Below are 53,719 nucleotides of genomic sequence, written 5' to 3'. Positions count from 1 at the left end.
GCGGAAGGACGGGTTTGCGGACGACACCGTGCAGGCACGAGATCGTCTCCCGGGCCGGGCTGCGTTCGACGTAGCCGACAGACATCAGGTGCACGACGATGTCCTCTTCGCCGGCGGCCCGGCAGTGTCCGTCCGCGTCGATCACCATCACGCGGTCGGTGTCGTCCAGCAGCCCGAATTTGCCGTCCCGGACGTCGGCGAGGACGTCTTTGGCCACCAGCGGTTTTCCGGGCGATCCGGGAGCCTTGCGCCGCCCGCGGGCGGGTGGACAGGCCCGGCCGGCCGGGGGTGCCGGAGCGGGCGCGGGGGTGCCGAACAGGCCGAGCTGTCCGGGATCGTTGCGGCGGGTCATCGGATGTGCTCCCGTCCGATGTCGCCGAACTCGCGATGGCGGAACTCCCCGACCGCCAGCACCATCCCGAGCCCGACGCAGCCGATCACCGCGGTTGCGATCCAGAACAGCAGCGACCAGCCCTGGGCGAGGTAGATCAGCCAGAGCACGACGCCGGCCGGGACGCCGTACTTGATGTAGAGCCAGGTCCGCCACAGGAAGAAACCGAGACGCCACATGGCTATTCCTCTCCGAAAGGTCGATGGGTGGGACAGAAGACGAGCTGTTCGCTGGTGCAGCCCCAGCCGGGCTCCTGGGCGAGGTAATGCGTCAGTTCGGTCCAGTCGACGAACCGCATCCGTTCGGTGTCGGGGAACTCGCCGCACACGCCGCAGCGGGCGTAGTAGGCGATGCTGTACTCGGCGATGAACACCACGTCCCCCGATTCCCGCAGCACGCTGGACCAGGTTTCGGCGTCCTCGCGCGAGGAGTAGACCCGGGCACTCAGCCGCTGCAGACGACCGCGGTCGGTCAGCTTCTCGACGACGAAGTGCGGGGCGTGCACGACCGCGGGGTAGTTGACCTGGCTCATGGTCAGTCCTCCCCGTCGGGTCGGTGCTGCGAGCAGAAGACGAGCTGTTCCGGGGTGCAGCTCCACCCCGGAGAGTCCGTGACCACCAGCACGACCACCAGCCAGTCCGCGAAGATCCATTCACCCGACTCCACGAAGTCGCCGCACACCCCGCAGCGGGCGTAGAAGGCGACGTCGTAGGTGACGATGCGGGCGCCGAACTGTCCGGGCAGCGGCAGGTACTCCAGACCCCGCTGCGCGGCGGCCAGGGATCGGTAGAGCCGCTGGTTGGTCTGTTCCGGCCAGCCCCGCCGGTCGCGGACGAGGACTTCGTAGTGCGGGGCGTGCACGACGGCCGGGTAGTTGACCGTGGTCATCACGCCACCACCGACAGTCCGGGCGTCGGCCGGCCGGAGCGGATGAACGCGATCAGCTCATCGATCTCGCGGTCGTCGACGTAGGCGGCGCGGACGCGCTGCGGGACGCGGGTGCGCTGCCGGATCACGTAGCCGATGCCCGCGGTGTCCGGGACGTTCGGGATCTCATCGGCCAGCGCGCCGCGCAGCCGGGCCCCTTCCCCCAGGACCATGTCCACGTGCGACTGTGCGGTGACGCGCAGGCACACCCGGGTCGGGAACAGGTCCCGGACGGGGACGACGTCCTTGCTGGGTTCCTGCACCAGCGCGGTCATGAAATGCCCCGTCGCGCGGCCCTGGGAGCCAACGATGGCCAGCAGCTTGCGCAGCGTGCGGGCGATGGTGCCGTCGCCGTAGGCCAGCAGCGCGCCGACCTCGTCGATGATCAGCAGGTTCAGCGGCGTCTCGGCCGAGACCTCGATCTTGCGGCGGCCGGTGCGGGCGAAGTCCTGCTGCACCTCGCGCAGATCGGCGACGTACTCCGCCACCAGGTCCGCGCACGCTTCCTCGGTGTCGGCGTAGCGGTAGGCCGCATCGGCGTCACCGAACTTGCGGAACTCGAGTTGCTTGGGGTCGCACACCCACAGCCGGACCAGCCCGTCGCGGATCAGCGGCGCCAACCCGCGCAGCTCCGACAGGACAATCGAGTTCTTGCCTGCGCCGGTCGCGCCGGCCACGAACAGGTGATCGCGGACCCGCAGCCGCCAGTCCGTGCCGTACTCGGTGTCCCCGACGTAGATGTCGTCCAGGTCGACCGCGTCCGGTTCCGCCGGCATCTCCGGGGCCGGGATGGTCTCGGTGAACGGCTCCGAGCGTTCGATGATCAGCGCGACGTAGCCGGGCTTCGGGTGCTCGAACGCGATGCGCTGCACCTTCAGCGTGTCGGCCAGCCGGTCAAGGTTGTCCTCGATCGAGCGGCGCCCCTGCCCGCGAGCCAGCGCCATCGTGACGACGTCCACCGACGGGGAGTAGGAGCGCAGCCGGGTGATCCGCGGGAGGAGGTCCTCGCCGGTCTTGCGGTCGGTGACGTACATGTCGCACGCCCGCAGTGCCCGGGCGAAGCGCGGCCCGAGATACACCGACCAGCGGCGCCGCCAGGCCCGCAGGCGCGGAGCGGCGTAGTGGTCGAAGGTGTCCGGGTGCGCCCGGTACCAGCACGTCAACGCGCCGACCGTGCCGCCGGCGATCCCGCCCGTGGCGCTCCAGCCCAGTTCCAGCCCGGATCCGAAGACGGCGGCCGGGCCCAGGGTGGCGCCGGGGTGGCGGAACAGCCACTTCAGCGCCCTGAATTCGGTCCCGACCTTGCGGGACGACTTGGGGGTGTTCATGGTGGGTGGTCCTCTCGAACAGCACAAGACCGGCCCCGCATCCCGTGATGGGACGTAGCGGGGCCGGTCGCGTGCGAAACGGATCATGTTCGGGTCAGGTCAAGGCTTGATCGCGGCGCGGGCGTCGGTCAGCTCGGTGGTGAGCGTGCCCATCGCGCGGGCCATGCGGTCGTGCGCGGCCTTGAACCCGTTCTTGTGCAGCGGCATCCCGCGCATCGAGTCCTTCAGCTGCCTCAGCGCGCTCCCGAGGTCTTCGACGACTCGGTCGACCTGGTGTGCCATCTCAGAACCTCCATTCCCGCGAAACCAGCTCGGCCTCGTGCTTCTTGCCGAGCATGCGCAGCCGGTCCAGTTCGTCGAACGCCTTGGTGCGCAGCGCCTTCAGCTCGTCCTGGGTGGCGATGGTCCACGAACCGGCCATCGCGTCCGCGTCGTAACAGTCGATCAGCTTGTCGACGTCGAGGAGGACTTCAGCCACCATGTCCATGTTGTTCACGAACGTCGCGTAACGCTCCTGCGCCCGCCGATTCAGTGCCGCGATCTGCATGTCAGCTCCACCGTCCCGGGTTGTGCTCCAGCTGCCAGGCCATGTTGGACAGGTCACCGATCAGGGCGGCGACCCAGCGGCCGGCCTGCACTTTCGCCTCATCCGGAACGTCAGCACTGCGGAACTTGTGGAACGCGACGGTCAGGCCGTCGATCATGTCTCGGATCTCGTGCTGCATTGCGCTTACCCTTCGCGTGTCATGGCGACCAGCTCAGCCGCCGTCGTCAGGTCCGCAGCCAGGAAACGCACCGCGTTCCCGACCGCCACCTTGATCTCCCGATCCGGACCGGTGGCCACGAAAGCCCGGTACGCCTTGTTCGCCGCCTCGATGATCGCCAGGATTTCCGGCATCTCAGCCTCCGTTCCGGATCACGTGCTGCGCGTGCTTCAGGCCCTCACAGAAGCCCGCCTGCCAGCCCAGGTCTTCGGTCTGCTCCGCCAACGCGGCGGTGCGTTCCCGCTCCAGCCGCGCGGCCAGCATGCGGATCACCACACCGACCTTCACCGGGCGGCTCACCGGCCGGCCCGCCACGCCAGCGCCAACCCCGAGACCAGCGCGAGCACCCCGAACACCGGGGACGCCACGATCAGCAACCCCACCAGCACCAACCACACCAAGTACGTAAACACCGCTTCTCCTCCTCACATCTGCCACTGGGCGCCGCACACGGTGCACGTGGCAATCCGTGTCGGCGACAACCAAAAACTCGCGGAACACACGTGGCCAGCCACCGCTAACCCCGCTTCGGGCCGTGCGGGTCATACGACGACAACCCACCCCGAACCGCGTTCAGCCCACCCATTCGCCCACTCCTCCCGCTCGAAACTCCGTAGTAGAACCCCAGGACTCCCGGACGACCTGTCCGGCCGGGAATCGAGGCGCGCCACCACAAACAACGCGGTTTCAGGCATGGATCGGCCCACTGTGTATTTGTCAAAGAACAAAGAAGTGCCCTCGCCCGACTCGAAACGGGCCGCCAACCTATTTGGGAAGGGCTCCAGGGTGGTGATCACGCCACGGCCGGGGAGGTAGCCGCGCGAACCGGTCACCCACCGGTCATGAAGCCGGAATCAGGCGGCGCGCTGCGCAGCACCCGACCCGGCAGGCTTGAGCCCCAGCGCCTTGAACCACAGACCCGAACCGGTAATCCGGCCGTCCTCACCCGTCGTCTGCCACGTGTTCAACACCGGGTCGATCAACTCCACATAGGTGCCCTCCTCGAACCCCTCCCCCGGGTCCGCCGCGAGCGTCACCTTGATCTCTTCCCCCTTGCCCGGCCGGCGCCCCTCCACCTGACGCGGCTTCGCGAACAGCATCACCACGAACGCCGGAGTGCCCTCACGATCCGTCGCCGGGACCAGCTCCCCCCTCACCTCGCGCATCTTCATGGTCGGGGCCTCCGTGACCATGAACCGGTAACCCGAGCTGACGAACGGGATGTCCTGCATGCCGCCTCCCTTGGTTGTCATTAGAACTATCTCTATTAGACCTCCATGGACGCTCAGTGTCAATAGAACTATCTCTATCACCGTGCTGCGGCGGTAGACTGCAGGTAGAGATAGGGTTATCGCCCACCGAGAGGAGGCGGCTTGACGATCGGCTACCGCGACCTGGCCTCACTACTGAGGGACGCGATCAAGGCAGGTGACTACCCGCCGGACAGCACGCTTCCAAAGCAGGATGACCTCGCCGACCAGTACGACATCAACGTCAACACGGTGCGCAAGGCCATCAGCGTTCTCGAATCCGAAGGACTGGTGACCTCCGTTCGCCGGCGCGGCACCGTCGTTCGAGCACGACCACCAATGAAGCGTCTCGGCGTCGAGCGCTACGCGAAGAGCAAGTGGAAGTTCGGACTCGTGGCATTCGCCGCCGACCGCGAGGCTTCAGGACAGACTTGGCACCGGAACGACCAGACAAACCAGGTCCGCAAGGTCGAGGCCGATGCGGACGTCGCGACGGCGTTGGGCGTCGAACCCGGAAGCCTCGTGTACGAGCGCGCACGACTGGTCAAGCAGGACGGACACCCGACTCACACGCTCACCAGCTACTACCGCCCCGAGCACGTCGAGGGCACTCCGATTGTCGATCCGAAACCCGGGACCGCGACCCCGGGAGGTGGCTTCGCCGTACTCACGCTTCAGGGGTTGGAGCCCGACACCATGACCGAGACGTTCCACTCCCGGATGCCGACGCCCGAGGAGGTCGAAGAACTGGAGCTCCCGGCCGGCGAACCCGTGATGGTCCTGGAACGGACGACGCGGACGGCGGACGGCACGCCGGTCGAGTTCGCGCGTGGAGTTCACGCGGCGTCCCGGTTCGCGTGGTCCTACACGTTCGAGATCCCTGAGTAGCCACCGCGAGGAGCCCGTCCTATGTCGACGCCGGAAATCCCCCCGGAGCTGAAGGAAGACGTCGAAACGCTGTGGAACTTCCACCGCATCGACGACCCTCTACGGCCGGTCGACGTCGCGATCGGACTCGGGAGCCATGACCCGAGCGTCGCCGTCTACGCGGCCGAGCTGTACCACAAACAGCTCTTCCCACTGATCGCGTTCACCGGCGCCAACGCTCCGACGACCGTCGACCGGTTCCCCCGCGGCGAGGCCGTGCACTACCGGGAGATCGCCATGAGCAAGGGCGTCCCGGACTCCGCCATCCTCGTTGAGCCGAAGGCCACGAATACAGCGGAGAACTTCGAGTTCACCCGGGACCTACTCCGCCAGCGGGGCGTCAGCGTCGCCAGGGCCTTGATTCTCAGCAGGCCTTACCAACAACGCCGGGCGTACACGACCGCGAAGAAGCTGTGGCCGGAGGTCGACTTCCTCTGCTCGGCGATCCAGCAGCCGCTAGCCGATTACGTCGAGAGCATCGGAGACCCGAAGCGCGTGATTGACATGCTCGTCGGCGACACCCAGCGACTCACCGTCTACGCCGAAGCGGGATATGCCATACCCCAGAAGATCCCTGCCGACGTCGAAACCGCCTACGACCGCCTGATCACTGCCGGGTACGACAGCCGTCTTATCCCCACGAAGTAGCCTGCTCTGTCCACGTCGGTCCGTGTGTTCAGAGTTTCTTTTCTTGTTCAAGGCGGCCCCGCCGGGGCCGCGCCGCTATCGGCCGGCACGCGCGGGGCCCGCCTCCGGCACCCACGCGACCGGCCGGCGGCCGCACTGAAGGCCGCAGCTCAAGAAGAAGTGAATGTCCTCGCCGGACGGGCAGGTCTCCGAGATGGCCGAGTCGAGCGCGGCGGTTGCGTCCGTGTGCGGCCAAACGGCATCCCGTCGACCTCCCGGAGGGCTATCACGCCGCGTCAAGGGGACGGCCGAGTAGGCAAGTGGCGGTGATGCGCAGAGGCGCCCCCTTGACCCAGCGTGATCTGGCTGCGCCAGGTCGACGAGATGCCGAAAAGGCCGCCCACTTGATTATCCAGTAGTCTTACCATCCCCGCCGCCTGGCACATTAGACATATCTGAAAACTCAAAAAGAGTCGGACGCAGGTACCGCAGCCACGGGAATTTCTTGAAGGCATGCGGCGGAGGATCCGCAATGACCAGACGGACCGCAAATTGACCTTTTCTCGTTAAGCCGTAAACTCCCCCCTTAGCACCTGAGGTCAGCAGGGAAATGACGTCAGCTTTGAGAAGCTCCGCGACCGCCCCACTGTTGGGATCCAACACAAAATGGACTTTGACCCTCGCGCCATCGCGCAAATAGGCGCTCGCATACTGGTCCAACAGCCCTGCCCCCTCTTCAGTCAGGTCAGCCAGACCACCCGCCCGCAGGTCCTCCTCCAGTTTTCGATTCGGCCACTGTCGGACGTCAAGCAACCTACGCCTGTAGGCCCGCTCCTCAGCGGAGACATCGTACACTTCCTCGTCGGACCGAAACCTGGCCCTTGAAGAGTTATTCACGTCCTTCTTCAGCTCAATCAGTGCGGATCTCATCTCCTGCAGGTAAACCTCGAACCCCTCACCAGAAGAGTTAGCCGCATCATCCGATGCATTCTGCTCAGATTCCTGTGTAACGAACAGCATTTTATCAAGGAGCTTGTTGAATTGCAGATTCAACACATCGTTTGTTGCCTGCGTTCTCGTCCGTAGCTCACTTAAGATTGACTTGGTCTCCGAGTTGATTTCGAGCGTTGACCTACTCTGCTCGGTAGCCGCCGAAGTCTGCGCAATAAAGATCATAATTTGTATCGCAAACGCAAGGATCGCCAGAACTAGCGCAACCGTAGAGAGAGTGTCTATATCCTTAATGCTGACAACCGTTATCAGCACTCCAAGACATCCGATACCGCTTAATGAGCCAACGATCCCGACAGTTTTCCACTTCAGCAACAGGCGGCCGTCACTAACCCCTGACGGCTCACCCTCCGTCGACAACTTCGACAACTCCTCAACTCCTCAAAATCTACGCAACCTCGGCAGCAGGTAATCTCCCGAAACGACTAGCGTGTTACAGAAGGTGAGAGGTTGTTACCCTATGGAGACGCGGGCGGGCATCCCTCCGCAACCGAACCACGCGCAACATGCCCAACGGAACCCCGACTCCAGAGCCATGGCCAGCACATAGGACCCGCCCACGCTCAGAACCCGCGACCCACATTCTGCCCACACGGCACCCACGAACGACGACAAATAACGATGGCTGAGAGCTCGGATCTTCGCTGCTTAACCACCAGAACCTGGGTTGACCGCAGGCCATCAATCCAGCGAGTAAGTGCAAGGGGTCGCAGGTTCAAATCCTGTCAGCCCGACCGGATCAGCCACGTTCACGCAGGTGGACGTGGCTTTTTTCATCTCCCGGCGTGATTCAGCTCCGAGGCTGACCAGCCCGCTCACCGCGGAAAGCGGTCCTTGAGACCGCTGATCAGCAGGAACACAGGAAGCCACAACGGAACGGCGAGCAGCAGCAACCACGTGCCAAGGAGCGACCACCCGGTCGCCGGCTTCTTCCGGGCGCCGTCCATCGCCACGCCCAGGACCGCGATCTTGAACATGAAAGCGGCGTAGACGACGAACACCACAGCCCCGGCGACAAGCCACCCCATGGCCTCGAGTGTAAGAGCACCCCTACGCGAACCGCTCCCACGCCGACTGCCGGGTCATGCCCAAAGCCTCGCCGATCTGGGACCACGTGCCACCCAGCTCTCGGGCCTTCCCCACCCAAGCCGCCAGGTTCTCCTGGACCTGGGTGCTCGCCGCTGACACCGGGGCCAGGTTCTGCAGCACCTGCTCCAGCGGGAGGTCGTGCTCCCACGGGGCGATCATCGGCACGTCCGCCGGTCTTCCTTCGATCGCCGACACGCACAGCTGTACGCAGCCGTCGCAGATGAACACTCCCGGGCCGGCCACCAGGGCTTCCACTTCCGTGTTGGGCTTTGCGCAGAACGAACAGCGGGCAATCACCACAGCACCTCCTTGTCAGGCCCGACCTTACAGCCGTAAGGATGCGCCTGACAAGAGGAACGCCGACGTCCAGTCCGCGAGCTCGGTCAGCCGGGTCGTCAGCTCCTCGATCTCCGCCCAGCGGCGGTGCTCGCGTTCCAGGTCCGGGACCAGGAAGTCCTCCACCAGCAACAACAGCGTCGCGATCTCGTAGGCGACGTCGGCGAGCTGCAGGAACGGGCGGTACTGGATCTCGGTGCCCGTCCCGTGCCGCGCCGCCCAGTCGCGCGCGCCGTGGCCGGCCTTCCGGCACGTCGTCACCAGCGTGCGCCGGAGTTCCGTGCGGCGGGAGGCCGATTCTCCTTCCGCCAGCGGGGCGACGTTCCACGCCACCGACAGCAGGCAGCACCCGGCGTCGTCCATCGACTCGTTCATCACCCGGCGTACTCTGCGGACCCGCGGGCACAGTTCCGCCGTTCCGACTCGCCGCGTCACCCCATCGTGTGGAGAACCGGCCCGGATCGGGCGAGCATCGGGAGCGAGACGAAGTCCGCGAGGGCCTGCTGGCCGGCGGCGTTCGCGTGGATGCCGTCGCCGTTGTCGTACGCCGGGAGGATGCTGTTCGGCTTCAGCGGGTCCGCCAGCACCGTGTCGAAGTCCACGACGCCGGAACACGCACCGCCGCAGGTGCTCCAGCGCCCGACGAACAGCGCGATCTCGTGCCGGGCCAGGTTCGCCTGGTCGGAGTAGCCCGGCCGGGGCGTGCTCGGCGTGACGTACACCGAAATCCCCGCCGCTCGCAGCCGCGCGAACACCGACCGGTAGCTGTCGAGGATCGTCGCCGCGTCGCAGCCGTAGGCCAGGTCGTTGGTGCCGTAGTAGTAGATGACCGCCGTGACGCCGTGCAGCGCCAGGACGTCCCGGTCCAGCCGGCTCGACGCGTCCAGTCCCGCGACCGACGGCGGCATCGCCGGGCAGGATCGGGCGCTCGTCGTGCCCGAGACGCCGGCGTTGGCCACCGCGAGCGGGACCGCCGAGGCGACCAGCCGCCGCGCCAGGTCGTCGGTCCAGCGCCGGTTCGCGCCCGGTTCGGTGCAGCCCGGACCGCAGTTCGTGCTGCCGATGCCGTCGACGACCGAGCTGCCGAACGGGACGACGACACCCCGCAAGGCCGCGTTGTGCACGTCCACGGCGCTGACGACGTACGTCGAGCCCACCGTGGCCGTGAAGGCGGCACCGGAGACGTCGCCGGCGTGGTCACCCGAGCCCGGCGGCGTGAGGTAGTTGTCCCTCAGGGCCGCGCCGTGGCGGCCGGGCACCGCCGTGCCCTCGACCGACAGGCTCACCGCGAGGTCGGAATCCGGCCGCGTCGCGAGCCTGGTCTCGTCGCTCCAGACCTCGCCGCCGGCGGGAATCGTGACCGCGGCACGGCCCCCGAAGGTCAGGTCACGCGTGAAGGACACCGCGGCGCCGCCCGCGCCCGGCCCGGCGGTGGCGTGCCCGATGGTCAGCGGCCCGGTGCCGAAGGTGTTCTGGAACCGGACGCGGACCGCGTCGCCGCCCTGGCTGAGGTGGGTGAGCATGCGCAGCGACTGGCTGTTCACCGCGGTGTCGGCCCGGCCGTCCTGCGACTGCGCCCACGACGTGAACCAGGCGTGCCCGGCCCCGGCGGCTCCCGGCGCGGCGACGACGGCCACCAGAACCGCGAGGAGAAGGGCGATCCTGCGCACGGCGCCTCCTGAGTCCACAAAGGACGGATGACGAAGACCTCGACACCGCATGGTAAGCAGCCGGTCACGGAGACGACAAGGTTTTGTCCGATCTTGTCAGCGACGGCGGAGTCCGATTCGATGGCGGGCATGACCGAACCACGCCTCTTCGGCGATCCGTACGAAACCCCGGACGGCACCACGGTGATCCCGGTCCACCGGCCGGTCGGGGTGTTCGCGGTCCGCGACGGCCAGGCCCGGTGGGCACCGGCCGTCGACGCCACGCGCGTCGCGCTGCTGGGCGTGGGCGTCGGGCTGGTCGCCGCCACCCTCGCCGGGATCGCCATGGTGCACCGGCCGCCGTGGCCCGACCTGCGCCGGCGGCGCTAACCCTTCGCCAGGGCCTGGACCCGGGTGATCGGGCCGTTGTAGTAGTTCTGGTCGCCCGGCAGCACGCCGCTGCGCGCGAACTGCCAGATGCTCTGCTTGTCCCAGCCCGCGGGCAGTTCGCCGATCACCGGGGCGTACCGGGCCAGCCAGAGCGGGTTCGTGCCGCCGAACCGGCCGGTGTTGCCCGTGCACTGCTTCCACCACGCCGTGCTCGTGTAGATCAGCGCGCTGCGCTTGACCTTCGCCAGGTACGTGCGGGTGAAGTCCCCGATCCACGCCGTCAGGTCCGCCGGGGTCTTGCCGTAGCAGACGTCGCCGTAGGGGTTGTACTCGATGTCCAGCGCACCGGGCAGGGTGGTGCCGTCCCGCAGCCAGCCGCCGCCGTGCGCGATGAAGTACTCCGCTTGCTCGGCGCCGCCGGAGACGTCCGGGCGGGCGAAGTGGTACGCCCCGCGGATGAGGCCCGCCGCGTGTGCACCGTCGTACTGCTGGTTGAACTGCGGGTTGACGAACCCGGTGCCCTCGGTCGCCTTGACGTAGCTGAACTTCGCCCCCGCGCCGGCCGCCGCGGGCCAGTCGACCGGGCCCTGGTGGCCGCTGACGTCGTGCCCGAGGGTCTGTTCGACCGCTTCGGCACGAGGAGCGCCCTGGACGCCTTCGTGCCGCACGATCTGCGTGCCCGCGTAGTTCGTGTCCGCCAGGGAGTAGTCGGCCCGGGCGGGTGCCGCGAGCACCGCCGCGGCGAGCACCGCCAGCGCGGCCGCACCCGACACCCGCTGTCCCGCCACGATCAGGTTCATGCAGGCTCCGATCTCGGAAGGAACAGGTCCGGTTCCATGCTGCCTGCCGTGCTCGGTCCCCGCGAGGCTTCTGTCACCCGATGCAGTGATCAGAGTTCGGTGGTGATGATCGCCTCGACGAGCACCTCCCCCGCCGGGGTCAGCTCGATCGCGTCCGGTCCCAAGCGGACGAGCCCGCGCGAAGCCAGCGAACGGAACTTGCCCAGCCACGGCTCGGCGAACAGCGACCTTCCGGGGAAGCGGGCACGGTGCAGGGAATCCCGCACCGGCTGCAGCGTCGTCAGCGCCATCTTGACCGCCCGCGCCTCCTGGGCTTCGGGGGTGAACCGCGTCGCCGACCCCAGCGGGATCCGGCCGGACAGCACGGTTTCGGTGTAGCGGCGGGAGTTCACGTCGGTGATCGCCTCGGACGCGCGGCAGCTCGAGCTGCCGCCCAGCCCGATCGCCACCTCGGGTTCCTGCTTGTCCTGGTCGACCATGATGGCCTTCCACTTCTCCGGCCCGAGGCCGTCGCGCGCGAAGTACATCGTCGGGTGTTCGGTGTAGCCCGCCGCGCGCAGGCCCTCGGTCAGCAGCTCCCGCATCTGGTACTGCTCGCCGAGCGCCGGCCAGCGGTGGCCGTCGCGCACCAGCTTGTCGCGGTAGGACGGCAGCTGCCACGCCGCCGGCTTCTCGCCGGTGACGCCGGTGCGGGTGTCGCTGTAGGACGCCAGGTGCAGTTTCGTGCAGACCACCGCCGTGACCTCGTTCTCCAGCACGACGTCGAGGTCGCGGCGGACGCTGTCCAGGCTCTGGTCGAGCAGGCCGTACATCAGGTCGATGCTGACCCACTCGAAGCCCAGTGAACGAGCGTTGCGGACGAAGTCGACGCACATCGACGCCGTGTGCTCCCGGCCGCACAGCTCCAGCACGTGGTCGTCGAACGACTGGACCCCGCTGGACAGCTTGGTGCAGCCCAGCTCCCGCAGCAGCTCGAGCTTCGCCGGGGTGAACGTGCTGGGGTCGCCCTCGAACCGGATCGTCGTCGCGTCCGTGAACCCGAAGTTCTCCCGGTAGAAGTCCAGCAGGCGGCGGATCTCGGGCTCCGGCAGCAGCGACGGCGTGCCGCCGAAGACGTTGAACTCCCCCACTTCGGCGCCGCGCAGGTTCGGCACGGCGTCGAGCCACAGCTGCGCCTCGGCGAGGTTGAGGTCGACCCAGGACTTCGCCTTCTCGTACGCCACTTCGGGGTTGCCCTTCACCAGCACCACCGGGTACTGGCAGAACCGGCAGCGGTAGGCGCAGGTCGGGATGTAGGACCACAGGTGGATCGGGCCGCTGGACGCGAGCTGCGCGTCCAGGTCGGCCAGGAAGTCCGCCGGTGAGCCGGGCACGTTGCCGGGGAACACGTGCGCCCCGAACGGGTCCTCCTGCACGAAGTCCAGCAGATGCCGGTTCTCGGGTGCTTCGAGGACGTCGAGCACGGCGGGACGCGGCCACGCCGGGTCGATCGTGTGCAGCGAGCCGATCGCGGCTTCGTAACCCAGACTCATCAGAACACCCCTCCGTTGCCGAAGTAGTTGTGGGCCTCGCCCGACTCGCGGTCCTCGCAGTAGTAGCGGACGAACTCCGCGAACCGCTCGGCCGGGACCTCCGCCAGGCACGGCGGCAGCGGCGGCGGGTGCCCGATGTCCTCGCCGACGTGCCGGCGCAGGCAGGCGAACAGCTCGTCGGCGAACTCGAAGTACAGCCGGTACGACGGCGTCTTGTAGGCGTGGATCGGCGTGAAGTCGACCACGCGCATCTCGTGCCGGATCTCGCCGATCCGCCGCGCCAGCCGGGCCGCCAGATCGGCGCCGAAGAACGCGATGACCGCGTCGTCCTCCAGCAGGGCCGGAGTCAGCAGCACCGGCAGGATGGTGTTCTTCGGCGTGAAGTCCTTGATGGAGAACTCCCACGCCTGCTGCGCCTCGGCCTCGGTGAGGTCGGCCGGGACCGCGGGTGCCGACGGCCGGATGTCGCGCATGACGATGATGCCGTCCGAACCGTACGCGCGGCCGGAGATCACCTCGTCGATGGCGTGGTCGACCCGCCGCGGGTTGATCTCGACGCGCGAGCGCGGCGCGTAGGTGATCGGGTCGCCGCCGTTGGCGACCTTGATGCCGAAGTCCCAGTCGTCGGAGAGGTGGTTGACGAACTTGCCGTCCTGCAGCTGGTAGAAGATCTCGATGCCGCCGGCCCGCTCGTAGGCGTCGCGCTCGACGGCGAAGCCCTTGCCGTCGGGGAAACCGCCGAAGAGCGCGAAGGTGACCGCGCGGCACCGCAGGGTCCGCTGGATCGCGTCCCACAGCCGCGGCCGTCCGGTGAAGTGATCGGCGTTGTAGTAGTAGTCGCAGACGCCGATCGCGGCCTTGCTCGACTCCATCGCGGCGAACAGCTCGCTCAGCCAGTGCGGGTCGACGCGGCAGTCCGCGTCGGCCGACACGAGGTAGAACCGCTCCCCCGGGTCGGACTCGGGCCGGTTCCGGCTGCGGGCCGCGGCGAAGTCCATCCCCGCCCGCCGCGCGCACGAAACGCCCTGCTCCGGCTCGTGGATGACGTGCAGGGCCAGGTCCGGGTGCGCGGCCGCGAAGGCGCGGGCGACGGCCACGGTGTCGTCGGTGGAGTTGTTGTCGACGAGCACGACCTCGTACCGGCTCTTGTCCAGGGGCGCGTCGCCGTCACGCTGGTCGTGCAGCGTCCGCAGCACCTCCGGGAGGTTCGCGGCTTCGTCGTACACCGGCAGCACGACGCTCAGCCGCGTCGCCGCCCCCATCGGCGGCGGGTACAGCCGGTCGACCAGGTCGTCGACGACCCGCGCGCCGAAGCGCGCCTGTCCCAGTTCCGAATTCGCCCGCACCACTTCGGCCCGTTTCCCTTCGTCGGTGATCAGCTCGGCGACCTCGCGGGCGAACGCCGCGTCCGGCAGGTCGCGGGCCCGGATGTCCAGCACCGGGGCCCGGAAGCTGCCGTAGACGACGTCGTAGAGCTCGTACCCGCTGGTCACGTACGGCGTCCCGGACGCGATCGCCTCGCTGACCGGGTTGCCGTAGCTCTCGTAGTCGTAGGAGGTCAGGAACGACACGACGGTCGCGTGCGCCAGGAGATCGCGCACGGAATACCGGCCCGGGACGGCGGTGTCGTACGGGGTCAGCCAGCCGCCGAACACGACGCGTTCGCGCACGCCCAGGCGGTTCGCGAGGTCGACGAGCCGGGCGTGCTCGGTGGGTGTCTCGCCGACGTCGCCGGCGACGAACAGCCACGCGTCCGGCAGCAGCGCGAGCAGGTGCAGGTCCCGGTCGATGCGTTTCTGCGGGATGATCCGGGTGATCCGGGCCAGCAGCGGGACGTCCTCGGGAATGCCGTGGTCCCGGCGGAAAGCCGCGTTGCGCTCGTCGATCCGCGCGGGCGCGATGGTGAAGGAGTTGGGCAGGACGTCGATGTTCGCCAGCTCCGGCACCCACTCCAGCGTCCGCGCCTTCGCCTGCTCGTGGAGGGCGAAGTAGTGGATGTGCGGGGAGTTGCGCGGCGCGGGGACACCGGGGTACGGGAACCGGCCGTACTTGGCGATCCCCGGTTCGCTCTGCCACATCAGGTCGTGGTCGCGCCAGAACACGAACCGGCCGAGCCGGTGACGGGCACCGTAGCGGCCGATCGCCCGGTACAGCCCTTCGGTGTAGGCGATGTTCTCGGGCAGGGTGCCGTTCTCCACCATCACCATCGTGACGCCGAGGCGTTCCCAGGTGGCCACGATCCGGTCCGCCAGCTCGCCGGCGATCCGGTCGATCTCCGGGCGCAGGGTCCCGTCCCCGTCCTGGACGACCTCGCGCAGGACGCGCTCGACGAAACCCCGGTCGTAGCCGCGGATCTCCTCGACGCGGTCGACGCGGTCGAGCGTGACCCAGTCCGGCAGCAGCTGGGCTTCGTCGCGGTAGGGCCGGAAGAAGGCGCCCTTGTCGGCTTTGACGTCGTACCCGAGATCCAGGTGGACGCGGTGGCCGCGGGCGGCGAACCGGCGTGCCGTCTTGAGGAACTCGACCACGACCCCGGACAGCGGAGTGGCGTCGAAGGAGACGCCCCAGAGCACTGACATCGATGTCAAACCCCCGAATCGGCTTGGCCGTCGATCCCAGCGTAAGGGCCGGGGTGTCGAACGGCCGTGTGAACGCTTTCGTGGTTGACCGCCGGGGCCGCAGCCTCCACAGTGACCGCATGAACCGGGCCCTCGGGGTGCTGACCTGCGGCGCCTTCCTCTCGTTCGGGATCGGGGTGCTCGGGTCCGCCGAATCCGTGCTCGCCCTGGTGCTCGCCGCGGTGTTCGCCGTGCTCGCGACGGCCGGCTTCGCGTGGGTGCGAGGCCGGCTCCTCTGGGGCGCGGTCTACGTCGTCGTCCAGCTTCCGCTGGCCTTCGTGCTGTTCACGATGGACGCCGGGGTCGGCGCGACGCTGTTCCTCGTCGTGCTGGTCAGCCAGTGCGTGCTGCTGCGCCTGCCGCGGCCCGCGATCGCGCTCGTCATCGCCGTGATCCCGCTCGTGCACCTCGGGATGTCGCTGGGCGAAGGGCTGCGCGAGGGCATCGGCACGTTCATGTCGGTGCTGTTCGCGGCGATCATCACCGAACTGCTGCTGCGGGAACAGCGTTCGCGCACCGAACTCGCCGAGGCGCACGCGAAGCTGCGCGACTACGCCGCCCAGGCGGAGCGGCTCGCGACGGCGCAGGAGCGCAACCGCGTCGCCCGCGACATCCACGACGGCCTCGGGCATTCGCTCACCGTCGTCCAGATGCAGGTGAAGGCGGCGCGGGCGGTCCTGCCGACGGATCCGGGCAAGGCCGACGCGGTGCTGGCGAAGGCGCAGGACCAGGCGGAAACCGCGCTGGCCGACGTGCGCCGTTCGGTGACGGCGTTGCGCGAACCGCGTCCGGTGCCGCCCTTGCCGGAGGCCCTGAAGACCCTTGCGGAAACGGCCGGGATCACCGCGCGGCTCACCGTGTCCGGCACCGAACGCCCGCTGCCGGACGAGCGGCGGGAAGCGCTCTTCCGGGCCGCGCAGGAAGGTCTGACGAACGTCCGCAAGCACGCCGGCGCGGACAGCGCGGACGTCGTGCTGGCCTACACGGCGTCCGCCGTCCGCGTCGAGGTCCGCGACGACGGCGCGGGCAGCGACGGCGCCGCGTCCACCGGCTTCGGCCTGCTCGGGCTGCGGGAACGCGCCGAACACCTCGGTGGCACCCTCACCTTCACCTCGGCACCCGGCCGGGGCAGTGCCCTCACCATGGAGATCCCCGGATGACGCCGGTCCGCGTGCTGCTGGTCGACGACCAGGCCCTCTTCCGCGAGGCGCTCGCCACCCTGCTCGCCACCCACGACGGCATCGAGGTCGTCGGCGAGGCCGGGCACGGCGGCGAAGCCCTGGACCAGGTGGCCGCGCTGACCCCGGACGTCGTCCTGATGGACCTGCGCATGCCGGTCCTCGACGGCGTCGGCGCGACCCGGCGGCTGCGGGTGGCGCACCCGGGGGTGCGGGTCATCGCGCTGACCACCTTCGACGACGACGAAGACGTCTTCGCCGCCCTGCGCGCGGGTGCGGTCGGCTACCTGCTGAAGGACGTCTCCTCGGCACGCCTGGTGGAAGCGGTGCTGGCCGCGGCCCGCGGGGAGTCGGTGCTGCAGCCGTCGGTGGCGGCCAAGGTGGTCGCGCGGTTCGCGCAGCTGCCGGACACGCCGCCGCCCCGGCCCCAGCCGCTGGTCGTGCCGCTGTCGGAGCGTGAGCTCGACGTGCTGCGGCTGCTCGCCGACGGCCGCAGCAACCGCGAGATCGCCGCGGCGCTGTTCCTCGCCGAGGGCACGGTCAAGAACCACGTGACGAACGTGCTGGGCAAGCTCGGGGCCCGGGACCGCACGCAGGCCGCGCTGCGGGCGAGGGACCTCGGCTTGCTCTAGACCATGACCCCCGGTCATGACTTCCGGCACCTGGCGCCGCGGCCGCCCGGCGGGATTCTCGTCCAGGACCACCTGGAGGGAAACCATGACGACTGCCCAGCCGGCCACCCGGACCACCACCCGCAAGCTCGTCCGCTTCACCGGCCACTACGCCGAAATGGTCGCCGCCATGCTCGTCGGCATGGTGGCGCTCGGCCCGCTGTGGCCGGCCATCGAGCGTCCCGACCTCAGTGCCCTCGTGATGGCCACGAACATGACCGTGGCGATGGTGCTCGCGATGCTCCTGCGCCGGCACTCGTGGCCGCGGATCGCCGAGATGGCCGGGGTGATGTACCTGCCGTTCGTCGCGCTGCTCGCGCCCTACTGGCTGGGTGCGATCTCCGGCACCACGCTGATGGTCGCCGGGCACGTGATCATGTTCCCGCTGATGCTGGCCGCCATGGTGTGGCGCCGCGCCGAGTACTGGCACTGATCATGCTGAAGCGCCTTGCGTTCCTCCTCGCCGCCGTGGCCGCCGTGCTGGTAATCCCCGCCGTGGGCGCGACCGTCTCCGCCCTCGGCGCGATCGACGCCCTCTACGCCGCCGGCCCGCCGCGGCCCGTCCCCGCCGCGGCGCCGCTCCCCTACGACCCGGCCAAGCCGACCGCGGTCGTGGTCATCGGCGATCGTGGCGCCGTCGTCTCCGACGCGCTCGCCCCCTACGAAATCCTGGCCACGACCGGCCGGTTCAACGTCTACACGGTGGCGCCGCACCGCGAGCCGAAGCCGCTGACCGGCGGCCTCGACCTGGTACCGGACTTCGGGTTCGCCGGACTCGCCGCCCGGCTCGGCGCCAAGGCGCCGGACCTCGTCGTGGTGCCCGCGTTCCCGGACCTCGGCGAACCGTCCACCGAGCCGGTCAAGGCCTGGCTGCGGGAGCAGGCCGCCCGCGGCGCGAAGCTGCTGAGCGTCTGCAACGGCGGTGGCGTGCTCGCCTCCGCCGGGTTGCTGGACGGGCGGCCGGCCACCGCACACTGGCTGAAGGTCGACAGTTTCGCCGCCGACTACCCGGCCGTGCGCTGGGTTCGCGGGCAGCGGTTCGTCGACGACGGCGACGTCGTCACCACCGCCGGCATCCTCTCCGGCATCGACGGCACGCTGCACTGGGTCGAGCGGCTGGCCGGGCGCCCGGTGGCGGCCGGAGCCGCGGAGGCGATCGGATGGCGCCGCTACGGCACCGCGGTCCCGGTGACGCCGCCGGCCGGGATGCCGGACGCGGCCGCGATCGTCAACGCCGGGTTCCGCTGGAACCCCGGCGAAACCGGCGTGCTGCTCGCGAACGGCGTCGGCGAGATCGAGCTCGCGTCGGTGTTCGACACCGAAGGGCAGTCGCTGTCTTCGCGCACCCTCGCCGTGAGTGCCGACGGCGGCCCGATCCGGTCGCGGCACGGGCTGACGTTCCTGCCGCGGGCCTCCCTCGCCGCCACGGATCTCGACCGGCTGCTCGTGCCCGGGGCGACCCGCGGCGTGACGCCGCCATCCGGCGGACCGGCCCCCGAGTACGTCCACGACGGACCCGGCTTCGCCTACGACACCGCGGTGAGCAAGCTGTCCCGCCACACCGATGTCGCGACCGCGCGCTGGACGGCGAAGGTGCTGGAACTGCCCGCCGACGACATCGTGTTCGAAGGGGACGCCTGGCCCTGGCTGCCCACCGCGCTGCCGGTCGCGCTGGTGCTGCTGGGCGCGGCGGCCGTCGCGGTGTTCGTCCGGCGACGACGACCTGAAACGATTTAGGGTGGGCGGGGACGGGCGGGGTGGCTACCAAAGGAGTATTGCTCCTGCGTGAGCTTCTGATTACAGTCACCAGTCACGCCGGGGTTGAAACGTTCTAAGCCCGGTGCCCGTCCCCGCCGCAAGGGAGCCTGCATGCTGCCCTCGAAGCTCTGGCGCGCCACCACCACGACCCTCGCCGCGATCCTGGCGCTTTCCGGCGTCGCGGCCCCTCCGGCCGGCGCCGCGCCACCACCGGCGCTCGCCGGTGCGCACTGGATCTGGTACCCGGAGGGCGACGCCCGGGTCGCCGCGCCGGCCGCCACCCGGTACTTCCGCACGACGTTCACCGTTCCCGCCGGCGCGGTCACCGACGCCCGGCTCGTCCTCACCGGCGACGACACCGCCGACGTCTGGCTCAACGGCACGCCGCTCGCCTCCTCGGCCCGGATCCCGGACTCGTGGCGGACAGCGCTGCCGGTGGAGCTGCGGCCCGCGCTGGTCCCCGGCGTCAACACCCTCGCCGTCGCCGTCCGCAACGCCGGCGGCCCGGCCGGCCTGATCGGGCGGCTGCAGGTCAAGACCGCGGCCGGCACCACCGACGTGGCCACCGGGAGCGCCTGGAAGAGCGCGACCACCGTGCCGGAAGGCTGGGAACAGCCTGGTTTCGCGGACTCGAGCTGGGCCGCCGCCGCGGACCTCGGCGCCTACGGGGCCGGGCCGTGGGGCACCGGTGTCACCACCCCGACCCCCGGGACGGCTTCGCCATTGGCGGTCGCGAGTGCCACGGTCACGAACCGGGTCAACCCGCTCGGCGTCGACCCGGCGCAGCCGCGGTTCGGCTGGAAGCTCACGTCACCGGCGGCCGGGCAACGGCAGTCGGCGTACCAGCTGGTGGTGTCCGCGGGCGGCGCCGACGTCTGGGACAGCGGTCGCGTCGCCTCCGCGCAGCAGGCCGACGTCGCCTACGGCGGCCCGGCGCTCGCCTCCCTCACCGCCTACACCTGGCGCGTGCGCGTCTGGGACAACCAGGGCCGGGCGTCCGGCTGGAGCCCGGTGCAGCGCTTCGAAACCGCCATCCGGGCGGCCGAGTGGACCGGCGCCTTCCTCGGCCGCGCCACGGCCGGGCCGGACCTCGCCGGAGCGAGCTGGATCTGGTACCCCGAAGGCGATCCGGTCGGTGGCGTACCGCCGTCGACCCGGTTCTTCCGCCGGACCCTGGACCTGGCCGCGGCCCCCGCGAAGGCCACGCTCGTCGTGACCGGCGACGACACCGCGACCGTGTGGGTGAACGGCACCCGCGTCAGCGACTCGCCGCGGGTCGCCGACTCCTGGAAGACGGCCGCGGTCGTCGACGTCGGGAGCCTGCTGACCGCCGGGACGAACACCATCGCGGTCAGCACGGAGAACACCACCCAGAGCCCGGCCGGGACGATCGCGAAGCTGACTGTCCAAGGTGGACCCGCACTGGTCACCGACGGCACGTGGAAGGCGAGCCAGAGCGGCCCGGACGGCTGGCAACAGCGCACCTTCGACGACAGCTCCTGGCCCGCGGCGCGGGCGCTGACCGCGTACGGTACCGGGCCATGGGGCGCGAACGTCGCCGTGAGCGCCCCAGCTCCCCTGCTGCGCAAGAGCTTCACCGTCACGAAGCCGGTCGCGAGCGCGCGGCTGCTGACGACCGCGCTCGGGCTCCAGGAGACGCACCTCAACGGGGTCAAGGTCGGCTCCGAGGTCCTCGCGCCCGGCTGGACCGACTACACGAAACGCCTGCAGTACCGGGTTTCCGACGTCACCGGGCAGCTCCGCCCCGGTGAGAACGTCCTGGGTGCGCTGGTGGGCAACGGCTGGTACTCCGGCAGCATCGGCATCGCCGGCAGCCAGAAGTACGGCACCGAACCGTGGTACTCGGCGCAGCTGCGGCTGACGTTCATCGACGGCACGAGCACCACGATCGCCACCGACGGCACCTGGAAGGCCGGCGACGGCCCGATCCGCGCCGACGACCTCTACCAGGGCGAAACCTACGACGCCCGGCTCGCCAGCGGCTGGGACCGGCCCGGCTTCGACGACCGCGGCTGGGCCGCGCCGCGCGTGCGCCCCGGCGACCGGCCCAACCTGGTGTCCCAAGTGGACAACGGGGTCACGGTCCAGCAGGAATTCAAGCCGGTCGCGTGGACCCAGCCGAAGCCCGGTGTGTGGGTGGCCGACCTCGGCCAGAACTTCAGCGGCTGGAACCGGCTGTCCGTCACCGGCCCCGCCGGGACGACGGTGACCATGCGGCACGCGGAGGTGCTCAACCCCGACGGCACCATCTACACCACCAACCTCCGCGCGGCCCAGGCCACCGACCGGTTCACCCTGGCGGGCACCGGCGCCGCGGAGACGTACGAACCGCGGTTCACCGTGCACGGCTACCGGTACGTCGAGCTGACCGGCCTGCCGTCGGCCCCGACGGCCGCGACGCTGACCGGGCGGGCGATGTGGACGTCCGGGGCGCAGACCGGGACGTTCACGACGTCGAACCCGCTGGTGAATCAGCTGCAGCACAACATCTTGTGGGGTGAGCGGTCCAACATGCTGTCGGTGCCGAGCGACTGCCCGCAGCGCGACGAACGGCTTGGCTGGACCGGCGACATCGGGATCTTCGCCGGGACGTCGACGTTCAACCTCGACGTGGCGAACTTCCTCGGCAAGTTCAGCGACGACCTGACCGACGCGCAGCACGACGACGGGTCGTTCACCGACGTCGCGCCGGGCGTGCTGGGCGGTTCGGGCACGGCGGGCTGGGGTGACGCGGGCGTCATCGTGCCGTACACGCTGTGGCAGCGCTACGGCGACACCGGCGTGATCCAGGAGCACTTCGCCGCGATGGTCCGGTGGGTCGAGTACCTGCGCTCGACGTCGGGCGCGGACCTGATCCGCGACCACCAGACCTACGGGGACTGGCTCAACGTCAATGACAACACGGCGCAGGACCTGATCTCGACGGCGTTCTTCGCGTGGTCGTCCCGGCTGGTGTCCCGGATGGCGGCGGCCACCGGGCACGGCTCGGAAGCGGCCACCTACGGGACGCTCGCCGACCAGGTCGCGGCCGCGTTCACCCGGCGGTTCGCGGCGGCCGACGGCACGATCGGGTCGAACTCGCAGACCGGGTACGTCCTCGCCCTGGCGTTCGACCTGCTGCCGCCGTCCCTGGTCCAGCCGGCGGCGGACAAGCTGGCGGCCCGGGTCGCGGCGGCGGGCGGGCACCTGAGCGTCGGGTTCCTCGGCGTGGAGAACCTGCTGCCGGTGCTGGCCGCGCACGGCCACGCCGACGTGGCGTACCGGGTGCTGCTGCAGCCGGACTTCCCGGGCTGGGGCTACATGATCGGCCGCGGCGCGACGACGATCTGGGAGCGCTGGGACGGCATCAAGCCGGACGGCTCGTTCAACGACCCGGGCATGAACTCGTTCAACCACTACGGTCTCGGCTCGGTGGGCGACTTCCTGTACCGCTCGGTGGGCGGCCTGGCCCCGGCCGCGCCCGGTTACGCGGCGCTGCGGATCGCGCCGGTGCCGGGCGGGGGCATGACGTCGGCGAAGTCGGCGTACGAAACGCCGTACGGCGGCGCGGTCAGCGACTGGTCGGTGGCCAACGGCGTCCTGACCCTGCGGGTGACGGTCCCGGCAGGGGCGTCGGCGACGGTCGTGGTGCCGACGTCCCGGCCCGCCGGGATCAGTGCGCCGCCCCAGGCGGTGCCGTCGGCGCCGGGGACGTACTTCCTGCCCGCGGGTTCGTACGTGTTCACCGCTCCGGTGTGACCGGCTGAGCCGGTGCCGCTCCGCCGCGGCACCGGCTCAGCCGGCCGGCTTGAGCTTCAGGTGGAAGTTGTCCAGCGTCGCCGGCAACGGGCGTTCCGGGGACAGCACCGGGCCGGACGCCTGCTCGAACCGGTGGTCTCGCAGCAACTCGGCCAGCATCGTGCTCGCGCAGAACTGGACCAGGTCGCGGCCCGGGCAGATCGCCGGGCCCGCGCTGAACGGGACCAGCGCGGGGTTCTCGGCCGCGCGGCCGTCGAGCCAGAGGTCCGGCTCGAACCGGTCCGCGTACGGCAGGTCCGGGTCGCGGTGGAAGAACGGCGTGAAGATCAGCACCGTCGTGCCCGCCGGGCCCCACGACGTCTCTTCCGTCGTCTCGCGGAGGATCATCGGCGTCGTCGGCCACAGGCGGACCGCCTCGAGCACGCACGCGCGCAGGAAGCTCAGCTGCGCCGGTCCGGTGCTTTCGCTCTCTTCACGGGCACGCTCCTGCTCCGCCGGGTGGCTCGCCAGCAGGGCCAGCGTCCGGAACGTCGCCATGCCCGCCGCGTCGAACGCGAACAGCCAGTGCGCCACCTGGTCGGGAGCGGTGGCCTCGTCTTCGGCGGCGATCACGGCGGCCAGGCTGCCGGGCTCGGCCCGGTCCAGGTGCTGCGTCAGGCGGTGGCGGAACTCCTCGCGCAGCTGCCGGCGTTTCGGGTGCAGGTACGCCCAGTTCGCGTCAAGGCGCAGGCGTTCGAGCTGGTCGGTGAGCGTCGTGTCGTCGCGGGCGGCCGAGCCGAGCACGACCCGCCGGACCAGGCGCCACCAGACGACGTTGAAGGTGTCCCAGTCGAGTGTCGCATCGCTGCGCAGGGCGGCCGCTTCCTCGGCGACGGCCTGGGCGAACGGCGCAGCCAGCTCGTGCAGCGGACGGCCGGGCTGCAGCACGGCCTCGGTGAAGGCGCGGCGGGCCGGGCGATCGGCCGGGTCGGAGATCAGGACGCCGTGCGGCTGGAAGTGGCCCAGTGCCGCCCGTTTCTCCACTGTGGACGGACTGAACGGCGTCGGCGCGCCGGCCAGCACGCGCTTCACGTCCGCACCGGACAGGGCCAGCTCCACCGTCCGGCCGGGGACGCGCAGCCGCAGCGGGCGCCCGTAGTGGCGGTCCCGAAGCCGCCGCAGCAGGCGCACGGCCGGCCGGTCGAACTGCAGCTTCCCGGCCACCGCCATCGCCGCCGGACGGCGTTTGATCACCCCACCGGCCAGCGTGGGCAGCGCCACCTCGACCGCGACGCGCAGAGTTTCGGCCACCGAAGCGGTCTCCGGTCGCGTGCGATTCTCCTGAGTGGACGTCATACCGCCCGGCTACCCACCCCTCCCGCCCCGGAAACGCCCCACGCCAGGCCGTGTCGTCCCTCCAATCACGCGTGTCGTCCCTCCGATCACGCGAGTTCCGCCTTCGATCACGCGAGTTCGGTGTATCGGAACGGACGACTCGCGTACCTGGAGGGTCGACACGCGTGATTGGGAGGTCGACTCGCGTGATCGGAGGGTCGACACGGGGTCGGGGGCGGCGTCAGCCGCGGAGGGCGACGTTCAGGACGTCGCCCGCGTGGTCCAGGCAGTCCACGCAGATCACCGCGTCGCGGGCGGCGCAGTCCACGCGCAGCAAGGGGCGGCGGAGGCCGAGGAACGTGCGGCGCTCGCGGCGGCCGCAGTAGTCGCAGACCGCGGCCAGCGGGGACGTCACCGCTGCCAGCACGTCACCCGCCGGGGTCTCGCGGTCCGCGCCGTCACGGACCACCCGCAGGCCGGCGCGGACGCAGTCCACGCAGATCGGCCCGTTGCGGCCGGGCACCCGGGGGTCGCGCCGCCTGCCGCAGAACCGGCACGGCCCGCCCGCCCCGTTCGTCGCCGTCACCGCGGCCTCCTCGCCGGTTTCGCCGCTCGCGCGCCGGGAATCCGGGCCGCGGCGCGCCTCTCCCCGGCCACGCTACTCGGCCCCCGGGCACCCGGCCGAGCGGGGAGCGCGCGGGCAGGAGGAGGATTTTGTCGTCGTTGACGGTGTTGTTCGGGGTGGCGGGGCTGCTCGCGCTCGCCGCGGCGATCGTGCCGAAACTGGTCGCGGACCGGCCGTTCTCGGTGCCGCTGGTGATGCTCGCGGCCGGGATCGTGCTCGGGCTGCTGCCGCTGCCTGCCCCCTACGGCGACGGCTGGAGCGACCCCGCCGCCCACCTGCACGGCGTGGAGTCGTTCGCGCAGCTGGGCATCCTGGTCGCGCTCGCCGGGGCGGGCCTGTCCGTCGACCGCCCGTTCGGCCTGCGGCGGTGGGGTTCGACGTGGCGGCTGCTGGCCTTGACCATGCCGCTGTCCATCCTGGCGATCGCCGTGCTCGGGTACTGGTGGCTCGCCCTCGCGCCCGGCGTGGCGCTGCTGCTGGCCGCCGCCTTGGCGCCGACGGACCCGGTGCTGGCGGGCGACATCGGGGTCCCGCACCCCGACGTCGAGCCGGAACTGGCCCGGGACAACGAGATCCGCTTCACCCTCACCACCGAGGCCGGCCTCAACGACGGCCTGACCATGCCGTTCGTGCTGCTCGGCCTGGCGCTGGTGGGCCACGAGCCGCACCTGGACCTGTCCTGGGTGCTGGTCGAGCTGCTGCTGCCGCTGGCCGTCGGTGTGGTGGCCGGCCTGGTCACCGGCCGGGTGCTGGGCTGGGCGATCTTCCGGACGCCGTCGGACCGACTGCGGCTGGCCGAGTACGCCGACGGGCTGGTGCTGCTCGCACTCGCCTTCGTGCCCTTCGCGCTGGCGGAAGCGGCTCACGGCAACGGGTTCGTCGCCGTGTTCGTCGCGGCCGTCTCGGTGCGCACGCAGGAGCGCGAGCACGAGTACCACGGCGTCCTGCACGCGTTCGGCCACCAGCTGGAACGGCTGTTCGTCCCGATCGCGCTGCTGGGCCTGGGCCTGGCGCTCGGCGACGGCCTCCTGCGCGGCCTGCGTCCGCTGGAGGTGGTGCTCGCGGTGGTCGCGGTGCTGGTGGTGCGGCCGGTGGCCGGCTGGCTGTCGCTGCTCGGCGCGCCGTCGCCGGGACGCCCGGCGACGGCGGCGATCGCGTTCTTCGGCGTCCGCGGCATCGGCACGCTCTTCTACCTGGCCTACGCCCTCGACCGGGAGCCGGTGCCGCAGCAGGACGTGCTGTGGCGGGTCGGGGCGCTGGCCATCGCGGTTTCGGTGGTCGTGCACGGGATCCTGGCCGAGCCGGCGATCCAGCGGATCGAGCGGATGGGCGGACATCTGCCGGCCGATGTGTAGACCCCGAACCAGTGGGTAACCCGATGTCAAGGCCCTTTTGGCGACTGGCCGATCCGGAAATGTCGCCGCAACGGAAGGTGCACTCGATGAACGACAAACTGGAAAACAAGGGCGAAGAGCTCAAGGGCCGGGCCAAGGAAGCCGTCGGCGACGCCACCGGCAACGAGCAGTGGCAGGCCGAGGGCAAGACCGACCAGGCCAAGGGCTCGCTGAAGCAGGCCGGTGAGAAGGTCAAGGACGCCGTGAAGGGCGTCACGGACAAGGACTGACACAGGTTCCCGCTGCCGCACCCCGCATCCCGGGGTGCGGCAGCGTTCGCGTCCGGGGGCTGCGCCGCCCTGATGCGGTCCGCGAGTGGTTCCACTGGTTCTTCTTCGTCCAGCCGAAGAAAACTTCGCCGACTTCCACCGCGCGATCCAAGACCCGGCCACGGCCACCGCGATGCTCGAGGACTACCGCGCGGGCCTCGGCGCCGACCGCGCACGACGACGCCGGCCACGTGGCCGAGGAGAATCCCCAAGCTCTCGCCGCTGCTCTGGGCGAGTTCTTCGCCGGCCTTCAGCGGTAACGCGAGGCGAGTTCCGGGCGCTGTCCCCCGAACGCCGCGAGGTCGGCCGCGAAGACAGCGTCCAGCAGGCCCGGGTCCTCGACCCCCGGCGCGGTGACGACCTCGCCGAGTTCGAACCCGCGCAGGCTCGCCGTGACGACATCGGCGGCGGACATCCGGGGCACGGCGCTCAGGTCGAGCCCCTGCCGCTCGTGGAACTCGGTGGCGACCACACCCGGGCACAGCACCTGCACCCGCACGCCGGTCCCCTCGAGCTCGGCGTTCAGCGTCTGGGACAGCGCGACCAGGTACGCCAGCGATCCGGCGTAGACGGCCCGGCGGGGCATCACGGACGGGCCGGCCGGGCCGCTGAACGCGATCATCCCGGCCACGTTGACGATCCGCCCCTCGCCGCGGTCCCGCATGCCCGCGACCGCCGCGCGGGTGAGCATGGTGGGCGCGGCGACCTTGACATGGACGAGTTCGTGCGCCTTGTCCGCGGGCAGCTCGGCCAGCGGCATGTAGTGGGCGACGCCGGCGTTGTTGACGAGCATCGTCAGCGGTTCGGTGGCGCAGATGGCGGCCACCGCGGCGACGCCGTCGTCGGTGGACAGGTCGGCGGCCACCGTGCGGGCACCCGGGTGGGCGGCGGCGAACTCGGCGAGGCGGTCCTCGCGGCGGCCGGTGACGATCAGGTCGTAACCGGCGGCGGCGAGGCGTTCGGCGAAGGCCCGGCCGATGCCGGAGGTGGCGCCGGTGACGAGGGCGAGCTGGTTCATGGGATTCCTTTCGGTCACCTCCCACGATCGGCGCGCCCCACGAGGGCAGGAAGTGGTCCGGTTTTCCTGGGAACGGCAGTACCAGGACAACGGGCGATCCGGCTTGCACAATCGGAGGTATGGCGTCCACCGGACTCGGCATGGCCCTGCGGCACTGGCGCGATCACGTCTCCCCGCAGTCCGTCGGCCTGCCCGCGGGCGGGCGCCGGCGCGCCGCCGGGCTGCGGCGCGAGGAGCTGGCCCAGCTGGCCGGCATTTCCGCCGACTACGTCATCCGGCTCGAACAGGGCCGCGCCACCACGCCCTCGGCCCAGGTCGTCGAGGCGCTGGCCCGCGCCCTGCGCCTCCCGCAGGAGGAACGGGCCCACCTGTTCCGGCTGGCCGGTCTCGCCCCGCCCGGTCCCGGCACGGTGCCCCGGCACATCACGCCCAGCGTCCACCGCCTGCTGGACCGCCTGGCGGGCACCGCTGTCGCCGTGTTCGACGCCGCCTGGAACCAGCTGCTCGCCAACCCGCTCTACACGGCCTTGATGGGCGAACGGCACGGCGACGACCTCAACGGCGTCCGGCGCAACTTCCTCGGTCCGGACAGCCGCGTGCGGTACACCCCCGAGTCGCGCCGCGCCCTGGAGGCGGCGCTGGTCGCCGACCTGCGCCGCACCGCCGGCGAGTACCCGGCCGACCTGGAGCTGCGCGCGCTCATCGCCGATCTGCGGCGGCGCAGCGCCCGCTTCGCGCAGCTGTGGGACTCGGGCGCGGTCGGACGGCACGAAGCCGCCCGCAAGACCGTCGACCACCCGGACGTCGGCGCGCTGACCCTGGACTGCGACGTCCTCAGCGTCGCCGGCAGCGACCTGCGCATCATGGTCTACACCGCCGAACCCGGCACGGAGGACGCCGACCGCCTGGCGCTGCTGGGCGTCATCGGGACGCAGTCGCTCGGAGTCGAGGAGCGGCGGAGCTAGCCGGTCGTCCGGCGGGTGCCGTCGCCGAGCGGCTCGGTCCGGCCCGCCGCGTCGAGGCGTTCCAGCAGGGGGATCATCACCCGCCGGGTGCTGTCGAGAGCCCGCCGCGCCTCCGAGACCGTGAACGGCTGCGGCAGCCGGCGCAGCTGCGCCACCGCCTGTTCTTCCGCGTCCGGGCCGAGCACGACCCCTTCCGCGACCGCGGTCAGCCGGCCCAGCCGGACGGCCGCGGCCAGTTCCCGCCGGCCGAGGCCCAGCGCCCGCAGCTCGTCCGCCTCGGGCGCGCGAAACGGGTGCTCGGCGAGCCGTTCCCACACGATTTCGACGGCCTTCTCGACGGCCGGGGCGAGGCCCGCGCCCGGACGGCGGACCAGCCCGCCCGTCACCTCCAACCCGGTGCCCCGCAGCACCGGCACGACCAGCTCCGGGGCAGGCAGCCCGAGTCGCTGCCGCACCGCCTCCACCGGCACGCCCGCTGCCGTGCTGTCCCACCCGCCGACGATTCCGGCCACCTGCGCGCGCAACTCGGCGAACCGCCCGGGGTCGGCACACCACTCGCCCAGCCGCTCCCCCGTCTCGGGCAGCCCCATCGCCGTGAAATCCGCCGCGCGCACGAAACCGGTGCGGCGCAGGTACGTCCGGGCCAGGTCGGGGTCGGCCAGCTCGTGGCCACGGGCCCGCGCCGCGCCCCTGCGGGACAGCGCGGGCGGGTCGACGTCGAGGACGTCGAACCCGGCGGCGATCCGGTGCTCGCCGGGGTCACGCACCAGGCCGCGGTCCCCGGCCCGCAGCGGCAGCGCGGTCGCCGTGGCCAGCCGTGCGGTGTCCGTCCCGAGTGGACGGACCAGGACCGGCACCGCCGCCGTGCCCAGGTGCAGGACGAGCTCGCGGTGCAGGTCCGAGGCGGCCGCGCCGCGCAGCCGGACGTCGAACTCGGCCGTGGTGCGCCACCGGCCGGGGGTGAGCAGGACGTCGCCGCGCCGGACGTCACCCCGCGCGGCGCCGCGCAGGTTCACCGCCACCCGGGCCACCGCGCCGACCCGCTCGCGCGGTTCGCCGAGCGACTGCAGGCCGCGGACCTTCACCCGCGACGAACCCAGCCGCAGCTCGTCCCCCACGGCGATGGTGCCGGCGGCCAGCGTGCCGGTGACGACCGTGCCCGCGCCCGCGATCGTGAAGGCGCGGTCGATCCACAGCCGGACGTCGGCGTCCGGATCGGGCGCGGGCAGGCCGGCGGTGAGCTCGCCGATGGCCGTGCGCAGTTCGCCGAGGCCGGTGCCGGTGGTGCCGCTGACGGCAACGCTCGGCACGGCTCCCAGCGAGGTCTTCGCGATCTCCGCCAGCGCGGAGGCCGTCGCGGCGGCCGGGTCGGCGCGGTCGGCCTTGGTGACGACCAGCAGGCCACGGCGGACACCGAACGCGTCCAGCGCCGCGAGGTGCTCGGCCGACTGCGGCATCCAGCCCTCGTCCGCGGCGACGACGAACAGCACCGCGGGCGCCGGTCCGGCGCCGGCGAGCATGTTGGGCACGAACCGCTCGTGGCCGGGCACGTCCACGAACGCGACGTCCTCGTCGCCGATCCGGGTCCACGCGAAGCCGAGGTCGATGGTGAGGCCCCGGCGGCGTTCCTCGGCCCACCGGTCCGGCTCCATCCCGGTCAGCCGCCGCACGAGCGTGGACTTGCCGTGGTCGACGTGCCCGGCGGTGACGATCACCCGCATCGGCGGACGGCTTCCAGCAGGCGGGTGTCCTCTTCCGGCCGCACGGTCCGCAGGTCGAGCAGGCAGCGGTCCTTGACCACCCGGCCGGCCACCGCGGGGCGGCCCGTCCGCAGCGCGGCCGCGTACCCGGCGGGCAGGCTCAGCGCGACGCTGGGCAGCTCGACGCCGGGCGCGCCTCCGCCGCCGACCGCCGCCACCGACTCGACGACGTGGACGTCGACGCCGGCCAGGGCCTTGGCCAGGGCCTCGGCGCGGTTCCGGAGGTGCTCGACGGGCGCGGCGAGGGCCTCGCGCACCGGCGGTTCCGGGCCCCGCAGCGTCGCCTCGAGCGCGGCGAGGGTGAGCTTGTCCACGCGCAGGGCCCGCGCGGCGGGGTGGCGCCGCAGCCGTTCGACGACGGCCGCGTCCCCGAGCAGCAGCCCGGCCTGCGGGCCGCCGAGCAGCTTGTCGCCGCTGGCGGTGACGACGGTGGCGCCCGCCCGCAGCGCGCCGGCCGCGTCGGGCTCGGCCGGCAGCAGCGGGTGCGGGGCGAGCAGGCCGGAGCCGATGTCGGCGACCAGCGGCACGCCGAGGCCGGCCAGCTCGCCGAGCGAGGCTTCCGAGGTGAACCCGGTGACGCGGTAGTTCGACGGGTGGACCTTGAGCACGAACCCGGTGTCGGGGCCGATCGCGGCGGCGTAGTCGCGGATCGACGTCCGGTTCGTGGTGCCGACCTCGCGCAGCCGGGCGCCCGCGGATTCCAGCAGGTCGGGCAGGCGGAACCCGTCGCCGATCTCGACCAGCTCGCCGCGGCTGACGACGATCTCGCGGCCCGGCGCCAAGGCGAGCGCGCAGAGCAGCAGCGCGGCCGCGTTGTTGTTGACCACGTGCACCGCACCGGCGTCCGGGACGGCCGCGGCCAGTGCGGCGAGCGCGCCCCGGCCGCGGCGGGCGCGGCTGCCGGTCGCCAGGTCGAACTCGACATCGGTGGCGCCGCCGGCCGCGACGAGGGCGTCCCGCGCGGCCTCCGAAAGGGGCGCCCGGCCGAGGTTGGTGTGCACGACGACACCGGTCGCGTTGAGCACCGGCCGCAGCGAGGACGCGCTCTCCGGGAGCCGGGCCAGCACGGTGCCGACGACGTCGCCGGGGGCGATACCGCCCGCCCGCGCCGCCCGCTGGACGTCGGTGACCACGGCTTTCACCAGGTCCCGGCCGAGCGTCCCGGCGGCCTTGGCGATCCGGGGCTCGGCCAGGACCGCGTCGGTCCGCGGGATCGCGCGGCGCGGGTCAGGCATGGCGGAGGCGGACGGGAATCGAACCCGCCAGCGGCAGTACCTGCCGTTCGACGGTTTTGAAGACCGCGCCGGTCACCAGGCCGGATACGCCTCCCTGCACCATGGGGCCATCCTGCCAAGTTCGCGCCCGGCGGGCACGATGAACCGATGGGTTACCGGCTGACGCAGTACGCGCACGGTGGCGGCTGTGCGTGCAAGATCCCGCCCGGCGAGCTCGAGGCGGCCGTGGCCGGCCTCACCGGCGCCTCGCCCGTCTCGCCGCCGGGTGAGCTGCTCGTCGGCCTCGACACCGGCGACGACGCGGCCGCGGTCCGGATCGCCGGGGACACCGCATTGATCGCCACCACGGACTTCTTCACCCCGGTCGTCGACGACGCCTACGACTGGGGCCGGATCGCCGCGGCCAACGCGCTGTCCGACGTCTACGCGATGGGCGGCACGCCGGTGGTGGCGGTCAACCTGCTCGGCTGGCCGCGGGAGACACTGCCGTTCGAGCTCGCCGCGGAAGTCCTGCGCGGCGGACTCGACGTCTGCGGCCAGGCCGGGTGCCACCTGGCCGGCGGGCACAGCATCGACGACCCGGAACCGAAGTACGGCCTGGCCGTGACCGGTGTCGCCGACCCCGCGCGGCTGCTGCGCAACGACGCCGGCCGCGCCGGCCTGCCGCTGACGCTGACGAAACCGCTGGGGATCGGCGTGCTCAACTCGCGGCACAAGGCGACCGGCGAACGGTTCGAGCAGGCGATCGAGGCGATGACGACGTTGAACGCGCCGGCGTCCCGGGCCGCGCTGGCCGCCGGGGTTTCCTGCGCCACCGACGTCACCGGGTTCGGCCTGCTGGGGCACCTGCACAAGCTGGCGCGCGCGAGTGGCGTGACGGCCCGGGTGGACCCGGCGGCGGTGCCGTACCTGGAGGGCGCGCGGGAGGCGTTGCGCGACGGGTACGTCAGCGGGGGTACGCGGCGGAACCTCGACTGGGTCGGCCCGCACGCGGACCTGTCCCGGATCTCGGTGGACGAGGCTTTGCTACTGGCGGACGCGCAGACCTCCGGCGGGCTGCTGGTCGCCGGGGAGCTGCCGGGGCACCCGGTGATCGGGTCGCTGGAGCCGCGGTCGGAGCACACGATCGTCGTCGGCTGAGTTTCCCGGCCGGGCGGCCCGGGTACGTGACGGGCAAGCGAACCGATCAGGAGGTGTGCGATGTCCGATCCGGACCGGACCAGCCTCGAACAGCACCTGTCCGAGACCGAGTACCCCTGCGGCCGCGACGAGCTCCTGCGCCGCGCGGCGGCGGCAGGCGGCGGCGACTCGGTGCTCGGCTCCCTGGGCGGCCTCCCCGGCGGCGACCGGTACGAGAACTTCGACGCGGTGTGGGCGGCGGTGTCGGCCAAGCACATCGGCGGAGCGCCCTGAATTGTCGGTGCCGGTCGTTAGGGTGGCGCCATGACGACTCTGCCCGACCGCCCGCACACCGCCCTGCTCGTCGTCGACGTGCAGAACGGCGTGATGGAACCGGCCCACGACCGTTCGAACGTCCTCGCCAACATCGTCACCCTGGTGGACCGCGCCCGCGCGGCGGGCACCGAGGTGGTGTGGGTCCAGCACACGAGCGACGAGCTGCCCCGCGGCAGCGCGACGTGGGAGTACGTGCCGGAGCTGGTGCGCCGCGAGGAGGAACCGCTGGTGCACAAGCTGTACGGGGATTCGTTCGAGGACACGGATCTCGAAGAGGTGCTGGCGGCCCGCGGCGTCGGCAGGCTGGTGGTGACGGGGGCGCAGACGGACGCGTGCATCCGCTCGACCCTGCACGGCGCGTTGACGCGGGGTTACGACGTGACGCTGGTCGAGGACGCGCACACGACGGAGGACCTGTCGGCGTATGGGGCTCCGCCGCCGGGCCAGGTCATCGCGCACACGAACCTGTACTGGAAGTACCAGACGGCGCCCGGGCGGACGGCTGGGACCGTGCCGGCGGCTGAGGTGGAGTTCGGGGTGACGGCCCCGGCCTGAGTTTCTCCGAGACGGGCTGCCGGGATCCCGAGCCCCGCGGCACCGCCGGAGGCCAGGTCGGCCGCCGCGGGTCCCCGACCGGTTTTCTCACCGGCCGCGCAGGTGGTCGCGCAGGGTCCGGGCCACCCGGGCCGCGAGGACCTCCGCCTCCGGCTGGAGGACCGCCGGGACGCGGGACTCGGTCAGGGCCACCACCGCGAACACGCCGCCGTCGGCGTGCTCGACCACGCCCGCCTCGTGGCGCAGGTTCAGCAACGTCCCGGTCTTCGACGACCAGCGGGCCGCGTCGGAGGCGAAATCGGGGGTCAGCCGATGGCGGATCACGTTGTGCGCCATCAGTTCGCGCACCCCGGCGGCCACCGACGGGTCGATCTTCGACGGCGTCCACAGGGCCTGCAGCAGCTCCACCAGCGCCCGCGCGGACGCCGAGTTCGCGCGGGTGACGTCGAGCTGCGGGAGCCGGTGGCCGTGGCCGGCGGTCGCCGCGCCGATGGCGAGGGAATGGGCCAGGTCGGCTTCGCCCGCGTCGAACCGCTCGGCCGGGGTCTCGACGAGGTCCCGCATCGGGTGCCGCACCGCGATCCCGCCGAGGCCCCACTCGCCGAGCAGGCGCGTGACGTCGGCCGGCGGCGTCAGGCCGAACAGGACGTCGGCGGCCGTCCCGTCGCTCAGCGACGTGCTCAGGTACAGCAGATCCTCGAGGGCGACGCGCGCCGGGTGCCGGAACCGGGTCAGCCCGATCGGGCCCGGCGTGGTGACCCCGCCGGGAGCGACCTCGAGCGGGGTGGCCCGGTCGAGCTCACCGCGGCGGATGCGCTCCAGCGTGGCGGCGGCCAGCGGCACCTTGACCAGGGAGGCGATCGGGTACTCGCGGTCGGGATCGATCCCGAGTTCGGCGCCGGACCGCAGGTCGCGGACGAGGAACGAGCCGCGCAGGCCGCCTTCGGCCAGTTCGGCACGCAGGTTCCGGACCAGCGCGGAGGAGGTCACCGTCCCGCTCCCAAGCAGCGGCCGACCGCGTCCCTCAAGGTCGTCCGCAGCAGGTCCGTGTTCTCGCCCGCGACGGCCGCCACACCGAATCCCCGTGCCGGCTCCAGCTCCCCGATCCCGCGCCACGGCAGGCCCAGCTCTTCGGCCTGCGCGGCCGAGCACAGCAGCAGGTCCGCCGAGGCGAACACCTCGGCCGCCGCCGCCGTCAGGGAATCCGCCACCTGCACCTGGGCCGGGGACAAGCCCACCGCGTCCCGGACCCGCAGGACCCGGTCGCGGACGTGCGGTACGTCGTCTTCCGGCTGGATCCACACCCGCCGCCGGGTGGCCGCCGAACGGCCCGCCCGCAACGTCTCCAGGAACACCACCCGGCCCGGCGGGAACGTCACGGCGGCCACCCCCAGCGGTACCGACCACACGCCCTCCTCTGCCGGGACGGCCGTGAGCGCCACCCGCACCTCGCTCGTGCGGACCAGCTCCGCCCGCTCCCCCGGCTCCGCCGCGCGGAACTCCAGGTGGACCTCCAGCGCGCGGGCCTCCGCCGCCAGTCCGGCGAGTTCGCGGACCCCGCACGTCGCCGGCACCGCGACCCGGATCGGGCGCAGCCGGGCGCGTTTCGCGTCGTGCTCCAGCGTCTCGGCCAGCCGGACCAGGCGGCGGGCCCCCGGCAGCATCTCCCGGCCGAACGGAGTCAGCCGGGCGCGGCGGGTCGACCGGTCGAAGAGCCGCTCGCCGAAGTGCCGCTCGAGAGCCGCGATGCGGCGGCTCGCCACCGGCTGCGGAATGTGCGCGAGCGCGGCGCCCGCCGTGAAACTCCCCGTCTCGCTCACGCTCACGAACGCCCTGCAGCCGCCGACCAGGTCCACGACCACACTCTATGCCGGTTCCGCATCGAACCGCACGTTTCCGTCTTGGACAGCATGAAGCGACCGGGGAACACTGCGGAAGATCACCACGGAAGGAAGATCCCAGTGCCGTTCCCCCACGCCCGGTGGGCCGCGCTCGCCGCGCTGGTCCTCGTGCCGCTCACCGCCTGCACCGCCGAACCACCGCCGCCGGCCCCCGCATCAACGGCCACGGCCTCCACGGCCACGGCGGCCCCCGCGCCGGACTTCGCCCCGCTCGAACGCGACTTCGACGCCCGCCTCGGCGTGTACGCCGCCGACACCGGCTCCGGCCGCGAGATCGCCCACCGCGCCGACGAACGCTTCGGCTACGCCTCGACGCACAAGGCGTTCTCCGCCGCGGCCGTCCTCCAGCGCACGAGCCTCGACGGGCTCGCGAAAACCCTCACCTACACCCGGGCGGACCTGCAGCCGAACTCCCCCGTCACGGAAAAGCACGTCACCACCGGCATCTCGCTGCGCGACGCGATCGACGCGGCCCTGCGCTACAGCGACAACACCGCCGCCAACCTGCTGTTCCGCGAACTCGGCGGCCCGCCGGGGCTGGCCGCCGCGCTGCGCGGGATCGGCGACACGACCACGCACGCCGACCGGATCGAACCCGGTCTCAACGACCTCGCGCCCGGCGACATCCGGGACACGAGCACCCCGCGGGCGATGGCCGGCAGCCTGCGTGCCTTCGCGCTCGGCCCCGCGCTGCCGCCCGCGAAGCAGACCGTGCTCACGGACATGATGCGGGCCAACACGACCGGCGCGGCGTTGATCCGGGCGGGCGCGCCGGCGGGCTGGGCCGTCGCCGACAAGACCGGTACCGGCAGCTACGCCACCCGCAACGACATCGCCGTCGTCTGGCCGCCGGGGCGGGCACCGATCGTCCTGGTGGTCATGTCCAGCCGCCAGGCCGAGAACGCCGAGCACGACGACCGGCTGATCGCGCGAGCGGCGAAGCTGGCTCTCGACGCCTTCGGGCCGGGTTAACCGAAGAGCCGTCCCACTGCCGCGGAGACGTCGTCGAGCCACGCGGCCCGCTGGGCGGCGTCGGCGTCGGCCACCACCCGCAGCACCAGCCGGCTCACCTCCGGCTCCCCCAGGTAGGGCGCGAGGCAACGCCGCCAGATCGCGTCCAGGGGGTCGCCGAACAGCGTCCGCTCGCGCTCCTCGGTGGTGTCGGAGGTGTTGACCACCAGCAGCCGGCGCAGGGACAGCAGCGACTCCGGGGCGCCGCCGGCGTCGTCGAGGCGGTAGGCCACGCCCGGGACGAGGATCCGGTCGAGCCAGCCGCTGAGGATCGCCGGCGGCTTGCCCCACCAGTTCGGGTGGACCGCGACGAGGCCGCCCGCGGTCGCCAGCTCCGCGCGGTGCCGCCGTACCAGCGGGTCCGGTTCGGCGGCAAGGAACTCCTCTGCCCGCGTCCCGCTGGTGTAGGCCTCTTCGGCGGTCAGCACCGGGTCGAAGCCTTCGGCGTACAGGTCGTGGAACCGCACCGGCACCCCGGCGCGGTCCAGCGTGTCCACCACCCGCGAGGCGAGGGCGTGGTTGAAGCTGCCGGGCCGCGGATGGGCGAGCAGCACCACCACCGGGGCCGGGTTGTCGATCACCACGACGCGCCAGTCTGCCACGCGTGGCCGCCTTCGTCCCGGACGTCGCGCATCAAGCGCGGACGCGGTGCCGCCGGTCCACTCCGGACCGCGGTTCAGCCGGCGTTGGCGAGCAGCCCCGGCTCCGGCGGCGCACTCCGCAGCAGGCACGGGTGGCACGGCATGCCGCGCAGCCCGTCCAGCACCTCGGCGTCGGCGGGGAAGATCGGTTCGCCGCAGAGGGCCGTCAGGTGCCCCGGCACCGGGCCGGCGGGGACGGGGATCAGGTGGCAGACGCGTCTGCTCTCGCCGACGACACCTCGGCGTAGCCGCACCAGCGCGAGCATTCCACCGTTCTCACCCATGGGAGCACGGTAAGCGGAGATCGCCGCGCCGACTTCGTGTCCGGGACCCAACGATCTTCGGCACCGGTGGTCCGCGGCACCAAAGTCACGCCGGGGAGAGCACGGCGCCGCCCAGCCGGCGGCACAGGGTGAGCGCCAGCTCGACGTCCAGCCGTCCCTCGCCGAGCCCGCGCGGCAGCAGGTCCTCCGCCTTGCGGACGCGGTACTGGACGGAGTTCTTGTGCATCGTCAGCTCGGCGGCCGCCGCGGTGTAGCTGCCGCCGGAGGCGAGGAAGACCCGCAGCGTCTCGCGCAGCCGCCCGCAGTTCTCGTCGTCGGCGGCCAGCGGCCCCAGCGTGCTCGCCACCCACAGCCGGGCGGCGTTCAGGTCGCTGCTCAGCAACGCCGCCGTGCCGACCTCCCGGAAGGTCAGCACGCGGTCGCAGTGCTCCCCCGCGGCCAGCGCCAGCGCGTGCACCCGGCGGGCCTGCTGGTGGGTGTCGCGGAAGCCGCCGACCCCGGTCCCCGGCTCCCCGACGGTCACCCGCACCCCGGGTGCGCCCTCCGCGAGGGCCGCGTCGAGGTGCTCGCGGCCGACCACCGCGCCCGGCGCGAGCGGCAGCCACACCCAGGCACTGGCCTCGTCGCGGGGCACGAACAGCGGCCGCCCCTGCCCGCGGACGCGCTCGAACACCGACCCCGCGACCGACTCCAGCAACGACAGCGCGTCGTCGGCGAAGCCTTCCGACGCGTGCCAGACGATCATCCCCACGTGCCTCCCGCGCAGGCGGTAGCCGATCACCGCCTCGGCCGCGTCGACGTCGGGCGGGCCGCCGTTCCCGTCGAGCAGGTCGGCCACCTTCGCCGCCCGCGCGGCACTGCGGTTGAGCAGCCAGCGGTCGCGTTCGTCCTGGTAGACGCCGACGAGCTGGCGGACGATCCGGGTGATGAACTCGTAGGCGACCCGCAGCAGCCGGCGCATCATGGCCCCCAGCAGGGCCGCGTCGTCGACCGCCCGGATGCACTCCTGGAACCCGAAGTCGAGCATCGCGGCCTGCCCGAGGTCGTAGGCCCGGATCAGGTCGAACACCGGGGTGCCGCGCTGGGCCAGCCGGCGCGCGTACTCCACCGCCGCGGCGGGCGGCTCGACGGTCGCCGGGTCGATGCCGTGCCGGAAGATCTGCAGCGCGGTCTCGATGTTCTGGTAGACGCTCGACGACAGCAGGCTCACCATGCGCTCGTCGTCGTTGACCAGTTGCGGCAGGTCGGCGGCGTACAGCTGGACCAGTTCGCCGGTGAGTTCGCCCGCGCGGTCCGCGAGGGTGGCGGCGATCTGCCGGATGCGCTCCGAGACGGCTTCTTCGTCCACGATGGAGTCCACCATGGAGCCACCTTAGGGGGTGCTGCCTCAAGCTAGGCGAGGAAGTCGTCGATCAAGTCGAACGTCGCACCGGGAGCCTGCAGCGCCGGCATGTGCCCGGCGCCCGGGATCACCTCGAACCGCGCGTCGGCGAACGCGGCCGCGTACGCCTTGCCGAACGGCGGCGGGACGACCGTGTCGTCCTCGCCCCAGATCAGCAGCGCCGGGTTCCGCACCCGGGCCAGGCGGCGCAGCAGCTTCGGGTCGGCCAGGCGGTCCCCGGCGTAGGCGCGCATCGCGGCCAGGTCGGCCGGGTCCGGCCCCGGCGCGCCGGGCGGCGGCTGCGGCAGCCGCACCGGGTGCCCCTCGATTTCCGGGCCGATCGCGTCGAGCAGCACGAGCTTGCCCAGGCGCCGCCCGCGGTCGCGGACGGCCAGTTCGGCCGCGACCCAGCCGCCGAAGGAGCTGGCCACCACGGCGACGTCCGCGAGGTCCGCGTCGTCGAGGAGGTCGAGGTAGGCCAGGGCCAGGTCGTCGACCCCGGTGCACCAGTCCGGACGCGGCGTGCCGGACCAGCCCGGGTGCATCGGCGCGAGCACCCGGGCCCGCGGCGCGAAGTGGTCGACGACGGGGGCGACGCCGCGGGGGCCGGCACCACCGTGGAGGACGAGCACGGTCCGGTCGCCGGTGCCGGTGTCGAGGAGGTCGAAGGTCACAGGTCTTCCTTTCGTCAGCGCTGCGCGGCGAACCGCGTCATCTGCTCGACCATGGCGTCGGGTGCGCCGGGGGCGAAGCACGCTTCGAGGCTGCGCGCGGAAAGCCGGGCGGCTTCTTCGGCACGGGGGAACATCGCGGTCTCGTAAGCCGCGAGAGCGCTTTCGACGTCGTCGTGTCCGGCCAGCGCGAGGGCGAGCTCGGCGGCGTCGAGCATGGCGAGGTTCGCGCCCTCGCCGGCGAAGGGCGACATGACGTGTGCGGCGTCGCCCAGGAGTGTCACGCCCGGGACGCGGGCCCAGCGGTGGCCGGCCGGCAGGGCGTGGATGGGGCGCGGGATCAGGGCACCGTCGCTGTCCGCGACCAGGGCCCGCAGCGCGGGGTCGAAGTCCGCGAAGAGCTCGAGCAGCCGGCCCCGGTCCGCGAGTTCCGCGGCCGCGGCCGGGTCCGCGGTGCCGACGGCGGCGTACACCCGGATCGTCCCGGTGCCGGTGCGCTGGGCGATCAGCCCCCGGCCTTCGGCGAGCGCGAACATCGACCCCGCCCCGACCAGCGCCGCGTGCCGTCCGTCCACATCGGACAGCCGGGCCTCCACGAAGGACATCCCGGAATAGCCGGGCACGGCCGGGGAAAGCAGCGGGCGGACCTTCGACCAGGCGCCGTCGGCGCCGACCACCACCTCGGCCTCGACGGTTTCGCCGGTGGCCAGGGTGAGCCTTCCCGGCGACACCGCGGTGACTTTGGCGCCCCAGCGGACCACGCCGTCCGGCAGCGATCCGGCCAGGATCCGCTTGAGCTCGCCGCGGTCGGCTTCCGGCCGCGTCCCGTCGCCGCCGGCCTCCTCGAACCGGACCGTGCCGTGGCGGTCGAGGATGCGCAGCGCCTCGCCCTCCTCCCGGACTACGGCGCGGAACTGCGCCGTCAGCCCGGCCTCGGCCAGTGCGCGCTGACCGGATTCCTCGTGCAGGTCGAGCGTGCCGCCCTGGTCGCGGGCGGTCGCCGAGGCTTCGAGCTCGTAGACGGTCGCAGGGATCCCGCGCGTGTGCAGGATCCGGGCCAGCGTGAGGCCGCCGAGGCCGCCGCCGACGATCGTGACGGAAGGGTTCACCGGATCTCCCCGGGTTCGGGGCGCGGGGTCGCCAGCGCGCCGTTGAGCAGCGCGTCGAACGCCCACCGCGCGCGGGCGGGGCCGGGACCGGACACCAGGTCGGCGGCCAGCGCGGCGATGTGCGGGTGGGTCCGCGGCGACACCGTCGCCACCGACTCGGTCATGGCCTCGTGCTCACGGGCGGCCCCGGGCCGCTCCCGGCGCGTGCCGTGCTCGACGGCGGTCGCGGTGGCGGTCAGCAGCAGCAGGTCGACCGCCCACGCGGCCTGCCCCGGCGCCATGCCGCCCTCGTCGAGCAGGGCCAGCACCGCCTCGACGAGGGCCAGGTAGTGCGGGCCGCTCAGCCGGGTCACCAGCGCGACCCTGGCCAGGCTGGGATGGGCGAACAGCACGGCGCGGTAGGAGTCGAGCACCGCCCAGAGCCGTTCCCGCCAGTCGCCCCCGCCGGCGAGGTCCACCTCGGCGAGCAGCTCGTCGAGCACCGCGGCGTGCAGTTCCTCGGTGTCCTTGACGTAGACGTAGAGCGAGGCCGCCCCGGTGTCGAGCTCCTTGGCGAGCCGGCGCATGGTGACGCGTTCGACGCCTTCGGCGCGCATCACCGCGACGGCGGCCGCCACGATCCCTTCGCGCGTCAACGCCGGTTTCGCCGGCCGCTCCCGGCGGTTGTAGGTGCTTCCCGAAGCCATGCGGCCAGCATAGCGAACATGTTCGTGACGAGCACGTTCGGGCCGAACATGTTCGGCGGTGCGGCATCACGACGGAATAACAGATCATTCGGACGCAGCGAATACGGCAATCGGATCCACGATTTTGTTAAGTTGGCCGTTAAGCGCCGACATCGAAAGACTCGAAAATTTCACGAAAGAACAGACCGCTTTCCTAACTGGTCTGGACCACCGGAGGAAGATCACCCGTACGGCGGCTTTTCCTTGTACGCCAACGTCGCTGAGTGATCACCCGGACCGGGTCGCCATTTTGGAAAGCGCCTTACCCGACCTCGGGGTCTTGTGACAACTCCCCACGGGCGGTATATCTGGAACACCGAATTCGCAGCGGCCGGTCGCGCCACCGGCCGGTTCGATGCCGCCCGCTCCCGCCAACGGAGGCACCATGCACCGCCTTGAACCGGCCCGCGAACACGTCATCGGGCTCTACCGCATCGTCATCGGGTTCCTCTTCACCTGCCACGGCCTCAGGACGATCTTCGGCCTCTTCGGGGCGAAGAGCACCACCGCCGTCACCGCCTGGCCGGGCGGGTGGGCCGCGCTGATCCAGCTGGTCTGCGGCACGCTGATCTGCGTCGGCCTCGCCACCCGGGCCGCCGCCGTGCTCGGCTCCGGCTCGATGGCCTTCGCGTACTTCACCGTGCACCTGCCGCAGGGGCTCTTCCCGATCCAGAACGGCGGCGAAGCGGCCACCCTGTTCTGCTGGGGCCTGCTCCTGGTCGCGTTCGTCGGCCCCGGCCGGTTCGCGCTCGGCAACCTCCCGGTCCTGCAGCGCTCGTCGGAGCCCGCCCGGACCCGCGTGACCGCCGGCTAGGTACGCGAGATCCCGACGCCGCTGCGCGCGTCGGGACCGTACTTCGCCAGCTCCGCCGCGAGGTCCAGCCGGCCGATCGACGCGCTCTTCGCCCGGTCCTCGTCGGTCAGCAGTTCGCGCGGGATGATCCAGACGACTTCGAACTCGATCCCGTCGGGATCCTTGGCGTACAACGACTTCGTGGTGCCGTGGTCGGACGAGCCGACCAGCGCGCCGGCCTCGTCGAGGCGCGCGGCGAGCCGCTCGAGGTCCCCGAGGGTGTCGACCTCCCACGCGAGGTGGTACAGCCCGACCGAGGTCCGCCCGGCGCCGGAACCCGCGGCGTCCGGGCCGACCTCGAACAGGCCGAGGTCGTGGTCGTTGGTCGAGCCGGGCGCCCGCAGGAAAGCCGCGCCGCGGTGGAGGTCGCCGTCCGGGATGTAGCCGAACCCCAGGACGTCCCGGTAGAAGGCGACGCTCTCGGCCACGCTCCGCACGTACAGCACGGCGTGGTTCAGGCGGAAGATCGACATCGGTGCTCCACGGTCCCGGCGGCGCGCGAATCGGTTGAAGTTTCAACTTAAGGCTAGGCGCGGACCCGGGACCGGTCAAGCCACCCGGAGCCGGCCGAGCCAGGCGCGGCCGCTGCGGACATGCCGGAGACCCACTCTCGGTACCCCCGATGACCGACCGGGCGACAAACCTTCGACACCGGATCGAGGCCCTGGTCAGGGCGGCCGCCGGTTCGTAGGGTGGGTCCACCGCAGGACATCCCGTCAGCCGTCCCGCGGGCGGTGGTGCCCCGGATCCGACCTTTCCCCGAAGCCAAGTCCGGGGCACCACCGCACCCCTCCGCCACGAGTTAGCTTAGCTCTAAGCTAGACTTCTTAGCGCTAAGCAAACTACTGGGAGGGAACCCATGCGCATCACCGTGTTCGGCGCCGCCGGCGCCGTCGGCCGCCGCGTCGTCGCCGAAGCCGTCACCCGGGGCCACGAGGTCACCGCCGTCGTCCGCGACCCGCGCCGCGTCGCCGGCCTGCCACCGGAAGCCGCCGTGCGCACCGGCAACGCCGCCGACCCCGGCGACGTGGCCTCGCTCAGCCGCGGCCAGGACGTCGTCATCACCGCCACCCGCCCGGCACCGGGCCGCGAACCGGAACTCGTCGACGTGACCCGGAGCCTGCTGAAAGGACTGGCCGGAACCGGCGTGCGGCTGCTGGCCGTCGGCGGCGCGGCGAGCCTGCGCACCGCAGGCGGCACGACGGTGCTCGACGCGCCGGGCTTCCCCGCCGAGCTGCGCCCGATCGCAGCGGCATGCCAGGCCCAGCACGACGTGTACCGCGCCGACGACACGGTCGACTGGACCTACGCCAGCCCGCCCATGCTGCTGGAGCCCGGCGAGCGCACGGGCCGCTACCGCCTCGGCGGCGACGACCTGCTCGTCGACGCGGACGGCCGGTCCGCGATCTCGATGGAGGACTTCGCGGTCGCCTTGCTGGACGAGGTCGAACGGCCGCGCCACCACCGAACCCGCTTCACCGCGGCCACCTGATCGCCCGGCTCCGGCGGCAAGACTCGCGGCGAGCCTGCAGCCGGCCCCCATGCACCACTGTTCCCCATACCCGGGAAATCCCGGAAAACCGGTGATTGTTCCACCCGGCACCGTTCACCGAACAATTGCTCACGCCGACGAACCAGGAGATTGAGACCCTCGGTGACGATCGTCCGGGCGCAGCGCCATAATCTGCCGATGGCATCCGGCGAACCCGATCGGCGCGACCGCACGCTCAATTCCCTGAGCGGCTCTGCCCACGGTCCCGTGGTCCAAGCAGGCCACATCCAGGGCGACTTTCATTTCCACCCGCCGGCTCCGGCGGCGGATTCCTCAGCGGATCACGGGCGGGGCACCGGCAATTCGGAAACCGCGCTCGCGATCGGGGAAAACGGCGCCGGACCGGCCGCTCTGGTTCTGCTCACCGCCAGTGCGCTGCTCGTCCTCTTCGCGATCACCGGCTGGGCGATGCTCGTCTTCACCGCGGGGCACCACCGTCCCCTGCTCGGACCGGCGCTGGCTTCCGGACTCCCCCTCGGCGCGGTGTACGCCGGCGCCGGAGCTGCGGGCGTGCTGGTCTTCCTCTGCGGAGGAGCGATGAGCACCGGCCGACGCGCCCACTGGAGGCAGTGGATCATCGTGGTCCTCGTCCTGGCCGGGTTGACCTTCGGCGCCGTGAAAGCCCTCGGCGGCTCGCCGTTGTCCGCCGTCAACCCCTTCACCGCGACCCGAGGGTCAGCCGGGGAGCCGATTCCGTCCGAGACGAACAGCGCGGCCCCGAACGACAAGGCTGTCGCCGATCACGTGGTGACCATAACCAGTGATCCGGTCTACGGCATGGTTTTCGAACCCGGATCCGTGGACGTCACGACCGGGGACACGGTCACGTTCCACAACCGCACCCGGACCGCGTGCAACTTCCAGAGCAGCATCGGTGAGCTCCCCCTGGATCACGACCGTTCTCCCACCGTGCCGGCCGGCAAGGACCTGGTCCTCACCTGGCCGGGCAAGGGGCTGTGGGCGTTCCACTGCCGGGGAGGAGACAGCCGCGAAATGACGGTGGGCGCCCATTGAACCCGGTCCGAGCGGCCACCGTGAACGCCACGGCCCGGGAGCCGCGCCGCTCCCGGGCCGTGGTGGCTCAGCTCACCTGCAGGTCGATGCAGGCGTAGAACGCGTTGGTCGTGTCCGCGATGTTCCACACCGCCAGCACCGTCTGGCGGCCGGTGCGGCTGCCCAGGTTCACCTGGTGCGCCACCGTCGCCGGGGGCTGCTGGTCGTTGCCGCTCACCTCCGCGATCTTCTGGTTGCCGATGAAGTACTGGTAGTTCGACGTGCGGTGGCGGGCGGTGAAGGTCCACGTGAACGTCACCGTGCGGCCGACCGGGGCCGCGCGCCAGCCCTTGCCGTTGTCGTTCAGCTCGGCGAACCGGGACACGCCGCCGTTGCAGGACTTGAGGCCCTTGGGACCCTCGACGCTCTGGGGTTCGTACTGGATCGCCCCGCACTGCACCGTGTGCTGGGCGCATTGCGCCTGCCGGCTGGCCGGCGAGCTGACGTACCCGTGCGCGCTCGCGATGCCCGCCGGGTTCAGCACCACCAGCACCGGGGCCAGGAGTGCGCCCGCCGCGGCCGCGACCAGTTTGCGGTTCATACCAGCTCCTTCGGGGACAGGCTCGCCTCCCGCCGCCGGGCACGGCGGAGCTGCGCCCCGGACGGGCCGCCGCGTCGGAAGGGTTACGAGCGAAGGAAAATTGTGGTCTAGACCATACGTCCATCCGTTACGAAGGTCAACGGCTGGCAAAGTCCCCGCCAGTGTTGGTAAGACGCCAACTGTCACCCGGTGTTCCGGTCAGCGGGACCACGTGCCGGGGACCGGACGGCGAGCGACGGGCCGCAGCCCCTAGGATCACGCCCGTGACCACCTACGACGACACGTTCGAGCACCTCGACCCCTCGATCCTGCCGGAGCGGCAGCAGAAGATCCTGGTGGCGATCCGGGACTGGGTGGTCCGGCACGGCTACTCCCCCAGCACCCGCGAGATCGGCGAGGCCGTCGGCCTGCAGTCGACGTCGTCGGTGTCGAAGCACCTGGCCGCCCTCGAAGACAAGGGGTACCTGCGCCGGGGCGCGGGGGTCTCGCGGCCGATGGACGTGCGCGCGTTCCTGCACGGCACCGCCGCCCCCGAAGACGGCGATTCGGTGCCGGTGCCCGTGGTCGGCGACATCGCCGCCGGTACGCCGATTTCGGCCGTCGAGCAGGTCGACGACGTCCTCAAGCTGCCGCGCGACCTCACCGGGCGCGGCACCGTCTTCGGGCTGCGCGTGCGCGGGGACTCGATGATCGACGCGGCCATCTGCGACGGCGACATCGTCGTGGTGAAGCAGCAGTCCGAGGCGCACTCGGGGCAGATCGTCGCCGCGATGATCGACGAAGAGGCGACCGTCAAGGTGTACCGCCGCCGCGACGGGCACGTCTACCTCGAGCCCCGGAACCCGGCCTACGACGTCATCGACGGCGACCGCGCCGTGATCCTGGGCGCGGTCGTGTCGGTGCTGCGCAGCGTCTGACCTACCAGGTGACCGGCAGTTCGTAGACGCCGTACACGGATCCGTCGTGCTTGAACGGGATCCGCTCGACGTCGGTGGCCAGCGCCAGCGTCGGGATCCGCCGGTAGAGCGTGCCGTAGACGACCTGCAGCTCGAGCCGGGCCAGCGGCTGGCCGAGGCACTGGTGCACGCCGAAGCCGAAGGCCACGTGCCGGTGCGAGTCGCGGGTGAGGTCCAGCCGGTCGCCGTCGGGGAACGCCTCCGGGTCGCGGTTGGCGACGTCGTTGGCGAGGATCAGGCCCTCGCCCGCGCGGATCGTCCCGCCGGCGATCTCGATGTCCTCGAGCGCGACGCGGCGGCGGCCGTTGTGCGTGATGTTCAAGTACCGCAACAGTTCTTCGACGGCCGACGCCACCAGCGCCGGGTCGTCGGACTCGCGCAGCAGGGCCAGCTGGTCCGGGTGCTCCAGCAGCGCCAGGGTGCCGAGCGCGATCATGTTCGCCGTCGTCTCGTGCCCGGCGATGAGCAGCAGCACGCCCATCTGCGCCGCCTCGGTCCGGGACAGCTCCCCGGCGTGGACGCGGGCGGCGAGCCCGGAAAGCAGGTCATCGGCGGGCGAAGCCAGTTTCTCCCCCATCAGCCGGTCGAGGTAGCCGACGAGCGCCTGGTGCCCGGCCGTCCGCTCCCCCGGCTTCACGTCGCGCCGGATGATGAGCTTGCTGTTCTCCTGGAAGAAGTCGTGGTCGGCGTACGGGACGCCGAGCAGCTCGCAGATCACCAGTGACGGCACCGGCAGCGCGAACGCCTCGACGAGGTCGACCGGGTTCGGGCCGGCCAGCAGCTCGTCGATCAGGTCGTCGACGATCTTCTGCACCGCCGGGCGCATCGCGGCGACGCGGCGGATGGTGAACGGCGCGGTCACCATCTTGCGCAGCCGCGCGTGTTCGGGGTTGTCCATCAGGATGAAGCTGATGCCGGTGCCGCCCTTCGGCAGCGGCGCCGGGCTCGGGTAGCCGGGCCGGGTGATGTCGGCGCTGACCCGCGGATCCGCCAGCAGCGCCCGCTGGTCGGCGTAGCGGGTCACCAGCCACGGCGTGCTGCCGTCCCACAGGCGGACGCGCGCGAGCGGGGCTTCCTCCTGCAGGGCCCGAGCCGCGGGCGGCGGGTCGAACGGGCACCCCGCGGCGCGCGGCATCGGGAACTCGGGGATCTCGGTGGTGCTCGTCATCGTTCCTCCGCGGTGGCCGTCAGTTCGTGAGCAGTCAACCGAAGACTGCTAAGCTAAGTCAAGCGACTGATTTAATTCGCCCCGCCTTCTATCACCGGAGGACCGCTCGTGTCCGATCCATCCCGAGCCGCCGGGGAGGCGTCGCCGCGCGCGAACCTCGTCGTCGCGGTCCTCGCCCTCGCGGGCATCACCGTCTCGCTGATGCAGACGCTGGTCATCCCGCTGATCCCGGCGCTGCCCGGGCTGCTGCACGCGTCCGCCGCCGACGCCACCTGGGCCATCACCGCCACCCTGCTCGCCGGCGCGGTGGCGACGCCGACCATGGGCCGGCTCGGGGACATGTACGGCAAGCGGCGGATGCTGCTGATCAGCCTCGGCGCGCTGGTCGTGGGCTCGGCGATCGGCGCGCTCTCCGACAGCCTCGTGCCGATGGTCGCCGGGCGGACCCTGCAGGGCCTCGCCGCCGGCGTCATCCCGCTGGGCATCAGCATCATGCGTGACGAACTGCCCGCCGAACGGCTCGGCTCGGCCACCGCGCTGATGAGCGCGTCGCTCGGCGTCGGCGGCGCGCTGGGCCTGCCCGCGGCGGCACTGCTGGCCGAAAACGCCGACTGGCACGCGCTCTTCTGGACCGCGGCCGGGCTCGGCGTCGTCGTGACCGCGCTGGTCGTCGCGCTCGTGCCGGAGTCGCCGGTCCGCACCGGCGGCCGGTTCGACGTGCCCGGCGCGGCCGGGCTCTCGGTGGCCTTGGTGTGCCTGCTGCTGGCCATCTCGAAGGGCGCCGACTGGGGCTGGGGCAGCGGCGCGACGCTCGGGCTGTTCGCGGCCGCCGCCGTCGTCCTGCTGCTGTGGGGCCACTGGGAGCTGCGGACCCGGCAGCCGCTGGTGGACCTGCGGACGAGCGCGCGGCGGCAGGTGCTGCTGACGAACATCGCGTCCGCGGTGTTCGGGTTCTCGATGTTCGCGATGTCCCTGGTGCTGCCGCAGCTGCTGCAGCTGCCGGCGGCCACCGGGTACGGCCTCGGGCGGTCGATGCTCGTCGTGGGCCTGGTGATGGCGCCGTCCGGGCTGGTCATGATGGCGCTGGCGCCGGTGTCCGCGCGCATCACGCGGACCCGCGGCCCCAAGACCACGCTGATGGCCGGCGCGGTGGTCGTCGCGGCAGGGTACGCGCTCGGCGTCGTCCTGATGAGCGCCACCTGGCACCTGGTGCTGATCTCGTGCGTCATCGGCGCCGGCATCGGGCTGGCCTACGGCGCCATGCCGGCGCTGGTCATGGGAGCCGTGCCGGTGTCGGAGACCGCCGCCGCCAACAGCCTCAACACGCTGATGCGCTCGATCGGGACGTCGGTGTCGAGCGCCACCGCCGGGCTGATCCTGACCCGGCTGACCATCTCGTTCGGCCCGGCGACCCTGCCGTCGCAGGACGGTTTCCGGCTGGTGCTGGGGATGGGGTCGGCGGCGGCGCTGATCGCGCTGGCTGTCGCCGCGTTCCTGCCCCGGTGGTCGCCGGCGGTGGCCGCGGCGGCCCGTCCGGAACCCGCGGCCGCGGCACGCTGACCGGGCGCGCACCGCCGTGCGGCCGGTGGTGCGCGCGTGGTGCGCGCCCGGTCAGCGCCGGGCGGAAACCTTCGGGTCACCGCCGGGCCACCACGGTCCGGCACCGACCCGGAGGAGCCGGACATGACGAGCAGGAACGCCTTGGTGACAGGGGCTTCGCGGGGAATCGGCCGCGCGATCGCCCGGCGGCTGGCGGCCGACGGCGCCGTGGTCGCCGTGCACCACGGCGGCAACGACGTGGCGGCCAAGGAAACCGTCGCGCTGATCGAGGCGGCGGGCGGCCGCGCGTTCACCGTGGCGGCGCGGTTCGGCGAAACCGGCGCCGTCGACCGGCTGGCGGACGCGGTCGCCGCGGAGTTCGGCGACGGCGTGGACATCCTGGTCAACAACGCGGGAATCGGTTCGCACAGCACGATCGGGCAGCTGACGGAGGAGGAACTGGACCGGCTGCTGACGATCAACGTCAAGACGCCGACGCTGCTGATCCGGCGGCTGCTGCCGCTGCTGAACGACGGCGGCCGGATCGTCACGGTCGGCTCGATGGCCGGCCGGATCGCTGTCCAGAGCCAGATCGGTTACACCATCAGCAAAGCCGCGGTCGAGGCGCTCGCCCCGACGCTGGCGAACGAGCTCGGCCACCGCGGGATCACGGTGAACACGGTCGCCCCGGGACCGATCCGCACGGACATGACCGAGCCGCTGCTGGCGATCCCGGAGGCGGCGGCCGGCCTCACCGCGATGACGGCGCTGGGCCGGATCGGCGAGCCGGAGGACGTCGCCGACGTGGTGGGTTTCCTCGCCGGGCCGGGCGGGCGGTGGATCACCGGCCGCACCCTCGACGTCTCCGGCGGGACGTTCCTCGGCCCGATCTCGCCCGCCTGAACCCCTCGGCGGCGGGGCCGCCCGGGTCAGGTCCGGGCGGCCAGGCCGTCGAGGTGGAGGACGCCGCCGGTGTGGTTCGCGGCGACGAACTCGGGGCCCTTCGTCACCAGCCGGGCGATCGCCGTCGCGTGGCCGTGGCCGAGGCCGTGCTCGGTCTTCAGCCAGGTGACGATCTCGCCGTGCTTGGTGAGGTTCTTGCCGGCCGCCAGGTCGAGGAAGCCGCGCGGGGTGATGCCGGTCTGCTTTTCGGCGTTGTCGAGGTAAGCCTGGAAGGACATGACCCCAAGGTCTCACCGACAACTTTTTTTGTCAAGGCTTCCGGGCGACGACGGCCAGGGTCGCGTACGGCAGCACGAAGCTTCCGCCGAGCGCGTCGATGGCCGCGCCGACTTCGGACAGCACCTCCGCCAGGTCTCCCGGCGGCAGCCGCGTCAGCCCGCCGGTCGTGGGCAGGAAGTCCAGCCACTCGTCGCGCGTGTAGGTCCGCTCCCACGAGTACCGCCGCCGGTCCGGGGCGCCGAGGCCGTCCGTTTTCGCGATCGCGTCGGCGAAGCCCGCGAACATCACGTCGTAGATGTCCGCGGCCGGCCGGGTCTCCCCCGCGAACGGCGACCCGGGCAGCACCCGCCGGCACGCCGCGGCGAAGGCCTCCGCCACCTCCGCGGGCGGCTGGAACACGTGGGCGAAGACGGCGAGCAGCCCGCCGGGCCGCAGCACCCGGGCCGCCTTGGCCGGTCCCGCCACCGGGTCGACCCAGTGCCAGGCCTGCCCGGCGACGACGGTGTCGAAGGTCCGGCCGGCCGGCTCCCAGTCCTCGAACTTCGCCACCTCGACGTCGATCCCGCCACGGCGGGCGAAGGCGGCCATCCGCGCGTCGGGGTCGACGCCGAGGACCCGGCAGCCGGCGGCGCGGAACTGCCGCGCCTCGATCCCGGTCCCGCAGCCGACATCGAGGACGTCGGCCCCGGGACTTCCGGCGACGACCTCGTCCACCAGTTCGCGCGGGTACTCCGGCCGCGCCCGGTCGTACCGTTCGACGTCGGTGCCGAAGGATTCCGCCATTGCACGGGCTTCATGAGGTTGAGTGGGCATGCGCCCACTTTAATGGGCGCTCGCCCACTAGGACAACCACCGGCCGTGCCGGAGAATGGGGCCATGCCGACCGGGGTCCACCTGCGCGACGTGCGCAAGCAGCTGTTCGAGGCGGCCGAGCGGGTCCTCCTCCGCGACGGCCCCGCCGGGCTGACCAGCCGCGCGGTGACCGCGGAAGCGGACGTGGCGAAGGGAGTCCTGCACCGCCACTTCACGGACTTCGACGACTTCCTGGCCGGCCTGGTCCGCGACCGCATCACCCGGCTGGCGGACCAAGGCGCCCTCCTGCAAGCAGCGGCGGGCACCCGGACGGTGCCGGACAACCTCATCGACGCCCTGACCGAGCTGTTTGACCCGGTCACGCTGGCGTTGACGAGCCTGGTCTTCTTCCGCGACGAGCTCCGCACCCGCCTGCGCAAGGGAAGCGGCCTGCCGATCCTGACGGAGGCCCGCGAGATGGTGAAGAACTACCTGTCAGCCGAGCGCGAACAGGGCCGCATAGCGGCGGACGCCGAGGTGGAATCCCTGGCCCTGTCCCTGATCGGGGCGGGGCACCTGGTGTTCGCGGGCCGCCGCCGGGGAACCGTCCCGGACGAGAAGGAACTCACCACCGCGGTGCACACGGTCATGGCCGACGCGCTCCAACGCCGCCTGCTGTGACCGAAACAGCAAGGGCTGGGCCCCGCAGAACACAGAAAGCCCTGCTTGCGCAGTCGCAAGCAGGGCTTTTCCGCGAATATCGTGGGCGATACTGGGATCGAACCAGTGACCTCTTCGGTGTGAACGAAGCGCTCTCCCCCTGAGCTAATCGCCCGCGGTACGAAATTCACGAGATCCGGGGGGCGGACTCGTGGTGCGCGATACTGGGATTGAACCAGTGACCTCTTCCGTGTCAGGGAAGCGCTCTCCCGCTGAGCTAATCGCGCGCTGCGGAACTTCGTACTGGCGGAAGCATATCGGACGCCCGGAGGCGGCTCGCAGGGGGTCCGGTTCACCGAAAACCGCCTGACAGGAACGGCCCGAAACGGGCACACTGCGAGGGACGTCCCGTGTGCACCGCGGCCGTCCCGGCCGACCAGGAGAGTCCCACCCCGATGACCGAAACCGTGTCCACCCCGCCCGCCGACGTGAACCGCGCCCCGGCGCGCTCGGGACTCCTCATCGGGGTTCTCGTGCTTTCCGCGTTCGTGATGATCCTCAACGAGACGATCCTCAGCGTCGGGCTGCGCGACCTGACCGTCGACCTGCGCGTGCCGACCACCACCGTGCAGTGGCTGACCAGCGGGTTCCTGCTGACGATGGCCGTGGTCATCCCGACGACCGGGTTCCTGCTGGAGCGGTTCTCGCCGCGGCAGGTGTTCCTCTTCTCGCTGTCGGCGTTCAGCGCCGGCACGCTGATCAGCGCGCTCGCGCCCGGGTTCGGGTTGCTGATGACCGGGCGGGTCGTGCAGGCGTGCGGCACGGCGGTGATGCTGCCGTTGCTGATGACGACGGTGATGCGGCTGGTGCCGCCGGAGCGCCGCGGCGCGACGATGGGCACGATCACCATCGTCATCGCGGTCGCGCCGGCGATCGGGCCGACGATCGGCGGCGCGGTGCTTTCGCTGGGCTGGCGCTGGATGTTCTGGATCGTGCTGCCGCTGGCGGTCGCCGCGCTGGTGACCGGCGCGCTGCTGCTGCGGCTGGACGGCGAACGCCGCCGGGTCCCGCTGGACGTGCCGTCGGTGCTGCTGTCGGCGATCGGGTTCGGCGGGGTGCTGTACGGCCTGTCGGCCGGCGGGGAGCAGGCCGGGGCCGGGCCGCTGGTGCCGGGCTGGGTGCCGATCGTGGTGGGGGTCGCCGCGCTGGTCGTGTTCGTCTGGCGCCAGCTGCGGCTGCAGCGCCGGGACCGGGCGCTGCTCGACCTGCGGCCGTTCACGCACCGCAGTTTCGTGGTCGCACTGGTGCTGACGGCGCTGCTGTTCGTGTGCCTGATCGGCGCGGCGGCGATCATGCTGCCGCTGTACCTGCAGACGGTGCTGCACGCGAGCACGTTCGTCAGCGGGCTGGCGATGCTGCCGGGCGGGCTGGTGCTGGGCCTGCTGGGCCGCCCGGTCGGCGCGTTGTTCGACAAGGTCGGCGGGCGCCCGCTGGTCATCCCCGGGGCGGCGGCGATGGCCGTTTCGCTGGGGCTGTTCGCGGTGCTGGGGCCGGGTTCGCCGCTGATCGCGGTGATCGGGATCCACGTGCTGATGATGGCCGGGCTCGGCCTGATGATGACGCCGTTGTTCACCGAAGCGCTCGGCGTGCTGCCCGGCCACCTGTATTCCCACGGCAGCGCGATCCTTTCGACGCTGCAGCAGGTGGCGGGCGCGCTCGGTACGGCGATGTTCGTGAGCATCGCGACGCTGGGCAGCCACGACGCGACGGCGAGCAGCCCGGACGCCTCGGGCCTGCGGGCGGCGTTCATCGTGGCCGCGCTGGTCGGGCTGGTCGCGTTCGCGGGCAGCTGGCTGATCCGGCGCGGTCCGATGGCACCGTCCACTTCGGAGCACTGAGGAAAAGTCCCGCTTCCGCTCGGCGAAGGCTGGGGGGAACCTGCGAGCGGAAGCGGGAGTTCGGGGCCGGTACGGGGGTCGCCTCGCGGCGGAAGGCACAACACGGCTCCTGCGTTACCGGTATTCCGTGAAGGCAAGGGGTGAGGCCCGGGGACACCGCCGTACCGACACCCCTTACAACGTCACGCCGCCGCCGGTGTTCCCCGA

60 protein-coding genes and 3 tRNA genes (1 of these 63 running past the window's edge) are annotated in these 53,719 nt (G+C 71.7%); 23 read left to right on the top strand and 40 right to left on the bottom strand.

The window, feature by feature from the left end; genetic code table 11:
• From AB0J55_RS04530 to AB0J55_RS04480, 11 genes are all read right to left on the bottom strand, one after another.
• On the bottom strand, positions 1–352 hold the 5' portion of the coding sequence (locus tag AB0J55_RS04530) for a hypothetical protein (RefSeq protein WP_364242681.1). It extends 62 nt beyond the left edge of the window; only the first 352 of its 414 coding nucleotides appear in the window; the start codon lies at positions 350–352; its stop codon lies beyond the left edge, outside the window.
• Entirely contained in the window at positions 349–570 is a 222-nt protein-coding gene (locus AB0J55_RS04525; RefSeq protein ID WP_364242679.1) for a hypothetical protein, read from the bottom strand. Before AB0J55_RS04525 ends, AB0J55_RS04530 begins: the two co-directional genes overlap by 4 nt.
• Positions 571–572: 2 nt before the next feature.
• The gene (locus AB0J55_RS04520) at positions 573–923 is read right to left on the bottom strand and encodes a hypothetical protein (RefSeq protein WP_364242676.1); all 351 of its coding nucleotides are present in this window, start codon (positions 921–923) and stop codon (positions 573–575) included.
• A 2-nt stretch (positions 924–925) separates the two neighbouring features.
• A complete protein-coding gene (locus AB0J55_RS04515; protein WP_364242674.1) occupies positions 926–1,279 on the bottom strand; it encodes a hypothetical protein in 354 nt (117 codons plus the stop codon).
• Complete coding sequence (locus tag AB0J55_RS04510) at positions 1,279–2,646, bottom strand: FtsK/SpoIIIE domain-containing protein (RefSeq protein WP_364242671.1); 1,368 nt, start codon at positions 2,644–2,646, stop codon at positions 1,279–1,281. Before AB0J55_RS04510 ends, AB0J55_RS04515 begins: the two co-directional genes overlap by 1 nt.
• Before the next feature lie 99 nt (positions 2,647–2,745).
• Positions 2,746–2,928 (bottom strand): hypothetical protein, encoded by a 183-nt coding sequence (locus tag AB0J55_RS04505; RefSeq protein ID WP_003055774.1) that lies wholly within the window; start codon positions 2,926–2,928, stop codon positions 2,746–2,748.
• Between the two features lies 1 nt (position 2,929).
• The gene (locus AB0J55_RS04500) at positions 2,930–3,193 is read right to left on the bottom strand and encodes a hypothetical protein (RefSeq protein ID WP_364242668.1); all 264 of its coding nucleotides are present in this window, start codon (positions 3,191–3,193) and stop codon (positions 2,930–2,932) included.
• A gap of 1 nt (position 3,194) precedes the next feature.
• Positions 3,195–3,371 (bottom strand): hypothetical protein, encoded by a 177-nt coding sequence (locus tag AB0J55_RS04495; protein WP_364242666.1) that lies wholly within the window; start codon positions 3,369–3,371, stop codon positions 3,195–3,197.
• Positions 3,372–3,376: 5 nt separating this feature from the next.
• Positions 3,377–3,544 (bottom strand): hypothetical protein, encoded by a 168-nt coding sequence (locus AB0J55_RS04490; protein WP_364242663.1) that lies wholly within the window; start codon positions 3,542–3,544, stop codon positions 3,377–3,379.
• 1 nt (position 3,545) lies between these two features.
• Positions 3,546–3,683 (bottom strand): hypothetical protein, encoded by a 138-nt coding sequence (locus AB0J55_RS04485; RefSeq protein ID WP_364242661.1) that lies wholly within the window; start codon positions 3,681–3,683, stop codon positions 3,546–3,548.
• Between the two features lie 581 nt (positions 3,684–4,264).
• Positions 4,265–4,642: a hypothetical protein gene (locus AB0J55_RS04480; RefSeq protein WP_364242659.1), complete on the bottom strand. Its 378-nt coding sequence runs from the start codon at positions 4,640–4,642 to the stop codon at positions 4,265–4,267.
• 141 nt (positions 4,643–4,783) lie between these two features.
• Here AB0J55_RS04480 and AB0J55_RS04475 point away from each other — a divergent pair, with 141 nt between their 5' ends.
• Positions 4,784–5,548, top strand: coding sequence for a GntR family transcriptional regulator (locus AB0J55_RS04475; protein WP_364242656.1), 765 nt, complete (start codon positions 4,784–4,786; stop codon positions 5,546–5,548).
• Positions 5,549–5,569: 21 nt separating this feature from the next.
• A complete protein-coding gene (locus tag AB0J55_RS04470) occupies positions 5,570–6,235 on the top strand; it encodes a YdcF family protein (protein WP_364242653.1) in 666 nt (221 codons plus the stop codon).
• Positions 6,236–6,622: 387 nt separating this feature from the next.
• Here AB0J55_RS04470 and AB0J55_RS04465 read toward each other — a convergent pair whose 3' ends face one another.
• The 5 genes from AB0J55_RS04465 to AB0J55_RS04445 all read right to left on the bottom strand — a co-directional run bounded on the left by AB0J55_RS04465 (position 6,623) and on the right by AB0J55_RS04445 (position 10,320).
• A complete protein-coding gene (locus tag AB0J55_RS04465) occupies positions 6,623–7,594 on the bottom strand; it encodes a hypothetical protein (RefSeq protein WP_364242651.1) in 972 nt (323 codons plus the stop codon).
• 446 nt (positions 7,595–8,040) lie between these two features.
• Complete coding sequence (locus AB0J55_RS04460) at positions 8,041–8,253, bottom strand: hypothetical protein (RefSeq protein ID WP_364242649.1); 213 nt, start codon at positions 8,251–8,253, stop codon at positions 8,041–8,043.
• Positions 8,254–8,275: 22 nt separating this feature from the next.
• Positions 8,276–8,611 (bottom strand): ClpX C4-type zinc finger protein, encoded by a 336-nt coding sequence (locus AB0J55_RS04455; protein WP_364243413.1) that lies wholly within the window; start codon positions 8,609–8,611, stop codon positions 8,276–8,278.
• Between the two features lie 27 nt (positions 8,612–8,638).
• Positions 8,639–9,025, bottom strand: a complete 387-nt coding sequence (locus AB0J55_RS04450; RefSeq protein WP_364243411.1) for a hypothetical protein — start codon at positions 9,023–9,025, stop codon at positions 8,639–8,641.
• A 56-nt stretch (positions 9,026–9,081) separates the two neighbouring features.
• On the bottom strand, positions 9,082–10,320 hold the full coding sequence (locus tag AB0J55_RS04445) for a GDSL-type esterase/lipase family protein (protein WP_364242647.1): 1,239 nt from the start codon (positions 10,318–10,320) through the stop codon (positions 9,082–9,084).
• A gap of 129 nt (positions 10,321–10,449) precedes the next feature.
• On the opposite strand from AB0J55_RS04445, the gene AB0J55_RS04440 reads away from it, so the two are divergent.
• On the top strand, positions 10,450–10,689 hold the full coding sequence (locus AB0J55_RS04440; protein WP_364242645.1) for a hypothetical protein: 240 nt from the start codon (positions 10,450–10,452) through the stop codon (positions 10,687–10,689).
• Here the strand turns inward: AB0J55_RS04440 and AB0J55_RS04435 are convergent.
• The 3 genes from AB0J55_RS04435 to AB0J55_RS04425 all read right to left on the bottom strand — a co-directional run bounded on the left by AB0J55_RS04435 (position 10,686) and on the right by AB0J55_RS04425 (position 15,600).
• On the bottom strand, positions 10,686–11,489 hold the full coding sequence (locus AB0J55_RS04435) for a lysozyme (protein WP_364242642.1): 804 nt from the start codon (positions 11,487–11,489) through the stop codon (positions 10,686–10,688). The two genes, AB0J55_RS04440 and AB0J55_RS04435, sit on opposite strands and share 4 nt — an antisense overlap.
• Before the next feature lie 89 nt (positions 11,490–11,578).
• Positions 11,579–13,021 carry a radical SAM protein gene (locus AB0J55_RS04430; RefSeq protein WP_364242639.1) on the bottom strand — a complete coding sequence of 481 codons (1,443 nt, stop codon included), beginning with the start codon at positions 13,019–13,021 and terminating at the stop codon, positions 11,579–11,581.
• A complete protein-coding gene (locus AB0J55_RS04425; RefSeq protein ID WP_364242636.1) occupies positions 13,021–15,600 on the bottom strand; it encodes a glycosyltransferase in 2,580 nt (859 codons plus the stop codon). Before AB0J55_RS04425 ends, AB0J55_RS04430 begins: the two co-directional genes overlap by 1 nt.
• A gap of 119 nt (positions 15,601–15,719) precedes the next feature.
• On the opposite strand from AB0J55_RS04425, the gene AB0J55_RS04420 reads away from it, so the two are divergent.
• The 5 genes from AB0J55_RS04420 (at position 15,720) to AB0J55_RS04400 (ending at position 23,005) form a co-directional block, all read left to right on the top strand.
• Entirely contained in the window at positions 15,720–16,799 is a 1,080-nt protein-coding gene (locus AB0J55_RS04420) for a sensor histidine kinase (protein WP_364242633.1), read from the top strand.
• Positions 16,796–17,449: a response regulator transcription factor gene (locus AB0J55_RS04415; protein WP_364242630.1), complete on the top strand. Its 654-nt coding sequence runs from the start codon at positions 16,796–16,798 to the stop codon at positions 17,447–17,449. Before AB0J55_RS04420 ends, AB0J55_RS04415 begins: the two co-directional genes overlap by 4 nt.
• 85 nt (positions 17,450–17,534) lie before the next feature.
• A complete protein-coding gene (locus AB0J55_RS04410) occupies positions 17,535–17,921 on the top strand; it encodes a hypothetical protein (protein ID WP_364242627.1) in 387 nt (128 codons plus the stop codon).
• A gap of 2 nt (positions 17,922–17,923) precedes the next feature.
• On the top strand, positions 17,924–19,225 hold the full coding sequence (locus tag AB0J55_RS04405; RefSeq protein ID WP_364242624.1) for a DJ-1/PfpI family protein: 1,302 nt from the start codon (positions 17,924–17,926) through the stop codon (positions 19,223–19,225).
• Between the two features lie 132 nt (positions 19,226–19,357).
• Positions 19,358–23,005 (top strand): family 78 glycoside hydrolase catalytic domain, encoded by a 3,648-nt coding sequence (locus tag AB0J55_RS04400; RefSeq protein WP_364242621.1) that lies wholly within the window; start codon positions 19,358–19,360, stop codon positions 23,003–23,005.
• Between the two features lie 36 nt (positions 23,006–23,041).
• Here the strand turns inward: AB0J55_RS04400 and AB0J55_RS04395 are convergent, their stop codons facing one another.
• Both AB0J55_RS04395 and AB0J55_RS04390 read right to left on the bottom strand, forming a co-directional pair.
• Positions 23,042–24,340, bottom strand: coding sequence for a cytochrome P450 (locus AB0J55_RS04395; protein WP_364242618.1), 1,299 nt, complete (start codon positions 24,338–24,340; stop codon positions 23,042–23,044).
• 220 nt (positions 24,341–24,560) lie between these two features.
• Complete coding sequence (locus tag AB0J55_RS04390) at positions 24,561–24,905, bottom strand: hypothetical protein (protein ID WP_364242616.1); 345 nt, start codon at positions 24,903–24,905, stop codon at positions 24,561–24,563.
• Between the two features lie 128 nt (positions 24,906–25,033).
• Between AB0J55_RS04390 and AB0J55_RS04385 the strand changes: the two genes are divergently transcribed.
• Positions 25,034–26,299 carry a cation:proton antiporter gene (locus AB0J55_RS04385; protein ID WP_364242613.1) on the top strand — a complete coding sequence of 422 codons (1,266 nt, stop codon included), beginning with the start codon at positions 25,034–25,036 and terminating at the stop codon, positions 26,297–26,299.
• Positions 26,300–26,385: 86 nt separating this feature from the next.
• The gene (locus AB0J55_RS04380; protein ID WP_364242610.1) at positions 26,386–26,568 is read left to right on the top strand and encodes a CsbD family protein; all 183 of its coding nucleotides are present in this window, start codon (positions 26,386–26,388) and stop codon (positions 26,566–26,568) included.
• 289 nt (positions 26,569–26,857) lie between these two features.
• Here the strand turns inward: AB0J55_RS04380 and AB0J55_RS04375 are convergent, their stop codons facing one another.
• Positions 26,858–27,625, bottom strand: a complete 768-nt coding sequence (locus tag AB0J55_RS04375; protein ID WP_364242608.1) for an SDR family NAD(P)-dependent oxidoreductase — start codon at positions 27,623–27,625, stop codon at positions 26,858–26,860.
• A 119-nt stretch (positions 27,626–27,744) separates the two neighbouring features.
• Here AB0J55_RS04375 and AB0J55_RS04370 point away from each other — a divergent pair, with 119 nt between their 5' ends.
• Positions 27,745–28,590 carry a helix-turn-helix transcriptional regulator gene (locus AB0J55_RS04370; protein WP_364242605.1) on the top strand — a complete coding sequence of 282 codons (846 nt, stop codon included), beginning with the start codon at positions 27,745–27,747 and terminating at the stop codon, positions 28,588–28,590.
• Here the strand turns inward: AB0J55_RS04370 and selB are convergent.
• The 3 genes from selB to AB0J55_RS04355 form a co-directional block, all read right to left on the bottom strand.
• Positions 28,587–30,311, bottom strand: coding sequence for a selenocysteine-specific translation elongation factor (selB, locus tag AB0J55_RS04365; protein WP_364242602.1), 1,725 nt, complete (start codon positions 30,309–30,311; stop codon positions 28,587–28,589). The two genes, AB0J55_RS04370 and selB, sit on opposite strands and share 4 nt — an antisense overlap.
• On the bottom strand, positions 30,302–31,585 hold the full coding sequence (selA, locus tag AB0J55_RS04360; protein WP_364242600.1) for an L-seryl-tRNA(Sec) selenium transferase: 1,284 nt from the start codon (positions 31,583–31,585) through the stop codon (positions 30,302–30,304). The genes selB and selA overlap by 10 nt, the downstream gene beginning before the upstream one ends.
• Positions 31,585–31,679, bottom strand: a tRNA-Sec gene (locus AB0J55_RS04355). Before AB0J55_RS04355 ends, selA begins: the two co-directional genes overlap by 1 nt.
• Positions 31,680–31,732: 53 nt before the next feature.
• Between AB0J55_RS04355 and selD the strand changes: the two genes are divergently transcribed.
• Genes selD through AB0J55_RS04340 form a run of 3 tightly spaced genes read left to right on the top strand, consistent with a single transcriptional unit; the run spans position 31,733 to position 33,595 of the window.
• The gene (gene selD, locus AB0J55_RS04350; protein WP_364242597.1) at positions 31,733–32,725 is read left to right on the top strand and encodes a selenide, water dikinase SelD; all 993 of its coding nucleotides are present in this window, start codon (positions 31,733–31,735) and stop codon (positions 32,723–32,725) included.
• A gap of 60 nt (positions 32,726–32,785) precedes the next feature.
• Positions 32,786–32,998, top strand: a complete 213-nt coding sequence (locus tag AB0J55_RS04345) for a DUF2795 domain-containing protein (protein WP_364242594.1) — start codon at positions 32,786–32,788, stop codon at positions 32,996–32,998.
• A gap of 30 nt (positions 32,999–33,028) precedes the next feature.
• A complete protein-coding gene (locus AB0J55_RS04340) occupies positions 33,029–33,595 on the top strand; it encodes a cysteine hydrolase family protein (RefSeq protein WP_364242591.1) in 567 nt (188 codons plus the stop codon).
• 87 nt (positions 33,596–33,682) lie between these two features.
• Here AB0J55_RS04340 and AB0J55_RS04335 read toward each other — a convergent pair whose 3' ends face one another.
• Positions 33,683–34,585, bottom strand: a complete 903-nt coding sequence (locus AB0J55_RS04335; RefSeq protein WP_364242588.1) for a serine hydrolase — start codon at positions 34,583–34,585, stop codon at positions 33,683–33,685.
• Positions 34,582–35,457, bottom strand: coding sequence for a LysR family transcriptional regulator (locus AB0J55_RS04330; protein ID WP_364242585.1), 876 nt, complete (start codon positions 35,455–35,457; stop codon positions 34,582–34,584). The genes AB0J55_RS04335 and AB0J55_RS04330 overlap by 4 nt, the downstream gene beginning before the upstream one ends.
• A gap of 99 nt (positions 35,458–35,556) precedes the next feature.
• Here AB0J55_RS04330 and bla point away from each other — a divergent pair, with 99 nt between their 5' ends.
• A complete protein-coding gene (bla, locus tag AB0J55_RS04325) occupies positions 35,557–36,468 on the top strand; it encodes a class A beta-lactamase (protein WP_364242582.1) in 912 nt (303 codons plus the stop codon).
• On the opposite strand, the gene AB0J55_RS04320 is transcribed toward bla, so the two are convergent.
• From AB0J55_RS04320 to AB0J55_RS04295, 6 genes are all read right to left on the bottom strand, one after another.
• On the bottom strand, positions 36,465–37,109 hold the full coding sequence (locus tag AB0J55_RS04320; protein ID WP_364242580.1) for an NAD(P)H-dependent oxidoreductase: 645 nt from the start codon (positions 37,107–37,109) through the stop codon (positions 36,465–36,467). The two genes, bla and AB0J55_RS04320, sit on opposite strands and share 4 nt — an antisense overlap.
• A gap of 74 nt (positions 37,110–37,183) precedes the next feature.
• A complete protein-coding gene (locus AB0J55_RS04315; protein ID WP_364243409.1) occupies positions 37,184–37,414 on the bottom strand; it encodes a hypothetical protein in 231 nt (76 codons plus the stop codon).
• A 103-nt stretch (positions 37,415–37,517) separates the two neighbouring features.
• Positions 37,518–38,783 (bottom strand): helix-turn-helix domain-containing protein, encoded by a 1,266-nt coding sequence (locus tag AB0J55_RS04310; RefSeq protein WP_364243406.1) that lies wholly within the window; start codon positions 38,781–38,783, stop codon positions 37,518–37,520.
• A gap of 41 nt (positions 38,784–38,824) precedes the next feature.
• Positions 38,825–39,487 (bottom strand): alpha/beta fold hydrolase, encoded by a 663-nt coding sequence (locus AB0J55_RS04305; protein ID WP_364242577.1) that lies wholly within the window; start codon positions 39,485–39,487, stop codon positions 38,825–38,827.
• A gap of 14 nt (positions 39,488–39,501) precedes the next feature.
• The gene (locus AB0J55_RS04300; protein ID WP_364242574.1) at positions 39,502–40,593 is read right to left on the bottom strand and encodes an FAD-dependent monooxygenase; all 1,092 of its coding nucleotides are present in this window, start codon (positions 40,591–40,593) and stop codon (positions 39,502–39,504) included.
• Positions 40,590–41,279 carry a TetR/AcrR family transcriptional regulator gene (locus AB0J55_RS04295; protein ID WP_364242571.1) on the bottom strand — a complete coding sequence of 230 codons (690 nt, stop codon included), beginning with the start codon at positions 41,277–41,279 and terminating at the stop codon, positions 40,590–40,592. Before AB0J55_RS04295 ends, AB0J55_RS04300 begins: the two co-directional genes overlap by 4 nt.
• Before the next feature lie 424 nt (positions 41,280–41,703).
• Here AB0J55_RS04295 and AB0J55_RS04290 point away from each other — a divergent pair, with 424 nt between their 5' ends.
• Positions 41,704–42,132 carry a DoxX family protein gene (locus tag AB0J55_RS04290; RefSeq protein ID WP_364242569.1) on the top strand — a complete coding sequence of 143 codons (429 nt, stop codon included), beginning with the start codon at positions 41,704–41,706 and terminating at the stop codon, positions 42,130–42,132.
• On the opposite strand, the gene AB0J55_RS04285 is transcribed toward AB0J55_RS04290, so the two are convergent.
• Positions 42,129–42,644, bottom strand: coding sequence for a VOC family protein (locus tag AB0J55_RS04285; RefSeq protein ID WP_364242566.1), 516 nt, complete (start codon positions 42,642–42,644; stop codon positions 42,129–42,131). The two genes, AB0J55_RS04290 and AB0J55_RS04285, sit on opposite strands and share 4 nt — an antisense overlap.
• 386 nt (positions 42,645–43,030) lie before the next feature.
• On the opposite strand from AB0J55_RS04285, the gene AB0J55_RS04280 reads away from it, so the two are divergent.
• Together AB0J55_RS04280 and AB0J55_RS04275 are read left to right on the top strand one after the other, a co-directional pair.
• Positions 43,031–43,663 carry an NAD(P)H-binding protein gene (locus tag AB0J55_RS04280; protein WP_364242563.1) on the top strand — a complete coding sequence of 211 codons (633 nt, stop codon included), beginning with the start codon at positions 43,031–43,033 and terminating at the stop codon, positions 43,661–43,663.
• Between the two features lie 162 nt (positions 43,664–43,825).
• Entirely contained in the window at positions 43,826–44,737 is a 912-nt protein-coding gene (locus AB0J55_RS04275; protein ID WP_364242560.1) for a hypothetical protein, read from the top strand.
• Positions 44,738–44,804: 67 nt separating this feature from the next.
• Here AB0J55_RS04275 and AB0J55_RS04270 read toward each other — a convergent pair whose 3' ends face one another.
• Complete coding sequence (locus tag AB0J55_RS04270; RefSeq protein ID WP_364242557.1) at positions 44,805–45,317, bottom strand: lytic polysaccharide monooxygenase auxiliary activity family 9 protein; 513 nt, start codon at positions 45,315–45,317, stop codon at positions 44,805–44,807.
• Between the two features lie 263 nt (positions 45,318–45,580).
• Between AB0J55_RS04270 and lexA the strand changes: the two genes are divergently transcribed.
• Positions 45,581–46,234, top strand: a complete 654-nt coding sequence (gene lexA / locus AB0J55_RS04265) for a transcriptional repressor LexA (protein WP_364242554.1) — start codon at positions 45,581–45,583, stop codon at positions 46,232–46,234.
• Between the two features lies 1 nt (position 46,235).
• Here lexA and AB0J55_RS04260 read toward each other — a convergent pair whose 3' ends face one another.
• Positions 46,236–47,441 carry a cytochrome P450 gene (locus AB0J55_RS04260; protein ID WP_364242551.1) on the bottom strand — a complete coding sequence of 402 codons (1,206 nt, stop codon included), beginning with the start codon at positions 47,439–47,441 and terminating at the stop codon, positions 46,236–46,238.
• A 108-nt stretch (positions 47,442–47,549) separates the two neighbouring features.
• Here AB0J55_RS04260 and AB0J55_RS04255 point away from each other — a divergent pair, with 108 nt between their 5' ends.
• Together AB0J55_RS04255 and AB0J55_RS04250 are read left to right on the top strand one after the other, a co-directional pair.
• Positions 47,550–49,001, top strand: a complete 1,452-nt coding sequence (locus tag AB0J55_RS04255; RefSeq protein ID WP_364242548.1) for an MFS transporter — start codon at positions 47,550–47,552, stop codon at positions 48,999–49,001.
• Between the two features lie 123 nt (positions 49,002–49,124).
• Complete coding sequence (locus AB0J55_RS04250; protein WP_364242546.1) at positions 49,125–49,883, top strand: SDR family oxidoreductase; 759 nt, start codon at positions 49,125–49,127, stop codon at positions 49,881–49,883.
• A gap of 26 nt (positions 49,884–49,909) precedes the next feature.
• Here the strand turns inward: AB0J55_RS04250 and AB0J55_RS04245 are convergent, their stop codons facing one another.
• Both AB0J55_RS04245 and AB0J55_RS04240 read right to left on the bottom strand, forming a co-directional pair.
• A complete protein-coding gene (locus AB0J55_RS04245) occupies positions 49,910–50,161 on the bottom strand; it encodes a DUF4287 domain-containing protein (RefSeq protein ID WP_364242543.1) in 252 nt (83 codons plus the stop codon).
• Between the two features lie 31 nt (positions 50,162–50,192).
• Positions 50,193–50,945, bottom strand: coding sequence for a methyltransferase domain-containing protein (locus AB0J55_RS04240; RefSeq protein ID WP_364242541.1), 753 nt, complete (start codon positions 50,943–50,945; stop codon positions 50,193–50,195).
• 93 nt (positions 50,946–51,038) lie between these two features.
• On the opposite strand from AB0J55_RS04240, the gene AB0J55_RS04235 reads away from it, so the two are divergent.
• Positions 51,039–51,635 (top strand): TetR family transcriptional regulator, encoded by a 597-nt coding sequence (locus AB0J55_RS04235; RefSeq protein ID WP_364242538.1) that lies wholly within the window; start codon positions 51,039–51,041, stop codon positions 51,633–51,635.
• 82 nt (positions 51,636–51,717) lie between these two features.
• Here the strand turns inward: AB0J55_RS04235 and AB0J55_RS04230 are convergent.
• Positions 51,718–51,789 (bottom strand) — tRNA-Val (locus AB0J55_RS04230).
• 37 nt (positions 51,790–51,826) lie between these two features.
• Positions 51,827–51,901, bottom strand: a tRNA-Val gene (locus tag AB0J55_RS04225).
• A 168-nt stretch (positions 51,902–52,069) separates the two neighbouring features.
• On the opposite strand from AB0J55_RS04225, the gene AB0J55_RS04220 reads away from it, so the two are divergent.
• The gene (locus AB0J55_RS04220; RefSeq protein ID WP_364242536.1) at positions 52,070–53,512 is read left to right on the top strand and encodes a DHA2 family efflux MFS transporter permease subunit; all 1,443 of its coding nucleotides are present in this window, start codon (positions 52,070–52,072) and stop codon (positions 53,510–53,512) included.
• Positions 53,513–53,719 lie beyond the last annotated feature (207 nt).

The organism is Amycolatopsis sp. NPDC049688, from assembly GCF_040674975.1.
In the GTDB taxonomy this organism is placed as follows: domain Bacteria; phylum Actinomycetota; class Actinomycetes; order Mycobacteriales; family Pseudonocardiaceae; genus Amycolatopsis.
This window is presented reverse-complemented; position numbering and strand designations above follow the sequence as displayed.

Coding starts and splice junctions, on each gene's coding strand:
- AB0J55_RS04345 (WP_364242594.1), top strand. CDS start 32,786: ATGTCCGATCCGGACCGGACCAGCCTCGAACAGCACCTGTCCGAGACC.
- AB0J55_RS04250 (WP_364242546.1), top strand. CDS start 49,125: ATGACGAGCAGGAACGCCTTGGTGACAGGGGCTTCGCGGGGAATCGGC.
- AB0J55_RS04410 (WP_364242627.1), top strand. CDS start 17,535: ATGACGACTGCCCAGCCGGCCACCCGGACCACCACCCGCAAGCTCGTC.
- AB0J55_RS04405 (WP_364242624.1), top strand. CDS start 17,924: ATGCTGAAGCGCCTTGCGTTCCTCCTCGCCGCCGTGGCCGCCGTGCTG.
- AB0J55_RS04280 (WP_364242563.1), top strand. CDS start 43,031: ATGCGCATCACCGTGTTCGGCGCCGCCGGCGCCGTCGGCCGCCGCGTC.
- selD (WP_364242597.1), top strand. CDS start 31,733: ATGGGTTACCGGCTGACGCAGTACGCGCACGGTGGCGGCTGTGCGTGC.
- AB0J55_RS04270 (WP_364242557.1), bottom strand. CDS start 45,317: ATGAACCGCAAACTGGTCGCGGCCGCGGCGGGCGCACTCCTGGCCCCG.
- AB0J55_RS04510 (WP_364242671.1), bottom strand. CDS start 2,646: ATGAACACCCCCAAGTCGTCCCGCAAGGTCGGGACCGAATTCAGGGCG.
- selB (WP_364242602.1), bottom strand. CDS start 30,311: ATGCGGGTGATCGTCACCGCCGGGCACGTCGACCACGGCAAGTCCACG.
- AB0J55_RS04235 (WP_364242538.1), top strand. CDS start 51,039: ATGCCGACCGGGGTCCACCTGCGCGACGTGCGCAAGCAGCTGTTCGAG.
- AB0J55_RS04260 (WP_364242551.1), bottom strand. CDS start 47,441: ATGACGAGCACCACCGAGATCCCCGAGTTCCCGATGCCGCGCGCCGCG.
- AB0J55_RS04380 (WP_364242610.1), top strand. CDS start 26,386: ATGAACGACAAACTGGAAAACAAGGGCGAAGAGCTCAAGGGCCGGGCC.
- AB0J55_RS04395 (WP_364242618.1), bottom strand. CDS start 24,340: ATGACGTCCACTCAGGAGAATCGCACGCGACCGGAGACCGCTTCGGTG.
- AB0J55_RS04220 (WP_364242536.1), top strand. CDS start 52,070: ATGACCGAAACCGTGTCCACCCCGCCCGCCGACGTGAACCGCGCCCCG.
- AB0J55_RS04505 (WP_003055774.1), bottom strand. CDS start 2,928: ATGGCACACCAGGTCGACCGAGTCGTCGAAGACCTCGGGAGCGCGCTG.
- AB0J55_RS04375 (WP_364242608.1), bottom strand. CDS start 27,625: ATGAACCAGCTCGCCCTCGTCACCGGCGCCACCTCCGGCATCGGCCGG.
- AB0J55_RS04315 (WP_364243409.1), bottom strand. CDS start 37,414: ATGCTCGCGCTGGTGCGGCTACGCCGAGGTGTCGTCGGCGAGAGCAGA.
- AB0J55_RS04515 (WP_364242674.1), bottom strand. CDS start 1,279: ATGACCACGGTCAACTACCCGGCCGTCGTGCACGCCCCGCACTACGAA.
- AB0J55_RS04415 (WP_364242630.1), top strand. CDS start 16,796: ATGACGCCGGTCCGCGTGCTGCTGGTCGACGACCAGGCCCTCTTCCGC.
- AB0J55_RS04480 (WP_364242659.1), bottom strand. CDS start 4,642: ATGCAGGACATCCCGTTCGTCAGCTCGGGTTACCGGTTCATGGTCACG.
- AB0J55_RS04245 (WP_364242543.1), bottom strand. CDS start 50,161: ATGTCCTTCCAGGCTTACCTCGACAACGCCGAAAAGCAGACCGGCATC.
- AB0J55_RS04430 (WP_364242639.1), bottom strand. CDS start 13,021: ATGAGTCTGGGTTACGAAGCCGCGATCGGCTCGCTGCACACGATCGAC.
- AB0J55_RS04460 (WP_364242649.1), bottom strand. CDS start 8,253: ATGGGGTGGCTTGTCGCCGGGGCTGTGGTGTTCGTCGTCTACGCCGCT.
- AB0J55_RS04370 (WP_364242605.1), top strand. CDS start 27,745: ATGGCGTCCACCGGACTCGGCATGGCCCTGCGGCACTGGCGCGATCAC.
- AB0J55_RS04285 (WP_364242566.1), bottom strand. CDS start 42,644: ATGTCGATCTTCCGCCTGAACCACGCCGTGCTGTACGTGCGGAGCGTG.
- AB0J55_RS04435 (WP_364242642.1), bottom strand. CDS start 11,489: ATGAACCTGATCGTGGCGGGACAGCGGGTGTCGGGTGCGGCCGCGCTG.
- AB0J55_RS04340 (WP_364242591.1), top strand. CDS start 33,029: ATGACGACTCTGCCCGACCGCCCGCACACCGCCCTGCTCGTCGTCGAC.
- AB0J55_RS04400 (WP_364242621.1), top strand. CDS start 19,358: ATGCTGCCCTCGAAGCTCTGGCGCGCCACCACCACGACCCTCGCCGCG.
- AB0J55_RS04290 (WP_364242569.1), top strand. CDS start 41,704: ATGCACCGCCTTGAACCGGCCCGCGAACACGTCATCGGGCTCTACCGC.
- AB0J55_RS04450 (WP_364243411.1), bottom strand. CDS start 9,025: ATGAACGAGTCGATGGACGACGCCGGGTGCTGCCTGCTGTCGGTGGCG.
- AB0J55_RS04525 (WP_364242679.1), bottom strand. CDS start 570: ATGTGGCGTCTCGGTTTCTTCCTGTGGCGGACCTGGCTCTACATCAAG.
- AB0J55_RS04240 (WP_364242541.1), bottom strand. CDS start 50,945: ATGGCGGAATCCTTCGGCACCGACGTCGAACGGTACGACCGGGCGCGG.
- AB0J55_RS04420 (WP_364242633.1), top strand. CDS start 15,720: ATGAACCGGGCCCTCGGGGTGCTGACCTGCGGCGCCTTCCTCTCGTTC.
- AB0J55_RS04520 (WP_364242676.1), bottom strand. CDS start 923: ATGAGCCAGGTCAACTACCCCGCGGTCGTGCACGCCCCGCACTTCGTC.
- AB0J55_RS04440 (WP_364242645.1), top strand. CDS start 10,450: ATGACCGAACCACGCCTCTTCGGCGATCCGTACGAAACCCCGGACGGC.
- AB0J55_RS04425 (WP_364242636.1), bottom strand. CDS start 15,600: ATGTCAGTGCTCTGGGGCGTCTCCTTCGACGCCACTCCGCTGTCCGGG.
- AB0J55_RS04490 (WP_364242663.1), bottom strand. CDS start 3,544: ATGCCGGAAATCCTGGCGATCATCGAGGCGGCGAACAAGGCGTACCGG.
- AB0J55_RS04295 (WP_364242571.1), bottom strand. CDS start 41,279: ATGGCTTCGGGAAGCACCTACAACCGCCGGGAGCGGCCGGCGAAACCG.
- AB0J55_RS04500 (WP_364242668.1), bottom strand. CDS start 3,193: ATGCAGATCGCGGCACTGAATCGGCGGGCGCAGGAGCGTTACGCGACG.
- AB0J55_RS04470 (WP_364242653.1), top strand. CDS start 5,570: ATGTCGACGCCGGAAATCCCCCCGGAGCTGAAGGAAGACGTCGAAACG.
- selA (WP_364242600.1), bottom strand. CDS start 31,585: ATGCCTGACCCGCGCCGCGCGATCCCGCGGACCGACGCGGTCCTGGCC.
- AB0J55_RS04495 (WP_364242666.1), bottom strand. CDS start 3,371: ATGCAGCACGAGATCCGAGACATGATCGACGGCCTGACCGTCGCGTTC.